This window comes from Pseudomonas sp. FSL R10-2964 (genome assembly GCF_009600035.1).
Lineage (GTDB): Bacteria > Pseudomonadota > Gammaproteobacteria > Pseudomonadales > Pseudomonadaceae > Aquipseudomonas > Aquipseudomonas bubulae.
Map to the genome: position 1 here is coordinate 1 of NZ_WIWH01000040.1, position 55,265 is coordinate 55,265.

The following is a 55,265-nucleotide window of genomic DNA, read 5'->3' on the forward strand; positions in this document are numbered from 1 at the left end:
AGGAAGCCTTGGCTATGCGGCATGATGCTCCGGCTTCAATTCAATAACCGTGTTGCACTCAGCTCCTGCAACCGCCCCGGCTATCGACAACTGGAAGCAATTTCATTTTATGAGCGCAACGGATATCAGCGTCGAGGGCCATTCGGCGGATATGAATATGATCCCAATAGTATATTTTTGGAAAAGCATCTCGAATCATAGCGTCCATATGCAGCTGTGCTGGCCGGACAGATATTGCTATAAGCTCAGCATTGAATTACTGCGGTGAAATCCTCAGCAATCATCGCCTGGGTTCGCGGAGGTGTCTTTACATACTTTGTGCCGAAAGCAGGCTCTCAAGCTATTTTATTAGCTTCAACATGCACCTGGCGGCCCATTGGCCCTGGCGAACCAAACCACGGACAGACCGAGCAGCGCCAGTATCAGCCGTGTTGGGGAAAAAGAGCTCGGCCCCGCCTGTTCCAGCAACAAGTCACCAGCAATGCTACCTCCGGCCACTGCCAGATTGAAGATGGCGACCAGCATCGACTGCGCTACATCGGCCCCGTCACCGGCGGTATAGGCAATGGCCGTCTGTAGTAACGAGGGAGCGCCACCAAACGTCAGCCCCCAGGTCGCAACGCTGAGGAGCACAAGAACCAAACTACAGATTTTACTTAAATTATTAACTATTACATATACATACGAGCCTACCTCTTTGAAATAGGTTATTCCCTATAGTACCCCGCGCAATGCGGTGCTCTCGCACTACTGACCTATTTCATGGATTACACAAATGCAGTTCCGAAAGAATATAAATTCGCTGCGAGCGCTCGCGGTCATTTCCGTTGTGTTGTTTCACTTCAAAATCGGAGGGTTCGGCGGGGGCTTTGCTGGAGTCGACATCTTCTTTGTTATCTCCGGTTTTCTGATGACCGGAATCATCGTCAACGGCCTCCACAATCAAAACTTCTCACTCTTGGGCTTTTACGCCTCCAGGGCACGGCGAATCATTCCGGCTTTGCTGACTCTGTGTGCAGCGTTGCTGATCTTCGGGTTTGTCTATTTTCCTCTCGATGACTACCGCGAGTTGATCAGGGCCATCAAGAGCAGCTTGTTGTAATGCATGACAAAGATCTGGAGAGCAAATGCCAAGGATTCAACAACGAAAAGTTTCTGGCATTGAAAAACTCACACCAGGGTGTACCCGTCGTTCTGTTCAGTAGAGCAGCCATGTACACCGATACGAGGAGAGGCAACAGTTACCGCGTGTACTTCCCGGGTAAGGAGCACCTCACGGGGCAGTCATTTGCCGATACATACGCCGCTGAGTACACCAAGGTTGTGTGTGCCATCGCAGAAAATCGTCCGGTGCATATCGTCAAACCGATCCCGGAAATGCCGTTCAACATCTACAAAGGTTTGAACCTGCATAAACGCATTTTCCAGTACTCATCGGACATCACCGTTTCACTGCAGGACTATGAGAGACGTAATCGCGTAGCCAAGCACGCCATTGAAGTCGCGGCAAAGCAATGCAATGCCAAGGTTATTGACCCAACCCCATACCTTTGCCCAAACGGGCAATGCATGGGCTCAAGGGACGGTGTGCCGCTGTACTACGACGACAACCACCTGGTGGATGCTGGTAACGAGCAATTGAAAGGGTTGTTCAATGGAATCATTGAACAGATTTAACGCCCCCAATTCCATGGTTGCCCTACTGGTGGACAGCAACTCGCCTGGACGTTTCCGAGCATGCTTTTTTGGACATGGTAGATGCCCCCCATAAAAGAAATAAAAGGCCAGCCAACGTGGGTTGATTACGGGCTCCCTGATTTGAGAACCCTTGAGCGTGAGCTGCGTTCATCTGCAGTAGATAAGGTGGAGGCAGCCGATAGCCATGAAGCAGCCATAGATCTGGTCGCTCAATATTTGGGTTTTGTTAACCCGGCCATTTTATCCCTCACCATTGAGACACCCATGGGGTTAGTAACCGTCGACCGAAAAAGCTTCTATGACATAGTAGAAAAGCGTGCCGATGCTCGCGAACGCTATGTGAAAATGGCCATGGACACGCTTACTGGGCCTTTTGAGGTTTGGAAGGTTGAATACGATGATGGCTCGTACCGCTTGGCCTTTATAGGAGCCTACGAAGCAAAGCGCCAGATGCTGGTCATTGTCGCTGTGCGAGACGGGCTTTTGTTCTGGAATTTCATGCAAACGGACGCCAAGTCACTGAACAAGCATCGACATGGCGAGCTGCAGCACCAGCGCTATAAGCCTTTAATCACGGACAAAGAAAAAGGGCAGTCCTGAGAACTGCCCTTTAGGGAGTGTGCTTGATATTCATATACACACCCTCAAGCAGGGGTGTGGAGGTCTCACCCTACGCTGATGTGCCAGCCATCGACGGGGTTCCTACGCCAGTTATAGCCGCTGGAGGCAACTGGTTTCGCGCTCCAAAACATTATTTATGATCCATCAAAAAAGATCAACCGCCTGCTCAGCATTAAGACCGCTGGCCTATAAGCCAAGGTGATATTGCTCGGTTGATGACCTCCACGACCTTTAAAACAACTGCGCGCGAAAAACCTATTTCCAGCTGCGCTCCACAACCCAGATTGACAGGATGTCCTCGTTCTCACGCGAGGCCGCCCATGAAACTTCCACGTCCCACCCGCACCACATTGATCTTCAGCCTCTGCCTGATCGCCCTGGCCAGTGTATTGGCCTACGAGAATCACCAGTTGTCCCTTGTGAGCAATGACTTGGCATCCACCGCTGACAAGGACTCGCTGAACGCGCTGCTCACACGACTGGCCAAGGTTGATGAGCGGCTGGACGCCGTTGACAGCAAGCACCTGGTTACCAACGACGACTTCCGCTCGGGCCAACAGGCGCTTTCCAATCGCATCGATACCGTTCAGGCGTATGCCAAGCAAGCGACTGAAACCACCCATGACCTTTCCCTGCGCGTAACAGCTGCCGAGGAGCAGGTGATGGTGCTCAAGGCCAGTATCGAGATGATCGATATCCGGCTGCAGGAACTGTGCAATCCTCAAGCTTCAGAGCCACCAATGGTTGCCCCTCCCCAAAACCGGTTATTCGCAAGAAACCTCCACCTGCGCCCCAACCTCCTCCGTTCACCGTAATCGGCATCGAATATCGAGGTGGCGAGCGCTTTCTGTCCGTGGCGCCACCCGGTAGTACGCAACTGAGCCAGATCAACCTGATCCGGCCCGGCGACGGGGTCACGGGAACTGGACTGCCCCAGCCGCCATGGATGAAGGTACGGAGCCCTCTCTGCTGCTCACCTTGATGATCAGTCAGGTCGGTGGCATGAAGATCCACAATTGGGGTTAGGAAATGCGGAACCAGGATCGTAGCAATCGCACTGAAGGCAACAAACCCCGGAGAGATCCGAGCAGGCTTGTAAGCTCAAGGTAGCAATCATCTGAAACGCTTTGCAGATCAAAAAGAATGTTCCTGCAACAGCAAAATCCACCTTCCGACAGACATTGCTTAAATCGCTAAAAACAGCCAATAACTCGACCGCTCCATATTGACATCACCTGAAGTCGAAATTAGTGTTCGATTTAGACGGCTGCATGTCTACGAAGAAATCTGTGCAGTGCACACATTCAGACCCGCGCCCCACCAAATCCCGGACACAAAAAAGCCGGTTAATCCTGAGGACTAGACCGGCTGTTTTGGTGTAGCGATATGGTGGGTCGTGTGGGATTCGAACCTACGACCAATTGGTTAAAAGCCAACTGCTCTACCAACTGAGCTAACGACCCGCTTCGTTGTGGGGCGTATAATACTGATTTCTAACGAGAATTCAATACCCGCTCAGAAATAAATCCGAAATAATTCAAAAATAACGGGTTGGGTCGCTAATTCCGGCAGCTGCAAAGCCTTCTGCACGCAAACGGCAACTGTCGCATTTGCCACAGGCACGCCCTTGATTGTCAGCCTGGTAGCAGGAAACTGTCAGCGAATAGTCCACGCCCAGCTTTATACCTGCCTGTACGATTTGTGCCTTGCTCAGGTTTTGCAGAGGCGCCTTGATACTGAAGCCCTGCCCCTCTACTCCGGCCTTGGTCGCCAGGTTGGCCATGACCTCAAAGGCCTCGATAAACTCTGGACGGCAGTCCGGGTAACCCGAGTAGTCCACCGCATTGACACCGATAAAAATATCTCGCGCCTGCAGCACTTCTGCCCAACCCAGCGCCAAGGACAGGAACACGGTATTGCGTGCCGGAACATAAGTAACCGGAATGCCTTCACTCGGGGCCTCGGGCACGTCTATGGAGCTGTCGGTCAATGCCGAGCCACCCATGCCGTCCAGGTTCAGGCCGATAACTTTATGCTCAACAGCCCCCAGATCCCGTGCAACACGTGCAGCAGCGTCCAGTTCAGCACGATGGCGCTGACCGTAGTCAAAGCTCATGGTGTAGCAGCTGTAGCCCTCGGCACGAGCCATGGCCACGACGGTTGCCGAGTCGAGGCCGCCAGACAGCAGGATCACGGCCCGTTTTTCAGTGACAACAGTTTGTTCAGTCATTTCAGCGCCCCGGCTCGTCATTCCACAGATATTTGTGCAGCTGCATTTGCAAACGTACTGGCAGGTTATCCGCCACGATCCAGTCGGCCAGGTCACGGGCTGACAGGTCATGGTGGCTCGGCGAAAACAGTACTTCGCCTGCACGTCGCTCCAGCCCGTATTCAATCAACTTGGACACTGCCCAGTCATAGTCTTCCCGCGAGCAGATCACAAACTTGACCTGGTCGTTGGGCGTCAACAGGGCGATGTTTTCGTAGAGGTTGCGGTGGGACTCCTTGGAGCCCGGCGTTTTCAAATCCAGCACGCGACTGACGCGCGGATCTACCGCCGAGATATCCAGCGCACCACTGGTCTCGATCGAGACTTCATAGCCCGCATCGCAGAGCTGCTTAAGTAGAGGAATGGCATTGGGCTGGGCCAGCGGCTCGCCGCCTGTCACGCACACATAACGCGGGCGAAAGCCGGCAACCTGCTCAAGGATGTCGTCCAGAGGGCGCACAGTCCCGCCACTGAAGGCATAAGCGCTGTCACAGTAACCGCAGCGCAAAGGGCAGCCAGTCAGGCGCACAAAAACGGTGGGCAGGCCAGCCGTCCGCGTTTCACCCTGCAACGAGTAAAAAACTTCGGTAATTCTCAATGTGTCTTGCATATTCGCCACGGGCGTAACAGCTAAACAGGCTGTCCGCCTCCGTCAGGCACTCCAAAAAATCTGCTCGCGCAGGATCCAGAAGAGCGTATTTCATAAAAGGGCGTGGATTCTAACGAAAAAACCCGCGACAGGCGCGGGTTTCTCGATTAAAGCCGGTTATTGCTTACATACGCTGCAAGTCGCGTTGCGCCAACTGTGCAGCGGAAGTGCCTGGATACTGGGCTACAACCTGCTGCAGAATGCCTTTTACCTTGTCGGTATGGCCCAGGCGGCGCTCTACATCAGCAAGCTTGTAGAGCGAGTCCGGCACTTTGGCATGCTTGGGGTACAACTGGCTGACCTTGGCAAAGGCCTGGCCTGCCGCTTGCAAATCACCTTTGGCCAGGTTTACTTCTCCCAACCAGTACTGGGCGTTACCCGCGTACTGACTGTTGGGGTATTTGCGCAAAAAGGCAGTAAATGCCTGGCTGGCCTTGTCGAAGTCCTTGGCTTTGATCAGGTCGAAAGCAGCATCGTAATAGAGCTTCTCTTTCGCCGGATTGCCAGGCTCGGCACTGGCAGCGGCCTGGGAAGCAGGCGCTGCTGTATTACCGGCGGCATTAGCGCCACCAGCAGAAGAATTATCAGGGGCGGCAGCAGGAGCAATGCCAGCACCAATACGCCGATCAAGTTCCTGGTATCGCTCCAGGCTTTCTTGTTTCATGCGCGAAATGTCGTTCTGCAGAACTTCAATCACACCCTGTTGGCGTGCAATCTGTTCCTGCATTTGTTGCAGCTGGTTGAACAGCTCGCCCTGTGCCGAGACAGGGGTCGAAACCCCTCCCCCGGCATAGGCGCCGCTCGCACCATAACCCGGTGACGGATAACTCCCCCCGCTATTGTTATAGCCAGAGTTGTCATCGACCACAGGAACCGCAGCCCATGCCGATAGCGGCAGGAGGCTGAGAGTCAGAATAGTTACAGCACGGCGGCACGTTCGCATAACGAATTACTTACGCAGTTCGACGCGACGGTTTTGAGCCCACGACTGTTCGTCGTTGCCAGTAGCGATTGGACGCTCTTTACCGTAGGACACCAGCTCCAGCTGTGCTGGAGAAACGCCTTGCAGTACCAGGTAGCGTTGAACGGCTTTCGCACGACGCTCGCCCAGTGCCATGTTGTACTCACGAGTACCACGGGCGTCAGTGTTACCTTCCAGAACAACGCGAGCGCCGTTAGCTTTCAGGTCTTTGGCGTGAACGTCCAGAGCGCGCATTGCTTCTGGTTTCAGGTCCGAAGAATCGTATTCGAAGTAGAAAACAGTGATAGCGCGCAGAGCAGCTTCTTCGCTCAGGGAACCATCAACAGCGCCAGTGTTTGCGCCGTAACCAGCGTTTGGATCAACAGCAGCGCCTTCACCGGCATTGTCGCCGCCTTTGGACGAGCAACCTACAGCTACAGCCATGGCCAGTGCCAGCGCAGCAAATTTACCAAACTTCAGCATTTCCATCGTAAAACTCCTAATGAACCCCAAGTGTTATGTGCAACGTAAAGCTATCACCACGTCAGTTCAGGTAAGGGGACCAGGAAGGTTCTCTGACTTCGCCTTGAGCGGTAGGAAGAGGGAGCCTTACGCGTCCATTAATGGACACGAGCATCAAGACTCCCCGGCCCTGCTGGCGGGTGGCGTAGATTACCATGGTGCCGTTGGGCGCAACAGTAGCAGACTCATCAAGGTTGGTATCTGTGAGGATTTTCACGCTTCCACGCTGCAAATCTTGCGCCGCAACACGGAAATTGGTGAAGCCGTCCTGACGATGGATCATTACCAGGGTCTTTTCGTCAGCCGAAAGCTTAGGACTGGCGTTGTAGTTGCCGATAAAGGTCACGCGCTCTGCGTTACCGCTGCCAACGTTGGTCTTGTAGATCTGTGGTTTGCCGCCACGGTCGGAGGTGAAATAGATGGTAGAACCATCTTTACCCCAGAAAGGTTCTGTATCAATTGCAGGGTTGTTGGTAACACGAGTCAACCCTCGGGAAGCCAGATCCATCACATAGATCTCGGCATTACCGTCCTTGGACAATACGAACGCCAGTTTCGAGCCGTCCGGCGACCATGCTGGCGCACCGTTCAGACCTTCGAAATTGGTGATCTGCTCACGGCGGCCGGTATCAATGTTCTGCACGAAGATGCGAGGACGTTTCTGCTCGAACGACACATAAGCGATGCGTTTGCCATCGGGCGCAAAACGCGGCGACAGGATCGGCTCACGGGATTGCAGCAGGGTCACGGCACGGGCACCGTCGTAGTCCGAACGTTGCAGGGTGTAACGGGTGTTGGTGGCACTGGCACGCTCGGCCGTCACGTAAAGAAGACGGGTGGAGAATGCACCTTTGATACCGGTCAGTTTTTCAAACGACTGATCGGAGATGTAATGCGCCATGTCCCGCAGCTGTTCAGCCGTGCCCGACACACTGCCAGTCAGTACTGGCTGCTCGGTTGCAACGTTGAACAAGGCGTATTGCACCTGCAGGCGACCGCCTGCCGGCACGATATTGCCTACCATTACGTACTGGGCACCCAGGGCTTTCCAGTCGCGGAAAATGACTTCGCTGGCCTGGGTAGGCAAGCCGATCATGTTCTGCTTTGGAATCGGCGCGTAGTAACCCGAGTTGCGCAGGTCATTGCCGATAATTTCAGCCATGTCGTCCGGCAGCACTGTACCGCCCTGCCAACCAAAAGGGACTACGGCAATTGGCGTTGCCCGATCGCTGCCACTGGTGACCAGGATGTTCTTTTCATCTGCTACAGCCATCCCTGCCAGGCAGCAGACGACGACCAGCAGTCCTCGAAAAAGTTTAATCACAAGGCTAGATCCTCAGGTGTGAATGTCATCTTGAACGATCGATAAGGATTAAAATCGCTGGGTTTCATACCCTGCATTTCCGTTAAACGGCCAATATTCTTGACCGCTGCCACTGCGGAGCTGTCGAACGGTCCGTCACCGCTGGATTTGGCAACCGTCACAGAGGTTACCGTACCATCTGGCAACATGCCGATCTGCAGCACCACTGTCATGTTTTTGCGCGCCGATGGCGGACGGGCCCACCCTTCTGCTGCACGAGCACGAATCAAGTCATCGAAACTGCCGGCGACCTCATCACCTTGCTCATCTGCCAGCGCCTGCTGGCGTTGCGGCGTATCGGAAAGCAAATCAGCCAAGGCTTGCGCCTTTTTCTCTTCGGTCGATTTACGAGCTGCTTCCACGGCCTTTTTCTTGGCGGCATCGGCAGCGGCCTTTTTCTTCGCATCTTCGGCGGATTTCTTTTTCGCCTCGTCTGCTACGGCCTTTTTCTTGGCGTCTTCAGCTGCTTTTTTCTTCGCATCTTCAGCCGCTTTTTTCTTGGCGTCTTCCGCGGCCTTTTTCTTGGCCTCTTCTTCCGCAGCCTTCTTGGCCTCTTCCTCGGATTTTTTCTTGGCTATGTCAGCCAGTTTTTTCTCTTCGGCTTTTTTGGCTTCAGTGGCCTTTTTGGCATCATCGGCTTTCTTGGCTTCATCAGCCTTCTTCGCCTCGTCTGCCTTTTTGGCCTCGCTCGCTTTGGCTTCGTCAGCCTTCTTGGCTTCTGCAGCTTTTTCGGCAGCCTCTTCTTTCTTTTGTTCCGCAGCTTTTACAGCTTCCTGCTCAACCTTCTTTTGTTCCATCTGCTCGACTTCGGTCTGGCGCGCGGCGGATTTCTTCGCCTCACCCGCAATCTTTTGATTGGTCTGGGTGGTCGCCTGACTTTTGGACTTGAGCTGGTACAAGGTCGCCTGAACAATCGGTTTGGAAGGCAGCAGTTCCGGAGTCATGGCAAAGCTGACAAACAGCAGGCCAAAAATCAGGACGTGCAACCCTACCGCCCAGACTGCAGGCCAAAAATAGTTTTCAGAGGCGGACGGCTCCCGCTGTTCGCGCATCAGGGAGCCTCGGTTATCAAGCCAACGTTACCGACCCCGGCCTTCTGCAGACCACCCATAGCCCCCATTACCGCCCCGTAATCCACGGTCTTGTCACCGCGAATAAACACCTGGGTGTGCTTGCCGCCTTCATTGCCTGCGCGGATGATCTTGGTCACGGCGTCAGTCATCTGGGGCAAGGTCATTGCCTTGTCCATCTGCTTGTCGGTGTCGACTTCGCTGCCAAGGTTCCAGAAATAGGTCTTGTCAGCCTTGATCGAAATGGTCAGAACCTGGGTATTGTTGTCTTGCGGCAAAGCCTCGCTGGAGACCTTGGGCAAATCAACCTTCACACCCTGGTTGAGCATCGGTGCGGTCACCATGAAAATGACCAGCAGCACCAGCATCACGTCGATGTAAGGCACTACGTTCATCTCGGCGACCGGCTTGCGCTTTTTACGCGCTCGAGCGATTAAAGCCATTGGAAATTACCTGCTTATTCTTCGCTGGTGTGCACTTTGCGGTGCAGGATCGCCTGGAATTCATCGGCGAAGGTGTAGTAGCGGCCGATCAGCGTTTCGCTACGGGCAGCAAAACGGTTGTAAGCAATAACTGCCGGGATGGCCGCGAACAAGCCGATGGCCGTTGCGATCAGTGCTTCGGCAATGCCTGGCGCTACAGTCGCCAGTGTCGCCTGCTGGGCAGTGGCCAGGCCACGGAAGGAGTTCATGATGCCCCATACGGTACCAAACAGGCCGATATACGGGCTTACGGAACCAACGGTGGCCAGGAACGGCAAGCTTTGTTCAAGCTTTTCTTCTTCACGGGAGATGGCCACGCGCATGGCACGCGCCACACCTTCCATAACCGCTTCAGGATCAACGCCCGGCTGCTGACGCAGACGCGAGAACTCTTTGAAACCGGCACGAAAGATTTGTTCCACGCCCGAGTCCGGATCCGGATTGCTACCTGCCTGACGATACAGTTTCGACAGGTCGATACCCGACCAAAAACGCTCTTCAAAGCTTTCAAGGGCACGTCGACCGGCGCGCAACATGGTGCTGCGCTGAAAAATCATGACCCACGAGGTAACCGATGCGGCCAGCAGGGTCAACATTACCAACTGCACAACAATGCTGGCATTGCTGACCAAGCTCCACATGGAGGAATGGTCGACGACGTTAGCTTCCACGCTTTATCTCCTGCTCTAAATGTTTACCCGCGCCGCTCACGTCGGCAAAGGCCGTACGTAGAGCTTCGGGAATGGCTCGGGGTTTAAAACTATCGGCGCGCACACAGGCCACCAAAAACTGCCCTTCACAGAGCAGCGTTGCATCTGCAGCCCGCCAGACCTGCTGCTTGAAACGCAGGCTGGCACGGTTGAGTTCCATCACTTGCGCACTTACCAACAGTTCGTCGTCCAGTCGCGCCGGTGCGTGGTAGCGCGCCTCGCTGGAATGCACGACAAATAACAGGTTCTCGCCTGCCAGCGCGGACTGGGCAAACCCCAATTCCCGCAGCCTTTCGGTTCGAGCCCGCTCCATAAACTTTAGATAATTTACGTAATACACGACGCCACCCGCATCGGTGTCCTCGTAATAAACGCGACAGCGATGTGCGAACGGCTCAAGCCTGTTTTGCGCGCGCATACTCTAGTGCTTACTCCTCAGGTTGCCAATCCGCCAAACCACTGTTTTTTACGCTTCTTGGCCTTTATGACCGAAGATTTTCAGCGCCAGTCCTTGAGACAGCAAAAACCTTAAAAAAATCGACCGCTAACGGCTTATTAATCATCCAAAGCATTCAGAAATTCGTCTACCACAGGCATATCGCCTAATCGTGACGGAATGTTTAAACCAAAGTGCAAATACGCATGCCGGGTCACAACGCGACCACGCGGCGTACGCATGATGTAACCCTGCTGAATCAGATACGGCTCCAGCACATCTTCAATCGTATGACGCTCTTCGCTGATTGCTGCGGCAAGGCTATCGACTCCCACAGGCCCGCCATCGAACTTCTCGATCATGGTCAGCAGCAATCGCCGGTCCTGATGATCAAAACCATGCTCATCTACGTCCAGCAGGTTCAACGCCAGGTCAGCGACCGGCTTGGTGATATGCCCCTTGGCACGCACCTCGGCAAAATCCCGCACACGACGCAGCAAACGGTTGGCGATACGCGGTGTCCCGCGAGCCCGCCGGGCAATTTCATACGCACCTTCAGGGTCGAGCGGCAAACCGAAGATACCCGCCGAGCGACTGACAATCGTCGCCAGGTCGTCAGTACTATAGAACTCCAGTCGCTGAACAATCCCGAAACGATCACGCAACGGGTTGGTCAGCATCCCGGCGCGCGTGGTCGCCCCCACCAGGGTAAAAGGCGGCAGATCGAGTTTGATGGAACGCGCAGCCGGCCCTTCGCCAATCATGATATCGAGCTGGAAGTCCTCCATGGCCGGGTAAAGCACTTCCTCGACAATGGGTGAAAGGCGATGGATTTCATCGATAAAGAGCACATCATGGGGCTCAAGGTTGGTCAGCAGCGCAGCCAGATCACCCGGGCGCTCCAGAACAGGCCCGGAAGTGCTCTTGATCGATACGCCCATTTCCTGGGCGATGATGTTGGCCAGCGTCGTCTTGCCCAGCCCGGGCGGCCCAAAGATCAATGTGTGATCCAGCGATTCGGCACGCCCGCGCGCAGCCTGGATAAACAGCTCCATCTGCTCGCGAACGGTGGGCTGGCCAATATAGTCGGCCAGGCTCAGAGGCCGAATCGCCCGATCCTGAACTTCTTCCCGGTCCCGCCCGCTTGAGGCTGTAATCAGTCGATCAGCTTCAATCACTTAAATCATCCCCTTGAGGGCTCGGCGAATCATGTCTTCACTGCTCAACGTTTTATCCTTGATCGCAGAAACCGCCTTGCTCGCTTCCTGAGGCTTATAGCCCAGGGAGATCAAGGCACTCACCGCATCATTTTCAGCGCTGGCGACCGGCACCGGAGCATCCGGCTGATTAGGGACCAGGGCGAACATGCTGGGTACTTGCTCCCACGCCTTGAAACGATCCTTCAACTCTACCAGCAGTCGTTCCGCGGTCTTTTTGCCCACCCCCGGAACCTTGGTCAAGGCCGATGTGTCCTGAGCCTGCACACAGCGCACAAGCTCATCGACTTCCAGGCTGGACATCAACGCCAGCGCCAGCTTGGGGCCGACGCCGTTGAGCCGGATCAGCTCACGAAAAAAGTCACGCTCGCGCTTGCCTATGAAACCATAGAGCAACTGGGCGTCTTCGCGAACCACAAGATGGGTATGCAGGGTCAGTGGCTCGCCGACAGACGGTAATCGATAAAGCGTGGTCATCGGTACTTCCAGCTCATAACCCAAGCCGTTTACATCGAGAATCAGGTGCGGCGGCTGTTTTTCAGCCAGAGTGCCGCGCAAGCGTCCAATCACGTTTCAGATCCTTTCACTGGCCAGATCAATGGCTGACAAATACAAAGACAGAGCCGCATCATTACAGATGAAGCCCTGCCAGGAAGCCCAATCCAGTTAAAAATTGCGTTTCACAGCCGCAAACGCCCGCCACGGCTACGGGCCGCACCCAGCCCGTGGGGCAGCAAGCTGGAGCGAGTGTGGGCATGGCACAAGGCAATCGCAAGGGCATCCGACGCATCGATTTGCGGCTTGCTGGTCAGCTTGAGCAGGTGCATGACCATCATCATCACCTGTTCTTTATTGGCGCCACCTGTACCCGCCACCGCCTGCTTGACCTGGGTTGCCGAATACTCGGCGATCTCCAGGTTTTCTTCGGCTCCCGCAACAATGGCCGCGCCCCTGGCCTGCCCCAGCTTGAGAGCCGAATCGGCATTGCGGGCCATAAACACCTTTTCGATGCCCATGGTGACAGGACCGTACGTCTGAATAACCTCACGCACCCCACGATAGACGATCTGCAACCGCTCATGCAGTTCGCCGCTCCCCGTACGAATACATCCCGAAGCCACGTACACACAGCCACGCCCAGTGTCTCGCACGACGCCATAACCGGTGATTCGCGAACCCGGATCGATACCAAGAATAAGAGTCATAACGCCTACAGCTTATGAAGTGATGCCCACCGGCACATACCCGGACAGCTTAAAGGCAGAAGCCGGAGGTGCCCAGCGCCGCGATTGTCGCGACGGAGCACCTCCGGCCTCTTGATTGACGCAATCGCTCAGGCAAGCTGTTCCAGGACGGCGTCAGGGATTTCAGCATTGGAGTAGACGTTTTGGACGTCATCCAGGTCTTCAAGCATGTCGATCAACTTGAGAACCTTTTCTGCGCCCTCCAGATCAAGCTCGGCACTGGTGGTCGGCAACATGACGATTTCAGCATCCGTCGGCTTGAAACCTGCCGCTTCCAGGGCGTTACGCACGGCATAGAAGCTGGAGAACGACGTGAACACATCGATGGAGCCATCTTCGTTGGTCACCACGTCGTCGGCATCGGCCTCCATCGCGGCTTCCATCAAGGCATCCTCATCAACGCCGGCTGCATAGGAGATCTGGCCCTTGCGCTCGAACAGATAGGCAACAGAACCGTCAGTACCCAGGTTGCCGCCACACTTGCTGAACGCATGGCGTACAGCCGCAGCAGTACGGTTACGGTTGTCGGTCATGCACTCGACCATTACGGCTACGCCACCCGGGCCATAGCCTTCGTAGCTCAATTCGACCATGTCATCGGTATCAGCCGCACCGGCACCACGGGCCACGGCGCGATCAATGATATCGCGACTCATGTTCGCCCCAAGGGCCTTGTCCAGCGCCAGACGCAGGCGCGGATTGGAACTCGGATCGCCGCCACCTTGACGGGCAGCAACGGTCAGTTCACGGATCCACTTGGTGAAAATCTTGCCTTTTTTGGCATCCTGACGCTCTTTGCGGTGCTTGATGTTCGCCCACTTAGAATGACCTGCCATAACGCACTCCGAATCCCTTTAAAAACCTTGCCAGGCCAAGGCCTGACAATAAAAATTCTCGACCCCAAATGCAAAGGCGCACCCGAAGATGCGCCTTTGAAGGTCAGACTTACTCTGCCTTGGCTTGTTCGCGCAAACGAATATGCAGCTCGCGCAACGCTTTGGCGTCAACCACGCCAGGTGCTTGTGTCATGACACAGGCAGCACTCTGGGTTTTCGGGAAGGCAATCACTTCACGAATCGATTGTGCACCGGTCATCAGCATGACCAGACGATCCAGACCGAAGGCCAGGCCACCATGGGGCGGCGCGCCGTACTTCAGGGCGTCCAGCAGGAAGCCGAATTTCTCTTCCTGCTCGGCTTCTTCGATACCCAGCAGGCGGAATACCGCTTGCTGCATTTCCTTGCGATGGATACGGATCGAACCGCCACCCAGCTCGGTACCGTTCAAGACCATATCGTAGGCACGGGAGATCGCGGTTGCCGGGTTGGCTTCCAGCTCTTCAGGCGAGCACTTCGGTGCAGTGAACGGGTGGTGCAAGGCGCTGAAGCTGCCGTCGTCGTTCTCTTCGAACATCGGGAAGTCGACCACCCACATAGGGGCCCACTCGCAGGTCAGCAGGTTCAGATCGTTACCCACCTTGATACGCAGCGCGCCCAGGGCCTCGCTGACGATCTTGGCCTTGTCGGCACCGAAGAACACGATATCGCCATCGACGGCACCGACGCGATCCAGGATCACGTTCAGGTTGGCCTCAGGGATGTTTTTAACGATCGGCGACTGCAGACCTTCCACGCCTTTGGCGCGCTCGTTGACCTTGATGTACGCCAGGCCTTTGGCACCGTAGATGCCGACAAACTTGGTGTAGTCGTCGATCTGCTTGCGCGGCATGCTTGCAGCACCCGGAACCCGCAGGGCCGCAATACGGCATTTAGGGTCGTTGGCCGGGCCGCTGAACACCTTGAAATCCACGTCTTTGAGCTGATCGGCAACGTCAACCAGTTCCAGCGGGTTACGCAGGTCAGGCTTGTCGGAGCCGTAGCGGCGCATGGCCTCTTCGAAGGTCATGTGCGGGAATTCGCCGAATTCCAGATCCAGCACTTCCTTGAACAGGTTGCGGATCATGCCTTCGGTAAGGCCCATGATGTCTTTTTCATCGAGGAAGCTGGTTTCGATGTCGATCTGAGTGAACTCAGGCTGACGGTCAGCACGCAGGTCTTCGTCGCGGAAGCACTTGGCGATCTGGTAGTAGCGGTCAAAACCGGCAACCATCAGCAACTGCTTGAACAGCTGTGGCGATTGCGGCAGTGCAAAGAACGAACCGGCGTGAGTACGGCTAGGCACCAGGTAGTCACGTGCGCCTTCAGGGGTGGCACGGGTCAGGATCGGTGTTTCAACGTCCAGGAAGCCGTTTTCGTCCAGGTAACGACGAATGCTGGTGGTCATGCGCGAACGCAGGCGCAGCTTCTCGAGCATTTCCGGGCGACGTAGGTCGATAAAGCGGTAGCGCAAACGGGTTTCTTCGCCGACATCCGAGAATTCGTTAAGCGGGAATGGCGGGGTTTCTGCTTCGTTCAGCACTTCCAGCTCATAGCCCAGCACTTCAATCATGCCCGACGCCATGTTGGTATTGCCTGCACCGGCAGGACGCAGACGCACCTTGCCGGTGATCTTGACAACATACTCGCTGCGCACACGGTCGGCAGCGGCGAAGGTCTCAGCGCGATCCGGGTCGAAAACCACCTGGGCCAGACCATCACGATCACGGATATCGAGGAAAATCACCCCACCGTGGTCACGGCGACGGTGAACCCATCCGCAAAGGGTAATTTCCTGGCCGTCCAGGCTTTCGTTCAGTTGGCCGCAATAATGGCTGCGCATCATGGTAGTGGTTTCACTTCTCGTAATTCGAAATTCGGTGGAGGTCTTGCGCACCGTCGGTGCTGGTAACCTTGCAAGAGCCCGCTTGTGTTCTGACTGCTTTCGCTAGACCTCAGTCGGATTTATCGCCGCCTGCCAGATTCTTTTTCGAGCCTGTCTTGAAGTCTGTTTCATACCAGCCTGTACCGCTAAGGCGGAAACCCGGCATGGACAGCATTTTCTTCAGCTCGGGGGCCTGACAGGCTGGACAATCAACCAGCGGTGCAGCGCTGATCTTTTGAATGGCTTCCAGCTGATGACCACAGGAAGCGCACTGGTAATCGTACATGGGCATTGGCGTGTCTCGACAATCCGTTAGCGGCAACCCTTAAGCAGGGCCGCACAGCAAAGAGCGAGATTATATCTGGTAAATCGAGCCATTGCAGCCGCATGAACAGCCAGAAGCGCCTAAATGCATCATAAATATTGGGCGATTACAAGCCGTCGAGCATGCACCTCCAGCCGGCTGCGGCCTTCAACCCGCAAACACCTGCTACTGTTTTACCTCCTGAAGGCCGCGACCCATTTTCAACAAATGCATGACGCAGACGACCCGAATGAACCCACTGAAGTTCTTCACCCCGCCATGGCGCAAGTGAACCTCCAGGTCGATATAGGACAGCAGCGTATTTATTGAGCACTTGTTGATACGTGATATATCGGACAACACCTCCCAATACACTTCCTCAAGCCGCAAACAGGTGGCAAAGCCATTCAACCGTACTGAACGTGATAATGGCCGGGCCAGCGTGATGCCAAAGTCCAGAATGGCAGGGTCAATCCTGACCCTCTGCATTGATCTGCACCCGGCATTTTCTTGCCGCATCAATCGCCCCATCGCAAAAGCACTCCATTGCGCATCATTGGATTTGATTACTCTTTTTTCAAAGAACTTGCCTCATAAAACGACATGTAAAAATTCTTATCCAGCGGATCAAACCCGCAAATCTGTAGGAGCGCTCTCGCTACGTGCGGCGAATATGGTCATGGACGGAGCAGGCAGCACCCCCATCAGATCACACCACCCCCCAATCCCCAGACCAGAGGCCTACATGCGTCTAAGACAAGGCTTTCGTAATAAGCTGATTTTGCCTATGCCTCATCGAACAGTCTCACTCACAGATAGACCCATACGCTTAATTTGAGTAGACCCAAGCTTTGCTGTTAAATAGGCAGCGTGTTGCCCAATTTTCGCCTCCGGCGAGGGCGCATAGGCTGATGAACTCACGTGTCCAGCGCCTCCATTTTTTCTGAAGCGAACCGTGCGCAATCAGCTCTTCCTTGCGATCTATCTTAATGTGAGTCATTGAAATGTTGAAAATCGTCCACCTGATAACGGGTGCAGCGGCTTTGCTGCTGTCCTTTATTCCCAGCCTGCAATCTGAAGCTTTACCTTACCTACAACATCCTGATGCCCTTTACCTGGCGTTTTTTGGCCTGCTGAACCTGACACTGGCCCCAGTCATTCCATTCTGGAATAAAGGCCCGCGCCATCAACTGCAGAATCTGGTCAGTGCGCTGCTGGTACTGTCCGTTGTCCTGCAGACCCTGACCCTGTTCGGCCTGCTGCTGCCGATTGGTGATCAGCCCGCTGTTCTCCTGGGCCTGACACCTGCTGTTATTGCCGTACTGCTTCATCTTGCTGTCAGCTTCTATAAATCGTCACCTTCGTCGTCCTCGCAAAGCTATGACATGACCAACCGCGATACAGGGACTGTCAAATGGTTCAACACCTCAAAGGGTTTCGGCTTTATCTCCCGAGATTCCGGTGATGATATTTTTGTACACTTCCGCGCCATTCGTGGCGAGGGCCACCGTGTTTTGGTGGAAGGGCAACGTGTCGAGTTCTCGGTCATGAACCGCGACAAGGGCCTGCAGGCCGAAGACGTGATCGCAGCATTGCCGCGCCGCTGATTCAAGCCTGAAAAAAAACCGCGATCAGCCAGGCTGAATCGCGGTTTTTTTATGCCTGCACAAAACAATCAATAGTGCGGTGGCGGAGCCTCTTCTTCAAACGACTCGAACTGCCCGCCCATTTCCTCCTGGCGCTTGAGCAAGGCGGCCATCTGCATCTGCAGACGATCCACGGCGTTCTGCTGGGCCACCAGCACATCATTCAATGCCTGAATGGTGTCATCCTGAAAAGCCACGCGGCTTTCAAGGTCCATCACTCGCGCTTCAAGCGTCACGATCAACCCTCCGAAATAGTAAAACTTGCATCAAGAGCCGATGCCAGCCTGTCCCGGACAGCACGCACCTCTGCCGGCGCATAGGGTTTTGCAGGATGCTTGCCCCAGACAGGCCCTGGCCATGCCACATCAGCCCGGTAACGAACAATCACATGCATGTGCAACTGACTGACGACATTACCCAGGGTGGCAACATTGATTTTATCCGCACCGTACGACTCTTTCAGCACCCGCGCCAAAGCCGTGGTCTCAGCCCACATCCGCTGTTGGTCGGCGTCATCCAATTGAAACAGTTCAGTTATACCCTCGCGTCGCGGCACCAGGATAAACCAGGGGTAATTCGAATCATTGGAAAGCAGCAAGCGGCACAAGGGGAAGTCCCCTATCAGCCAGGTATCCTCTTGAAGACGTGTATCCAAAGCGAACACTGGGAGCTCTCCTGTTTGACCGTTCATTTCAGCACAACCCGGCACCCGGTGACACTCACCGCAGGCCAGACGACAGGAATCAAGGATACCCTTGATTGCGACTGGCATCACGCCTCCAGCCCTGCACGCACCGCAAATGCGGCGCTGCACGCCCAAGCAACAGTGCTCGAACACTTATGCACCAAAACTGCACAAAGCGCATGTTTCAAGCGCGCCAAAACGTCACCTGCCACCCCAGCGGGTGTTAACCGGTAACGCTTAAGGCGTAAATCCGGGACAGGCACCACTCCTTGCAACAAAAAACAACACCCTGAAGGCAGCTTTATCGCCGTTTGACCCAAGCAAGATCAGGCCTCATAGCTCAAAAACGCAGAATCTTAATTATTTTTCATCCAGGCAGGAATTTGAGCACGCTTGTTGCATAGATCATTGACACAGTCGCCAGGCCTGAGCAGGAGCACAGCAACCTGACGATAAATAACAATAGCTAAACAGTAGGAATTTTGAGTTTTCATTGTAGGCAACATGAAATCAATCATATGCCCAACACTGGAAACAGTACTGAATAGATGCTCAAACAAGGCTCTAAGCGGCGCGCTTGCGACATGTGGGGTGCCATTTGCGACATAGCTGTAAAGAAGCTGAAAGGTTATGAGAGCAAGTATCGCCAATATTGCCGGCGTGATATAAGTTTGCGCCGACACAAAAAGAAAGAGCCGCCCAGATAATAATTCAGGTGGGACGGCAGTACTCTTCCTAAAAACCAAAGGAGCAAATCACGATGCGCGTGATGAAGTGGAGCATGATCGCCCTGGCTGTTTCAGCCGGCACTACTCAGTTCGCAATGGCTTCGTCCCAGGACGACGCAAAAGGTTTCGTTGAAGACAGCACGCTGACTTCCAAAACCCGCATGCTGTACATGAACCGCGACTTCCGTAATGGTGCCAGCAACCCAACCAACGGTGGCAAAAGCGGCTACCGCGAAGATTGGGGTCTGAGCGAATTGCTCAACTACCAGTCCGGTTTCACCCAAGGCACCATTGGTGTCGGTGTTGATGCTTTCGCCATGGGTACTGCACGCCTGGATGGCGGTGCCGGTCGCCAGGGCAACGGCCTGTTCGCCAGCAAAAGCGATGGCTCCCCTGAAGATACCCAAGGGAAAATCGGCGGCGCGGTCAAATTCCGCCTGTCCGACACCGAGCTGAAATACGGCAACCAGTTCGTCGCCAGCCCGGTTTTCTCCACCGACGACAGCCGCCTGCTGCCTGAGGTTGCTACCGGCACCCTGATCACCAGCAAGGAAATCAAAGGCCTGGAGCTGACCGCAGGTCGCTTCACCGCACTGAGCTCCCAGACTGGCATGGCCCGTGACAGCATCAACGGCAAAGGCGAGCCAGGCCTGACCGCCGCCAATATTGCCGGCGCAACCTACCAGTTCACTGACAACTTCGTCGGCGGCATTGCCGCATCCGATGTTGATGACTACTTCAAGAAGCAGTACATCAACCTGAACTACACCCTGCCAATCGCAGAGTCTCAAGCCCTGAACTTCGACTTCAACGGCTACAGAACCTCGAGCCAGGGTCAGGAACGCGCCGGCGACGTTGACAACAAAATCTGGAGCCTGGCAGCCGCCTATAGCCTGGGCGCCCACAAGTTCACCATCGCTCACCAGCGCTCCACCGGTGACAGCGCTTACTACTACGGCGTAGATGGCGGCGGTACTATTTTCCTCGCCAACTCCGTGCAATATTCCGACTTCAACCAGCGTGACGAACGCTCCTGGCAGGGTCGCTACGACCTGAACATGGCCAGCTACGGCGTGCCAGGCCTGAGCTTCATGGCTCGCTACGTGAAAGGTGACAACATCTCCACCAGCACGGGCGAAGGCAAAGAGCACGAGTTCGACTTCGAGACCAAATACGTATTGCAGGAAGGCCCGGCCAAAGACCTGTCCTTGCGTCTGCGTAGCGCGGTTTACCGCACCAACGGCAACAACAGCGTGAACGGCACAGACAACAACGACGTACGTATCATTGCCGAGTACCCACTGAACATCTTGTAACCGAGGCCTAAGGGCTCTAGTTGCAAACACACTGTTTAGTGAAAGCCACGCACCTGTCTCAGGGCGTGGCTTTTTATTGGCCGACATAAAACCAAGTTATATAGCAAGCTAACTAACAGAGCCGAATGCAACTAATTATCAGTTATACATATATGTCCGATCATGCATTCGCAGCGGCGACCACAAGCGACAAAAACAATTAAAGGGGCCTTAGCCCCTTTAATTGTTTATCCAGACCTGACTCAATAATCAGGTGCAGTTCCCGGCCTTATTCCGCAGCCACTTCCTGAACCACACGTACTACACGCTGCGGAAAAGGAATATCAATACCTTCAGCCTTTAAGCGGTCACGCGAATGCTCGTTGAGCATAAAGAGTACATCCCAGTAATCCGGGGTGTTGACCCAAACCCGCAGCGACATGGTGATAGCACTGTCGCCCAAGGCAGTCACCACAACGACCGGAGCAGGCTGCTTCAGCACGCGCGGGTCATCGGCCAGCGCCAACAACACTTCACGCACCTTCTGCAGATCAGCTTCGTAGTCCACACCCACATCAAACACCACCTTGCGCGTCGGCTGACGGTTGTAGTTGGTGATGATGCCGTTGGACAGGTTACCGTTTGGCACGATGACGGTTTTGTTGTCACCGGTACGCAGCACCGTGTGGAAAATCTGAATGCTGTCGACAGTCCCGCTTACACCTTGAGCTTCGATCCAGTCACCGATCTTGAACGGGCGGAACAACAGAATCAGTACCCCACCTGCAAAGTTGGCCAGGCTGCCCTGCAATGCCAGGCCAATGGCCAGACCTGCCGCACCGATGGCTGCCACAAACGAGGTGGTCTGAATACCGATCATCGATGCAACACTGACAATCAGCAATATCTTGAGAATGATATTGGCCAGGCTGCTGATAAAGCCCTGCAGCGCAAGATCCGCCTTTCTCAACGCCAGCAACTGACCGATCTTGGTCGTCAGGCGGTTAATCAGCCACCAGCCGACAGCCAGGGTAACCAGTGCCAGCAGCACGCGACTGCCGTACTCCATGATCATCGGAACCCAGGCCTGGGAGGCCTTGATCAATTGATCAACTTCAGTGTTCAAATCCATTTTTATCTCCTCACGCCATTACCAGCCAGCGTCATTTATTCAGCAAAACGATCGAGCCACCCTGGCAGCTCAATCGTTTCTGCAGCGCCCAGGAAAATCGGACGTCAATGATCGCCAGAGGTTCCCCGGGTGGTGATCAGTCGCGGAAGTTGTTGAACTGCAGCGGCATGTCGAACGTTTTGGCACGCAACGCAGCGATGGCTTCTTGCAGGTCATCACGTTTTTTACCCGTGATACGCACTTGCTCGCCCTGAATGGCGGCCTGAACCTTGAGCTTGGCGTCCTTGACGTGAGCGACGATCTTTTTCGCCAGCTCTTTATCAATGCCTTCCTTGAGCACCGCTTCCTGCTTCATCAACTTGCCCGAAGCGTAAGCGTCCTTGACCTCAAGGCACTGAACGTCGATCTTGCGCTTGACCAGTGCCAGCTTGAGGATCTCGATCATGGCTTCGAGCTGGAAGTCGGCTTCAGCGGTCAAGTTGACCGTCAAATCCTTTTCCTTGAACTCGAAAGTACCTTTACCCTTGAGGTCATAACGACGGTCCAGCTCCTTGACGGCGTTCTCAACGGCGTTGGTGACTTCGTGCTTGTCCAGTTCGGATACCACGTCGAACGACGGCATGTAATTTCTCCAATAATAAACGGCGCGCTCAACACAGATGGAGCACGCCTGACCTGACAGTTAAAATGCGCGGGCATTATAGCGGTTCTTCGACTTCATTCACTTGCGAGCTCACATGCCAGATTCGGCCATCCCACAAAATCCCCCAAACGCACCGGCACGGGCTAGCACCACCTGGCACATTCTCGGTGCAGGCAGCATGGGGATGCTGTGGGCAACACGACTGGCACGCGCCGGCCTGCCCGTCACCCTCATTCTGCGCAACGACGACCGCCTGCAAGCCTATAAAGCCGTGCAAAAGTTGACCCTGATTGAAGGCGAAGATTCGCAACACTGGCCCATCAGCGCACAAACCCCTGAAACCGACGAGCCTATCCAGCGCTTGCTGGTCACCTGCAAGGCATACGACGCCGAGCAGGCGGTCAAGCAAATCGCCGGGCGCCTGAGCCCGGGTGCCGAACTGATCCTGTTGCAAAATGGCCTCGGCAGCCAGCAGGCCGTCGCTGCGCAGGTACCCCACGCGCGTTGCATCTTCGCCTCCAGCACTGAAGGCGCCTATCGCGATGGCGACTGGCGCGTAGTGTTTGCCGGGCGTGGCCATACCTGGCTGGGCGACCCACGTCATGGCCCTGCCCCTCAATGGCTGGAAGAGCTTCAACTCAGCGCCATTGCCAATGAATGGAGCCCGAATATTCTGAGCAGGTTGTGGCGCAAACTGGCACTAAACTGTGCGATTAACCCACTGACGGTGCTCCATGATTGCCGCAACGGCGGCTTGCAAGCCCATGATGCCGAAGTGAACACCCTGTGCGCCGAACTCAGCGCCTTGCTGGAACACTGCGGCCAGGCAGAAGCCGCCATCGACCTGGCCACCGAGGTGCACCGGGTCATCCAGGCGACAGCCAACAATTATTCATCGATGCACCAAGATGTCAGCCAGGGCCGGCGCACCGAAATCAGTTACTTGCTGGGCTACGCTTGCACTGCCGCCCGCAACCGACAGTTCGCCGTCCCCTGTCTGCAAGGTCTGCACCAACGCTTGAGCGAACACCTGCGCCAGCGCGGATTGCCCTGCAACTGAGGGCCGCGCTACCCTGCCCTTCTGTTCTTTTATCAAATGGCCATCTCATGCCCTTGCGCCAGCGCCTTGAAAACCTCCCGGTAGGCCAGAAGCTGCTGACCGCCCTGCTCGCCTTGCTGGCCACCGTATTGCTGGTGGCCAACTTGACGTTTATCAGCGTCGCGTACTGGATCTCCCACGAGAGCACGGCTCCGCAAGCCCTGCAAACCCTGGGCAAGCTGACCGCAAACCCCGACCTGATCACCCACGCACTGGACTCGCCGCAAAGCGCCAAAGCCCTGCTCAACGAGATCGGCAGCTACGCCCCCCTGCGTGCTGCCGCAATTTATGACAGCGCGGGCAACCTGCTGGGACAACTGCAACACGGCGAACACCTGCCACTTCCGGAGCACTATCGTCAACTTGAGGCCTGGAGCCTCACCGAACTGCGCAGCCATCAAATCACCCGCCTGCATAACGGCGACCAGCCCCCCGGGCATTTGTTGCTGATCGCCAGCAGCGAACTGCCAATGGCGTTCTATACCGGCACGCTAACGGCCAGCCTGGGCATTCTGATCATCAGCGCTTTGCTCTGGTTCGTGGTGGCGCGGCAGATCAAGCGCCTGATTACCCAGCCTATTCACCGCCTTGAAGAACTGTCCCGCCAGGTCACTCGCGAGGAGAACTACGCATTGCGCGCGGCGCCCGGCAACAACGACGAAATCGGTAGCCTGGCCGAGGCATTCAACACCATGCTGTCGCGCATTGAAGTACGCGATCAAGCGCTCAAGCGCGCACGGGACGAGGCCCGCCAGGCGTACGATCAAGCGCAGTCGCTGGCCGAAGAAACCCGCAACACCAATCGCAAGCTGGAACTGGAAGTCCAGGTACGCAGCAAAATCGAGAAAAAACTTACCGGTTTTCAGAACTACCTCAACTGCATCATCGACTCCATGCCTTCGGCGCTGATTGCACTGGACGAACAGCTCTATGTCACCCAATGGAACCAGGAAGCCAGCGCCCTCTCCGGCACGCAGCTGGATGAAGCCCTGAACAAGCCCATCGAGCTGGCATTTGAACCTCTCAAGCCCTTCCTGCCGCAACTCAAAGACACCATTGAGCACCACCAGGTCGCAAAAATTGAACGCGTCACCTGGAATCAGGGCGAGGAAGCCCGCCACTATGCCCTGACCTTTTACCCCCTGATGGGCGGTGGTGGACGCGGCGTGGTGATCCGCATCGATGACATCACCCAGCGCCTGTCGCTGGAAGACATGATGGTGCAATCGGAAAAAATGCTTTCCGTAGGCGGGCTGGCTGCCGGCATGGCTCACGAAATCAACAATCCGCTGGGAGCGATCCTGCATAACGTACAGAACATTCGCAGGCGCCTGTCGAGCGAGTTGCCCAAGAACATCGAACAAGCCGAGCAGACCGGCATCGACCTGGAGGTGGTCAACCACTACCTGCAGGCCCGGGAAATCCCGCAACTACTGGATGGCATTCAACAGGCCGGTGCACGCGCGGCGAAAATTGTCACCCATATGCTCAGCTTCAGCCGCCGCAGCAACCGGCAGATGAGCCCCTGTGATCTGTCGGCCCTGATTGACCAGGCTCTGGACATCGCCAGCAATGATTTCGACCTGGCCATTGGTTTTGACTTTATGGGACAAGCCATCACTCGCCAGTTCGACCCGCAACTGGGACCGGTGCCCGGCATCCCCAACGAACTGGAGCAGGTGCTGCTCAATTTGCTGAAGAACGCCGCCCAGGCCATTCATCAACGTGCCGATCAGAGCGAGCCGGGACGCATAACCCTGCGCACCAGGCTCAACCCGCCCTGGGCGGAAATACAGGTCGAAGACAACGGTGCCGGTATGCCCGAGGCGGTGCGCAAACGAATTTTCGAGCCCTTCTTCACCACCAAGGAAGTTGGCCAGGGCACAGGGCTTGGCCTGTCCGTGTCGTACTTCATCATTACCAACAACCACAAGGGCCAAATGGAAGTGCACTCAACCCAGGGCCAAGGCACCTGTTTTACCCTGCGCCTGCCCTTGGCCGGCAACCAGCCGGCCTCCCCCGAACCAACCAACGTGGAAATGTAACCATGGGCTTTCGCTTATCGAAAATTTATACCCGCACCGGCGACAAGGGCGAAACAGGGCTTGGCGACGGTCGCCGTGTGCCCAAGGATCACCCGCGCATAGAAGCCATCGGCGAAGTCGATACGCTTAACAGCCAGGTCGGCCTGCTCCTGGCCGGGCTCATCGAGCACAGTGCCAGCCAGCCGGGGCTCAACGAGCTGATCGAGGTGCTTGAGCCGTGTCAGCACCGTTTGTTTGACCTGGGGGGTGAGTTGGCGATGCCGGAATATCAGGCACTTAACGCTGCCGAGATCGAACGGCTTGAAACTGCGATCGATCGCTGGAATGAGGAGCTGGGGCCACTGGAGAACTTCATTCTGCCCGGCGGCTCGAGCCTGATAGCCCAGGCCCATGTTTGCCGCAGCCTGGCACGTAGTGCCGAACGCCGCTGCCAGCAGCTCAATGCATTGGAGCCACTGGCAGGTGTGGGGCTGGCGTATATCAATCGCTTGTCTGACTTGCTGTTTGTCGCCGCGCGCCTGATTGCCAAGCGCCAGGGGGTTGCAGAGATCCTGTGGCAGGCGGCAGCCAAACCAAAGGCTTGATGTCGTTCATTTGTAGTCGCTCTACTCGTCAGCGACTACAGGAAAAACTGAATCTGTGGGAGCGAGCCTGCTCGCGAAGGTCGTTCGCGAGCAGGCTCGCTCCCACAACCAACAGAACGTGCATGCCGTCGCGGGACCCGCAACAGCCTCCGAATCACATCAAACCTGCGGCCAGAACGCCCGAATACCCGCCACGCCCTGGGCACCGATCTGCCACGCCTGCTGGCGATCATCCGGGCCGAGCCCACCCAGCAAAAATACCGGCCTGCTGAAATTGGCGATCAATTGCTGCGCCTGCTCCCAGCCCAGTGGCTGTGCATCAGGGTGGGTCTGCGTCGCCAGCACCGGCGACAGGGTCACGAAGTCCACATCCATCTGTTCAGCCAGCGCCAGCTCCTCGGCGTTATGGCATGAAGCTGCCAGCCAGCGGTCTTTTGGCAATGGCCGACCCTTGGCGGCGTACTTGCGCAATTGCGCGGCCGTCAGATGCCAGCCGGCCGAAGGAAAATCCCCCAACCACTCCAACGGCCCCTTGAGCATCAATTGCGCCTTGCCGGCACACAAGCCGGTCGCGTCCACCGCTAGGTCGCGGTACTTGGGGTCGTACCCATTGGGGGCACGCAACGAAATCAGCCTGATCCCGCCTGCAATCGCCTTCTGGATACCGCGCAACAGCTCAGGGGTCTCCAGCTCATCCGGTGTGATCAGGTACTGATCGGGCAAGCGGGCAGCGGCCACAATGGGCTGATTGGCGTCAGGGAACCTGTAGTCCACCAACTCGCGCTGACTGACCCAAGCCAGTGGCTGACCTTCTACGCCATGAGGTTCGCCGGAAAACGCCGAAACTTCCCATACATCCAGCAGAACCTGCTTATCCGGATAGTCATGCTGAACCTTGATCAGGGGCCGGGCCACCTCGACCGTAATGCCCAACTCTTCTTTCAGCTCGCGCGCCAGTGCAGCTTCGACCGATTCCCCGGCCTCGACCTTGCCGCCGGGAAATTCCCACAGACCGCCCTGATGCTGAGTGTCAGCGCGACGAGCGATCAGAATGCTGCCGTCTGTGCCTCGGATAACGGCCGCAGCCACATGAACTCGTTTCACCCTTGTACTTCCTCTAATCCGGCCTGTTGCCAGGCTTTGAACGCAGGCCATTGATAAATGGCGTCGATATACGCTTGATCTTCTGCTGACAGCTCCACGCGATAAGTGCGAAGGCGCACAGCCACCGGCGCGAAAAACGCATCAGCCACACTCAACCGCCCGAACAGGTACGGCCCGCGTTCGCTGGCCACAGCACGGCACTCTGCCCACAAGGCAATGATGCGCTCGATGTCGGCCTGAGCCTCGGCCGGCATGGGTACCAGCGCCTGATCATGGCTCAAATCAAATGGCAGATTGCCCCGCAACGCAAAAAAGCCGCTGTGCATTTGTGCACAGGCCGATCGGGCCTGGGCCCGTGCCTTGATATCTGCAGGCCATAACTGGGCCGCAGGGAAACGCTCATTCAGATATTCGGCAATCGCCAGCGAGTCAGCGATGGTGCCATGTTCGGTCTTGAGCAACGGTACTTTACCCGCTGCCGAGTGTTGCAGAATCAGTGCCCGGGTATCCGGCTGACCCAGTTTTATCAGTGTCTCGGTGTAGGCAGCACCCGCCAGATCCAGCGCCAGTGCGCCACGCAGGGACCACGAAGAGTGCAACTTGTCGCCAATGATCAGGTGGAAGCTCATACACAGACACCTTGAGAATTAGGGGGTAAATCTGATGCCCTCAAGGCATCACGGTGCTGCCCGCGCAGGATCGGCTGACAACCCCGTGATGTCGAGACGACTTAGGTACGGTACTCGGCGTTGATTTTCACGTATTCGTGGGACAGGTCAGTGGTCCAGATAGTCTCGCTGCAGGTACCACGACCCAATTCGATGCGGATGGTGATTTCTTCGCGAGCCATCACTGCCGAGCCCTGCTCTTCGGTGTAAGTGGCCGAACGGGCGCCGCCGCTGGCAATGCACACTTCACCCAGGAACACGTCAATCTTGCTGACGTCCAGATCCGGCACGCCTGCGCGGCCCACTGCAGCCAGAATGCGGCCCCAGTTCGGGTCCGAGGCAAACAGCGCGGTCTTGATCAGCGGCGAGTGTGCAACGGTGTACCCCACGTCCAGGCACTCCTGGTGATTGGCGCCGCCATTTACTTCAACGGTGACAAACTTGGTCGCACCCTCACCGTCACGCACGATGGCCTGCGCCACCTCCATGCAGACTTCCAGCACCGCCCGTTTCAACGCGGCAAACAGCGGGCCGCTGGCTTCTGTAATTTCAGGCAGGGCAGCCTTGCCGGTGGCAATCAGCATGCAGCAGTCGTTGGTCGAAGTATCGCCATCGATAGTGATGCGGTTGAACGACTTGTTCGCACCGTCGAGCAGCAGGTTTTGCAACACGTCGCGGGCAACTTTGGCGTCGGTGGCGATGTAGCCCAGCATGGTGGCCATATTTGGACGAATCATGCCCGCACCCTTGCTGATACCGGTCACGGTGATGGTTACGCCTTCATGCTCGAACTGACGGCTGGCACCCTTTGGCAGGGTGTCGGTGGTCATGATGCCGGTTGCAGCCTCGGCCCAGTTGTTCTCGGACAAATCGTCCAGCGCGGCTTGCAATGCGCCTTCGATCTTCTCGACAGGCAGTGGCTCGCCGATCACCCCGGTGGAATACGGCAGCACGGCACTGGCATCAACGCCGGTCAGTTCAGCCAGCCTGGCGCAGGTCCGGGTTGCAGCGATCAGCCCCGGCTCACCGGTACCGGCGTTGGCATTGCCCGTGTTGGTCAGCAAATAGCGAACCGGGCCTTGCACACGTTGTTTGGCCAGAATCACAGGGGCCGCGCAAAACGCATTCAGGGTGAAAACACCCGCCACGCTGGAGCCTTCGGCGCAGCGCATAACCACCACGTCCTTGCGCCCTGCGCGCTTGATACCGGCAGAAGCGATACCCAGTTCAAAACCGGCCACCGGGTGCAAAACAGGCAAAGGACCAAGACCAACAGCCATGACGCGCTCCTAAAAAGTTCTGTGCGCCGCCGCAAAAGGACGGGAATTCAATGGTAAAACGCCGCGACGGCTAATGCCGGTCGCGGCGCAGGTGTTTCAGCAGGTGAAGCGGGCTTTAGTTGATTTGCCCGTGACAGTGCTTGTATTTCTTGCCCGAGCCGCAGTGGCACAGCTCGTTGCGACCCAGCTTCTGCTCGCTACGAACAGGCTCGGTTGCCGCCACAACATCTTCGACGTCAGCACCTTGCAGCACCTGGGCCATTGCCTCCGGCTGGTCAAGGCCCGGCGCTTCAGCATGCTGGAACTGCATGCGCGAAGCCAGGTCTTCAGCTTCCTGGCGCAGGCGCGCCTCCTCTTCGACCGGGTCTTCACGACGAACCTGTACGTGGGACAACACACGGATCGAGTCGCGTTTGATCGAATCAAGCAGCTCGGAGAACAGGTTGAACGACTCGCGCTTGTACTCCTGCTTCGGGTTCTTCTGCGCATAACCGCGCAAGTGGATACCGTGGCGCAGGTGGTCCATGGTCGACAGGTGGTCTTTCCACAGGTCATCCAGAACGCGCAGCACAATCTGCTTCTCGAACGTGCGCAGTGCTTCAGCACCGGCCTGCTCTTCTTTCTCGTTGTAAGCTGCAATCAATTCAGCCAGCAGCTTCTCACGCAGGGTTTCTTCGTACAGGTGATCATCTTCGTCGAGCCATTGCTGGATCGGCAGTTTCACCCCGAAGCCGCTTTCGATGGCCGCTTCCAGACCTTTGACGTCCCACTGTTCCGGCAACGATTGTGGCGGGATATGAGCGCTTACGGTGCTGTCCAGTACATCCTTGCGGAAGTCGGCGATGGTCTCACCGATGTTGTCGGCTGCCAGCAACGTGTTACGCATGTGATAAATCACTTTACGCTGTTCGTTGTTGACGTCATCGAACTCCAGCAATTGCTTGCGGATATCGAAGTTGCGACCTTCAACCTTGCGCTGGGCCTTCTCGATCGCGTTGGTCACCATGCGGTGCTCAATCGCTTCGCCGGACTGCATGCCCAGGGCCTTCATGAAGTTCTTCACCCGATCAGAGGCGAAGATACGCATCAGGCTGTCTTCCAGCGACAGGTAGAAACGGCTGGAACCGGTGTCACCCTGACGGCCGGCACGGCCACGCAGCTGGTTGTCGATACGGCGCGATTCGTGACGCTCGGAAGCGATCACATGCAGGCCACCCGACTCCAGCACCTGCTGGTGACGTTTTTGCCAGTCGGCCTTGATCTGCGCGATCTGCTCAGGTGTCGGGTTTTCCAGGGAGGCTACTTCCACTTCCCAGTTGCCGCCCAACAGGATGTCGGTACCACGACCGGCCATGTTGGTTGCAATGGTCAACGCGCCCGGACGACCGGCCTGTGCAATGATTTCTGCTTCTTTTTCGTGGAACTTGGCGTTCAGAACCTTGTGCTCGATGCCTTCCTTCTTCAGAAGGTTGGACATGTGCTCGGAGGTTTCGATGGTTGCCGTACCCACCAGCACCGGACGACCCTTGGCCATGCAGTCCTTGATGTCGGCCACGATCGCCGCGTACTTCTCGTCCGCGGTGAGGAACACCAGGTCGTTGTAGTCTTTACGCGCCAGCGGCTTGTTCGGCGGGATGACCATTACCGACAGACCGTAGATCTGGTGGAATTCAAACGCTTCGGTGTCTGCTGTACCGGTCATGCCCGACAGCTTGTTGTACAGGCGGAAGTAGTTCTGGAAGGTGGTCGAGGCCAGGGTCTGGCTCTCTGCCTGGATATTCAGGCCTTCCTTCGCTTCGATCGCCTGGTGCAGGCCTTCGGACAGACGACGACCCGGCATGGTACGCCCAGTGTGTTCGTCGACCAGCAATACCTGACCGTCTTCAACGATGTATTCAACGTTGCGATGGAACAGCTTGTGGGCGCGCAGTGCAGCGTACACGTGGGTCAACAGGCCCAGGTTGTGCGCCGAGTACAGGCTTTCGCCTTCGGCGAGCAGGCCGATCTGGGTCAGCATGTCTTCAACGAACTGGTGACCGGCTTCGTTCAGCTCAACCTGGCGGGTCTTTTCATCGATGGTGAAATGGCCAGCCTTGGTGACTTCGCCTTCCACTTCCTCGATGTGTTGCTCAAGGCGCGGGATCAGCTTGTTGATTTCAATGTACAGCTTGGAGCTGTCTTCAGCCTGACCGGAGATGATCAGCGGAGTACGGGCTTCATCGATAAGGATGGAGTCGACTTCGTCGATTACGGCGAAATTAAGCTCGCGCTGGAATTTTTCTTCCATGCTGAAAGCCATGTTGTCACGCAGGTAATCGAAACCGAACTCGTTGTTGGTGCCGTAAGTGATATCGGCAGCATAGGCTTCGCGCTTTTCCTGAGGTGGCTGGAACGGTGTCACGACACCGACCGTCAGGCCCAGGAACTCGTAGAGCGGGCGCATCCAGTTGGCATCCCGGCGAGCCAGGTAGTCGTTCACGGTTACCACGTGAACGCCCTTGCCCGACAATGCGTTGAGGTAAACGCCCAGGGTTGCTACCAAGGTCTTGCCTTCACCCGTACGCATTTCTGCGATCATGCCTTCATGCAAGGTCATGCCGCCGATCAGCTGTACATCGAAGTGACGCATGCCCATGACACGCTTGCCGGCTTCACGGCAGACCGCAAAGGCTTCTGGCAGCAGTTGGTCGAGGGTCTCACCTTTGGCTATGCGGGCCTTGAACTCTTCGGTCTTGGCGCGCAATTGCTCATCGGTCAGGGCAACCATCTGCTCTTCGAAGGAATTGACGACCTGTACTGTCTTGAGCATGCGTTTAACTTCGCGCTCGTTCTTGCTTCCAAAAAGTTTCTTTAACAAAGGCGCAAACATATCGGCAGGATCTTCCACACATAGGGATGGAGGGCGGCCCCGAGAGTCGCCCGAGCAGCCCTGATGGCCGCATGCGAACGAGCATTCTACCCGGAAACGGCGGTGAGGAAAGTGGCGTTATTCCACGATACTGGTACTGCGTTGTGAAGGGGCCTCCCTAAAATAAGGGCTTTTTGCTGAACTTCAACCCGTTTGCACAAGAAGTTACTCATTGATTTCATAAATAAATTCAGATTTACCTTAGCCCGGACCAGTGAGAGGCAGGCATCTGCTAAGATTGCAGCTCTGTTTTATCAGGTGTTTGAACATGGCATTTCGCCCACATCCAGCACGGGCACCCTCCGTCCTGCTCCGCGAGGCCAAGCCCCTAAAAGCTATTTTCGGCCATGCCAAGCGCCTGGCACACCTGCAACGCCTGCTTGAAAGCCAGCTTCAGCCCGCCGCGAGGGAGCATTGTCACGTTGCCTCATGGCGTGAAGGGAGTTTGTTGCTGATCGTGACCGACGGCCATTGGGCCACTCGCCTGCGCTATCAGCAAAAGCGCCTGCTGCGCCAACTGCAGGCATTCGACGAGTTCGCCAGCCTGACCCGCATTTTGTTCAAGGTGCAGCCGCCCACGGTACAGGCCAAGGTCGCGGGGCATACGCTGGATTTGTCCGTCGATGCCGCCCAGACCATCCAGGCAACGGCCGATGGCATTACCGACCCGGCCTTGCGCGCGGCCCTTGAACGCCTGGCCAGCCACGCGCGGCCAAAACCCGACTGATCCTCCTGATCAAGCCCCATTGTGGGAGCGAGCCTGCTCGCTCCCACAGTTGCAGTCTTGTTATTTATTTGCGCTTGCTGTTACCCAGTAACGACCCCAACAGCCCGCGCACCAGCTGACGGCCCATCTGACCCGCCGCCTGACGCGCCATCGACTGCAAGGCCTTGCCTGCTGTCGTGCCCAAAAAGTCTCCCGCCTGATCAAGAAACCCCGGCTCGTGCTGTGCAGCCTGTGTCTGCGCCTGATCTTGCGGCGCCACGCCTTTGCGGGCCATGAGGATTTCATAAGCCGACTCTCGATCAACGGGCTTGTCATAACGCCCCTGCAGCGCTGAACGGCTGATCAATGCAGCCCTTTCGGCCTCCGTCAGCGGGCCTATACGCGATTGCGGTGGCGCAATCAGCACCCGCTGAACCATCGCCGGCGTGCCTTTTTCCTCAAGCATGCCCACCAGAGCCTCCCCCGTGCCCAGCTCCGTCAGTACGGCCAGCGCGCTGAATGCCGGATTGGGGCGAAAGCCGTCTGCCACAGCTTTCAGGGATTTCTGCTCTTTGGCCGTAAAGGCCCTCAGCCCGTGCTGGATACGCAACCCCAACTGTGCCAGCACCGTATCGGGCAAGTCCGCCGGTGATTGAGTGACGAAATACACCCCTACACCCTTGGAACGAATCAACCTGACCACTTGTTCCAGCCGGTCCTGCAATGCTTTTGGCGTACCGGCAAACAACAGATGCGCTTCGTCGAAAAACAGCGCCAGTAAAGGCTTGTCTGCATCGCCGCGCTCGGGCAACTGTTCGAAAAGCTCCGCCAGCAACCACAACAGAAACGTTGCGTAGACCTTGGGCGCTTCATGCACCAGGCGGCTGGCATCGAGCAGATGGATCTGCCCGCGCCCGTCGCTGGCGGGCTGCAAAATATCGTCGAGCTGAAGTGCCGGCTCACCAAACAGGGCTTCTGCACCCTGCTGCTCAAGGGTTGCCAGACGGCGCAACAACGCCTGGCTGGAGCCCGTGGTCATCAGGGCCGCGTCATCGCCAAGCACTTGTGGGTTGTCACGCAGGTGATTGAGCAGTGCCTTGAGGTCTTTAAGGTCAAGCAGCAACAACCCTTCCCGATCCGCCACCTTGAAGGCGGCATAGAGGGCCGACTGCTGGCTGTCGGTCAGCTCCAGCAGGCTGCCCAGCAGCAACGGCCCCATGTCACTCAGGGTCGTGCGCAATGGGTGACCCGTCTTGCCCTGGATATCCCACAAAGTAACCGGATAGGCCTTGGGCTGGTAATTGAGCCAGGGCATTCCCGCGATCCGTTCGGCAATCTTGCCCTGGGGATTGCCGGCCGCACCCAGGCCGCACAAGTCACCCTTGATGTCGGCGGCGAAGACGGCCACCCCGGCATCACTGAACTGTTCAGCCAGCCGCTGAAGCGTAACGGTTTTACCCGTGCCCGTGGCTCCCGCCACTAAACCGTGGCGATTGGCCAGGCGCAAGGACTGCGCGATGGGCTGAGCCGAAAGGTCAGCGCCGATTACTAGAGCAGAAGAGTCAGGCATTTTGCCACCTTTGATTAATCTTTAGCGATCGCGGGTCGATACACACTGAATGCTAGACCACATAAAACCGGATTTAGCGTGGTAAAGCGGCTTGATCAACAGCCAACTTGCCCTGTTCAGGCAGTGCTGTGTAGAGCGCGCGTTTTACCAGAGTGTATGTCGCACACTTTTAGACCTTAGCGGACCCTTCAAGCCATGAATAAAAACCTGCGTTTCAGTCATAAAATCCTGCTTGCCGCGTCCCTGATCGTAATAGCCGCCTTTTCGCTATTTACGCTGTATAACGACTACTTGCAACGCAACGCCATCCGCAACAACCTGGACAACTACCTGCACGAGATGGGCAGTGTCACGGCCAATAACATTCAGACCTGGCTCGGTGGCCGGATCCTGCTGGCGCAAAACCTCGCTGAATCCATCGCCCTGACTCCAGAGCCCGCCCAGGTGGCCAGCCTGCTGGAACAAAAAACCCTGAGCAGTACCTTTATGTCGGTTTATTTTGGTGACAGCCAAGGCGGATTTACCATTCGCCCTGACAGCAAGATGCCTGACGGCTACGACCCGCGCACCCGGCCCTGGTACAAGGATGCGTTCAACAGCAGCAGCTCCAGCCTGACCAAACCCTATATAGATGCTGCCACCGGACAGATGGTCATTACCATCGCGGCCCCGGTAAAAAAGGGCTCTCAAACCCTGGGTGTGGTCGGCGCCGACATGACCCTGCAAGCCATCACCGACAGCATCAACGCGCTGAATTTCAACGGCATGGGTTACGCCTTTCTGATCAATGCCGACGGCGAAATCCTGGTGCACCCGGACAAGAGCCTGGCCACCAGGAACCTGAAGGACATCTATCCGCAGGACACTCCCGCGATCACCACTGCGTTCAGCGAGATCCAGGCCAATGGCAAAACCCGGATCGTAAGCTTCACCCCGATCAAAGGGCTGGGCTCAGCCAACTGGTACATCGGCCTGTCGGTTGACAAGCAGCAGGCTTTCGCAGCGCTCAGTGAGTTCCGTACTTCGGCAATCATTGCCACGGTTATCGCCGTGGTTTCGATCATCGCCCTGCTCGGCCTGTTGATTCGCCTGCTGATGCAACCGCTGCACGTGATGACCCGCGCCATGCAGAATATTGCCGAAGGCGAAGGCGACCTGACGCGCCGCCTGATGGTGGAGTCCCAGGATGAATTCGGTACCCTGGGCAGCGCATTCAACCGTTTTGTCGAGCGCATTCACGCTTCCATCAGCGAAGTGGCCTCGGCCACCGGCCAGGTCAACGAGGTGGTCCTGCGGGTTGTCAGCGCTTCCAACTCATCGATGCTCAACTCTGACGAACAGGCCAGCCGCACCAGTAGCGTCGCCGCTGCTATCAACGAACTGGGCGCCGCCGCACAGGAGATCGCCCGCAACGCCGCCCAGGCCTCGCACCAGGCCAGCGATGCTCGCGGCCTTGCCGAGGAAGGCCAGGAAGTGGTCGAACGCAGCATCAGCTCGATGCAGAAGCTGTCGCAAATGCTTGGCACCTCCAGCGGTCATATCGAGTCGCTTAACGACAAGACGGTGAATATCGGTCAAATCCTGGAGGTGATCACCAGCATTTCCCAGCAAACCAACCTGCTGGCCCTTAACGCCGCCATTGAAGCAGCTCGTGCTGGCGAAGCCGGGCGTGGCTTTGCCGTGGTCGCCGATGAAGTGCGCAACCTGGCACACCGCCCCCAGGAATCGGCGCAGCAAGTGCAGAAAATGATCGAAGAATTGCAGATCAGTGCCCGAGGCTCAGTGAGCACCATGGAAGAAAGCCAGCGTCACAGCCAGGACAGCGTGGAAATCGCCAACCGCGCGGGCGAGCGTCTGATCAGCGTGACCGAACGCATTGGTGAAATCGACGGCATGAACCAGTCTGTCGCCACGGCAACCGAGGAACAAACCTCGGTGGTCGAGTCGATCAATATGGACATTACCGAGATCAATACGCTGAATCAGGAAGGCGTCGAAAACCTTCAATCAACCCTTCGCGCGTGTTCCGATCTGGAACAGCAGGCTGCCCGCCTGAAGCATCTGGTGGGCAGTTTCAGGATTTAGGCTTCAGGCACACGCTGCATGCCTGCAGCGTCTAGCTCCTGCGCCCAAAGCTCGGCGGCACCGGGGAAGTCGGTGCCGTCCTCGGGGCTGAGGGCATCCGGGTCATAGCGACTCAGACAGCCCTCACCCAAGGTCGGTGGAGCACTGGATGTCGCCTTGTCGAGTGGATCGCTCATCACATCCTCCGCCGGCAATCCTTCGCGAGCAGGCTCGCTCCCACGGTGTCGATCAGAACACTACAGTCTTGTTGCCATGCACCAGTACGCGATCTTCAAGGTGATAACGCAAGCCACGGGCCAGTACCATTTTCTCGACATCACGGCCGAAACGCACCATATCCTCAATGCTGTCACTGTGGCTGACACGTACCACGTCCTGCTCGATGATAGGACCGGCATCCAGCTCTTCAGTCACATAATGGCAGGTTGCACCGATCAGCTTCACGCCCCGCATCGAGGCCTGGTGATAAGGCTTGGCGCCGACAAACGATGGCAGGAAGCTGTGGTGGATATTGATGACCTGGCCGGCATATTCGCTGCACAGGTCAGGTGGCAGGATTTGCATGTAACGGGCCAGTACCACCACTTCGGCAGCATGGTGCTTGACCAGACGCGAGACTTCGGCGAAAGCCGGTTCCTTGTTCTTCGGGTCAACCGGTACGTGATAGAACGGGATGCCATGCCACTCGACCATGCTGCGCAGGTCGTCGTGATTGGAGATCACGCAGGAAATATCGCAGTCCAGTTCATCGCTGTGCCAGCGGTGCAGCAGATCTGCCAGGCAGTGGGATTCGCGGCTCGCCATCAATACCACGCGTTTTTTCTGCGCCGTATCGGTAATGCGCCACTCCATCGAGAACTCTTCGGCGATCGGGGCAAATGCCTCACGAAACGCCTCCAGCCCGAACGGCAGGGAATCGGCACGGATCTCGTGACGCATAAAGAACCAACCGCTCTGGTCGTCCGAGTGGTGGCTTGCTTCAGTGATCCAGCCATTGTGGGAGGCAAGGAAATTGCTGACCTTGGCGACAATGCCGACGCCGTCGGGGCACGCAATCACCAACCGAAAAGTGCGCATGAGGGGAAAACTCCAAAAACTTTACTAAGGCCGCCATTCTAGCGAGTGCGCAGCAAAACTGCAGTATTCGTTACAGCTCGGCACCTGCGCCATCGGGTCGCGCACCGAAGGTGCCACACCAGCATCGACGTGGCCTGCACTGCAATGGACGGACACTTGCCGATGTTATTGATCGTCCATATTAACCTCACTGTAGCGCGGTGTATTTAATAGCGCGCATATTCCCGAGGGCAAAGTTAATGAATAAAATTTTAAATTAAATAGCCCTTTCATGTTTACTTGCAGTAACTGTCTGACTACTATTGCGCCACTGTCTCCCTGACATCCTTTTCAACATAAGGTTATCCTCATGTCCCTGATCAACGAATATCGTGCAACCGAAGAAGCCATCAAAGAACTGCAAGCCCGCCTGAAGAACCTGTCCGAAGACGACAAACTTCAAACCGAGCTGGAATTTGAAGGCAAACTGCGCACGCTGATGGGCGAATACCAAAAATCGCTACGCGATATCATCGCTCTGCTGGATCCGGAATCCAAAGTTAGCAAAGCACCTCGCGGCGTTGTTAAAACCACCGGCACCAAACGTGCCCGTAAGGTTAAACAATACAAAAACCCACACAATGGTGAAGTGATTGAAACCAAAGGTGGCAACCACAAAACTCTGAAAGAGTGGAAAGCCAAGTGGGGCGGCGACGTGGTTGAAGGCTGGGCTACTTTGCTCGACTAAGTGACACCGGGCCCGCAACTATTTTGCGATGCCACTAAAAAACGCCAGCATGCTGGCGTTTTTTATTGCCTGTGTTTTAGTCAGCACTCTCGGCGGGCGGGCTCAGCCCGACACGCCGGCTCAATGCCTGGGCATAGCGCTGCCATTCGCCCAAAAGCTTTAGCTGGGCCGGCGTGGCACTGCGCGACAGCTCATCTGCTGCCTGCATAAAGCTGTCCAGGGTCAAAGGCGCACCCATGGCCGGATCCGACAAACGCTGCTGGCAGAAGATATGCCAACGCTGCTGTTCTTGTTCACTCAGGGTATGAGGAAAGTTTCGGGCGCGGTATCGAAACAATAATTCGGGCAAGCGTTCATCATCAAATGGCCATGTATCTTTGGCCAATTGCTCCGGGTCACTGTGCCTGACCTGCTCACACAGGCGACGGTCTCGATCGCCAATAAACCCGTCATACAATTGCTGCTCCGGATCTTCACTGGGGGTAAAGTCTTCGCGGGCATAAATGGCCGACAACTTTTCCTGCCAAACTTGCTGAGCCTCAACAAGGCTCCGGGCTCGCGCGTGATAGAGGTCCATGTCCAGTTGCAATCGCTGTTGGTCCTGGGCACGCACTACATTCAAGGGGGCGACCACCGGGCAACGATTAACTTGAATCAGCTTTAGCCCAACGGGTAATTGACCGTCGGGTAAATCTTCACGCCGGGTATAGAGCATCTTGCGCAACGCTGCGGCGTCCATCTTCAGTAAAGGCTGAGGGTCTAAGTGCAGGTCGTAGACAATCAGAGCATTACGATTCTTTGGGTGCCAACCCAGCGGCAAGACCACACCGGCATAATGTCTGGCCGCGGAAAAACGCCCCGAGATATGCAGCATGGGCTGCAATAGCCGAATTTGATCAAGCACACGTTGTTTGCTGCGCAACTGGAATAACCAGTCATATAACTTGGGTTGTTTGTCACGAATCAGCCGGGCCAGCGCAATGGTTGCCCGTACATCGGACAACGCATCGTGGGCCTGGCCATGATCAATCCCGTTAGCCGCCGTCAACCGTTCAAGCTTGAGCGTCACCCGCCCCTCTTCCTCTGGCCAGACGATGCCTTCAGGCCGCAGGGCATAGGCTGTTCGCACCACATCAATGAGGTCCCAGCGACTGTTGCCACCCTGCCATTCACGTGCATAAGGGTCGAAGAAGTTTCGGTAGAGACTGTAGCGCGTTACCTCATCATCAAAGCGCAACGAGTTGTAGCCCGCCCCGCAAGTGCCGGGCAGTGCCAGCTGGGCATGGGTGCGAGTCATGAACTCGGCTTCGCCCAGGCCCTTGTCTTCGAGACGAGCGGGCGTGATGCCGGTGATCAGGCAGGCCATGGGATGAGGGAGGATATCGTCGCTTGGCTGACAATAGAGGTTGACCGGCTGATCAATCTCGTTGAGTTCAAGGTCGGTGCGGATGCCGGCCACTTGCACCGCCCGGTCGCAGCGCGGGTTGATACCAGTGGTTTCGTAGTCGTACCAGAAGATAGAGGTCACGGGGTGTTCCTGAGCAGTAGACCCGGACAGTCTAGGCGCTCAAACCCGGGCAAGACCAGCCCCGGGGCTATGCAGAGGCTTGCAGGGGCTGGAAGCTGAAGTAGCGCTGCAAGGCACTGATCAAACCGCTGTACTCGGCGGGTGGCTGATACAGGATAAACCCGGAATCGTAATAATGCGGCGTTAGATCCTCACGGCACCACAGGCAACGCGCTGTCAGGTCGATAAACTGCACCTCCCCATCGGCACCGGGAAGCTTGATCCGAAACTCGAAATTGGCGTCGACCAACATCGGTAACTGGCTGATCAGCATCAACCCGCCATCAGACACATTGCCCAGATAGCCAATAGGCTTGTCCGTGAACCGATTGAACACTTTCAGGAAAAACGTCAGTTGGTGCCGCTGGATAAGCCGTTCGATAACCATGTTCAACTTCACTATAGAGAGGCCATTCAGCATGGCCGCGCTGGCGTCTCGAAACGCCCTGTCCCCCACATCCGGGCCAACAGTCACGTGTAGATCTGCCCGCCATCTTCACCTGAAGCTCGACATATCAAGCAGCGACAGAGCGAGTCATCCGTTTGTGTACCAAGAGAAACAAAAAACACTCGAACGAATTTGATATTAGCCAACCGGGCACAAATGACCAGTTTAAATTTCGCCCATCATGGAATGCTTACAGGCACTGCCTGGGCAGTAGTGCCGGGGCCCGGGATGAACCTGAGAATGCGCAATGTCTCGATCCGAGCCTTGGCCCGGTAGGCGTACTCGCTCTTGGGAAATTCGTTGATGATGTACTGGTAGGTCTGGGACGCATCCAAGTAAAACTTCGTACGCTCAAGACACAGTCCACGGAGCATAGCTGTTTGTGGCCAAATGTACGGGCGACTACGACTGTCGCGATCAACCTCGGACAACTCAAGCATTACCGTTTCACAATTGCCCCGGTCGTAAGCACGATAGGCATTGTTCAAATGATGGTTCATCGACCAACGGGTACAGCCGGTCGCACTGGCGACCAAGATTAAAACGAGCACGATTCGCATGGGGCATCTCCTGTTCATAACAGTGTATCGACCCCACGGCCAGATTCTTCAGACAACAGACCCGATGCACCACAACTTAAGCAGAAAGTAGTGCAGAGGAACAATGACTACAGCCAAAGACCATAGTAGCCTTTGGCAGCGCTTGAACTCAGGAGTCTTTGCATGTCTGTTCGTCGAACCAAAATTGTTGCCACACTTGGCCCTGCCAGCAATTCACCGGAAATGCTGGAACAGCTGATCCTCGCTGGCCTGGACGTTGCCCGTCTGAACTTTTCCCACGGCACCCCCGACGAGCACAAGGCTCGCGCCAAGCTGGTACGTGACATCGCTGCCAAGCACGGTCGTTTCGTAGCCCTGCTGGGTGACCTGCAAGGCCCGAAAATTCGTATCGCCAAATTTGCCAACAAAAAGATCGAGCTGAAGATCGGTGATCAATTCACCTTCTCCACCAGCCATCCGTTGACCGAAGGCAACCAGCAAGTGGTCGGCATCGACTACCCGGACCTGGTTAAAGACTGCGGCGTCGGCGACGAGCTGCTGCTCGATGACGGCCGTGTGGTGATGCGTGTAGACACTGCCACCGACGACGCCCTGCACTGCACCGTGCTGATCGGCGGCCCACTGTCCGACCACAAAGGCATCAACCGTCGCGGTGGTGGCCTGACCGCACCGGCCCTGACTGAAAAAGACAAGGCCGACATCAAGCTGGCTGCCGAAATGCAAGTCGACTACCTGGCCGTGTCGTTCCCGCGTGACGCTGCCGACATGGAATACGCCCGCCAACTGCGCGACGAAGCCGGCGGTACTGCCTGGCTGGTAGCGAAGATTGAACGCGCCGAAGCCGTAGCCGATGACGAAACCCTCGACGGCCTGATCAAGGCCAGCGACGCGGTGATGGTTGCCCGTGGCGACCTCGGTGTTGAAATCGGCGATGCCGAGCTGGTGGGCATCCAGAAGAAAATCATTCTGCACGCACGTCGCCACAATAAAGCGGTGATCGTGGCAACCCAGATGATGGAGTCGATGATCCAGAACCCGATGCCAACTCGTGCCGAAGTGTCCGACGTTGCCAACGCCGTTCTCGACTACACCGACGCCGTGATGCTCTCGGCTGAAAGTGCTGCCGGCGCCTACCCGCTGGAAGCCGTGCAGGCTATGGCGCGCATCTGTGTCGGCGCTGAAAAGCACCCGACCAGCAAAACGTCCAGCCACCGTATCGGTAAAACCTTCGAAAGCTGCGACCAGAGCATTGCGCTGGCGGCCATGTACACCGCCAACCACTTCCCGGGTGTCAAAGCGATCATCGCCCTGACTGAAAGCGGCTACACCCCGCTGATCATGTCGCGCATCCGCTCCTCGGTGCCGATCTACGCCTACTCCCCGCACCGTGAAACCCAGGCGCGCGCGGCAATGTTCCGTGGCGTCTACACCGTACCGTTCGACCCGGCATCGCTGCCGCCAGAACAGGTCAGCCAGGCTGCCATCGACGAGCTGCTCAAGCGTGGCGTTGTGGAAAAAGGCGACTGGGTCATCCTGACCAAGGGCGACAGCTACCACACCATCGGCGGCACCAACGGCATGAAGATCCTGCATGTCGGCGACAAAATGGTTTAAGCCTGCAAGGTTTGAATCCCAAGCCCCGCCTGAGTGATCAGGCGGGGCTTTTTTGTGCGCCTAGCTGCGGGTCAAAAAGGCATCGGCCAACAGCTGATTACGCGGCAAGCCCGCCAGAAACAAACGTTTGGCAAAGGCATCGACCGTATCCGGGTGACCGCAGACCAAGGCACGGGTCTGGCGCGAGACAACCCCCATCTGTAACAGGTAGTCGGGCAACTGAGGGCGTTCAAGGTACTCGACCACAAACCCTGGACAAGCCGCCGACAGGGCCAGCAGTTCGCTCTGGAGGTAATGCTCAGCCTTGTCGCGGGCCACATGCACCAGCCGTATCGGGCCTTGATGATCCTGACGCAAGGCCTCGCGCAATACGCCATACAAAGGCCCCAGGCCGGTACCGGATGCCAGCAGCCAGAGCGGTTGCTCCTGCCAGTCCGGATCATAACGCAGTGCGCCGCCGCGCAACTCGCCCAGCCGTACAACGTCACCGACCTTGAACTGGCGGGCCGCGTCGACAAACTCACCGGGGTGCGCACAATCGAGGTGAAACTCCAGAAAGCGGTCTTCTTCGGGCAGGCTGGCCAACGAATACGGCCGCGCCACATCGCCGGCCCAAAGCACCAGATGCTGGCCTGCGCGATAACGCAAAGCCCGCTGCGGCGTGAGGCGCAAGCGCAACACCGTCGGACTGAGCCAGTCGAGCCCTGCCACTTGGGCCGGCACACCGTCGCGCAGCGGGTCAAAGGCTTCAATCTGCAGGTCTTCGACAATTTGACACTGACAGGCCAGGCGCCAGCCCTGCTCATGCTGGTCCCGACTCAATGCCTCGGGCTTGAGATCGGCGGGCTCACCACGCACGCAGCGCACCAGGCAGGCATGGCAACTGCCCGCCCGGCAACTGTAGGGCACCGACACGCCAACCTGATTCAAGGCATCGAGCAGGTTAGTGTTCGGGGCAACTGACCAGTGCTGGTCAGCGACGTGTAACTGGGGCACTGCTGGCCTCCGCAGGGTAAGCCTGTGGGAGCTGGATTGCTCTCGATGCAGGCGGCGCGGTTTTTTTGAATGACCGCGGTGATGCAATCGCGAGCAAGCCCGCTCCCACAGTTGATCTTCATATATTTCGTGGTTTTACAGTTTAACTTATCACCCCTCGTCCACCCCCTACTTTCGTTTGCACCTCTACGGGTGTATCAGTGAGAGTACCGGGTTATACTGCCGCGCCGTTTTTGTACCGGTCATGCGTGTCCGGTATGCCAAGCAAAGATGTTTTCGACAGACCGATGCACCAAGGTCGCAAACACCTTATTGATTGTATGTTCCCGTCTTATAGAGGAGCGCGACCCATGACCGTGATCAAGCAAGACGACCTGATTCAGAGCGTTGCTGACGCCCTGCAATTCATTTCCTACTACCACCCCGTGGACTTCATCCAAGCCATGCACGAAGCCTACCTGCGCGAAGAATCGCCAGCGGCCCGTGACTCGATGGCGCAAATCCTGATCAACTCGCGCATGTGTGCCACCGGCCACCGTCCGATCTGCCAGGACACCGGCATCGTCACCGTATTCGTACGCGTCGGCATGGACGTGCGCTGGGATGGTGCCACCATGGGCCTGGACGACATGATCAACGAAGGCGTGCGTCGCGCTTACAACCTGCCGGAAAACGTCCTGCGTGCTTCGATCCTGGCCGACCCGGCCGGTGCCCGTCGCAACACCAAGGACAACACCCCTGCAGTGATCCACTACTCCATCGTTCCGGGCAACACCGTGGAAGTGGACGTGGCAGCCAAGGGCGGCGGTTCCGAGAACAAGTCGAAAATGGCCATGCTCAACCCGTCCGACTCGATCGTTGACTGGGTGCTCAAGACCGTTCCGACCATGGGCGCGGGCTGGTGCCCACCGGGCATGCTGGGTATCGGCATCGGCGGCACCGCGGAAAAAGCCGCAGTGATGGCCAAGGAAGTGTTGATGGAATCCATCGACATTCACGACCTGATCAAGCGTGGCCCGAGCAACCGTATCGAAGAGATGCGCATCGAGCTGTTCGAGAAGGTCAACCAGCTGGGCATCGGCGCCCAGGGCCTGGGCGGCCTGACTACCGTGCTCGACGTAAAAATCATGGACTACCCGACCCACGCAGCGTCCCTGCCGGTGTGCATGATCCCGAACTGCGCGGCCACCCGTCACGCCCACTTCGTGCTGGACGGCTCCGGCCCGGCAGCCCTCGAAGCGCCACCGCTGGACGCCTACCCGGAAATCGTCTGGGAAGCCGGCCCGTCGGCCCGCCGTGTCAACCTTGACACCCTGACCCCGGAAGACGTGCAGAGCTGGAAGCCGGGCGAGACCGTCCTGCTCAACGGCAAAATGCTCACCGGTCGCGACGCGGCGCACAAGCGCATGGTCGAAATGCTGAACAAGGGTGAAACCTTGCCGGTAGACCTCAAGGGTCGCTTTATCTACTACGTTGGCCCGGTTGATCCGGTGCGTGACGAAGTGGTTGGCCCTGCAGGCCCGACCACCGCTACGCGAATGGACAAGTTCACTCGTCAGATCCTTGATCAGACCGGCTTGCTGGGCATGATCGGCAAGTCCGAGCGCGGCCCTACCGCCATTGAAGCGATCAAGGAACACAAAGCCGTGTATCTGATGGCTGTGGGCGGTGCTGCTTACCTGGTCGCCCAGGCGATCAAAAAGTCCCGTGTAGTAGCCTTTGCCGAACTGGGCATGGAAGCGATCTACGAGTTCGATGTCAAAGACATGCCGGTTACGGTGGCAGTCGACAGTAAAGGCGAGTCGGTGCACATCACCGGCCCGGCGATCTGGCAGAAGAAAATCAGCGACAGCCTGGCTGTAGAAGTGCAATAAGCGCTTTTAGCCAGAAATAAAAAGGCCGGGTTATTAACCCGGCCTTTTTTATGCCTGTCCAAAAGCCCCCTCACCCTGGCCCTCTCCCGGAGGGAGAGGGTTGGGGTGAGGGCAAGCCGTTAAAAAGCGTTGCGGAAGATCTCTTCAATCTGCCCCTGATCGGCTTTGCGCGGGTTGGTAAAGCCACAGGCATCTTTCAAGGCGTTGGTGGCCAGGATCGGGATGTCATCCAGCTTGGCGCCCAAATCCCGCAGCCCGGCAGGAATCTCGACATCCTTGGCCAGAGTACGAATCGCCGCAATGGCCGCTTGCGCGCCCTCTTCCGGGCTCAAGCCACGTACATCGGCACCCAGTGCATGGGCGACATCGGTCAGGCGGGCTGCACACACACTGGCATTGAACGTCTGCACATGGGGCAACAACACCGCGTTGCATACACCGTGGGGCAAATCATAGAAGCCGCCCAACTGGTGCGCCATCGCATGCACAAAGCCCAGCGAGGCATTGTTGAAGGCCATGCCCGCGAGGAACTGTGCGTAAGCCATATTCTCCCGCGCCGTCAGATTCTTGCCGTCGCTTACCGCCTGACGCAGGTTCTGGCTGATCAGTTCCATCGCCTTGATTGCACAGGCATCGGTAATGGGATTGGCCGCCGTGGACACATATGCCTCGATGGCGTGGGTCAACGCGTCCATGCCCGTGGCGGCAGTCAGGCCCTTGGGCATCGCCACCATCAACTCAGGGTCGTTAACCGACAGCAGCGGCGTCACGTTGCGGTCAACAATGGCCATTTTCACATGGCGCTCTTCGTCGGTGATGATACAAAACCGCGTCATCTCACTGGCCGTGCCGGCCGTGGTATTGATCGACACCAGCGGTAACTGCGGCTTGGCCGAGCGATCGACGCCTTCGTAATCACGGATATGCCCGCCATTGGTGGCACACAGCGCTATACCCTTGGCGCAGTCATGGGGCGAGCCGCCACCCAGCGACACAATAAAGTCGCACTGATGCTCCTTGAGCACCTTCAAGCCCGCCTCGACGTTGGCAATGCTCGGGTTCGGCTTGGCGCCGTCGAAAATCACCGAATCAATATCCTGCAACGCGAGCTTCTCGGCGATCAACGTCGCAACCCCCGCCTTGGCCAACCCCGCGTCGGTCACAATCAAGGCCTTGCGAAAACCATAATTGCGAATCGCAGTCATGGCTTCATCCAGGCAACCGTTACCCATAATGTTTACAGCAGGAATAAAGAAAGTGCTGGTCATGTCGAGTTCTCTTCGCGGGTCATTGGCTAATTCGGTCTCCACAGCTTCCTCCAATCACAAAGCAGCAATGTTGATCTGGCTCAACACTTGAGCGTGATAAAGTCCGCTACCGCCCACGCCTTGAGACGATATTTGCGATGACCCCCTTCCAGGAATTTGATGCCCAACTAGAAGACTGGAACCAGTTACGCACCAGCACCCCGTGCAGCGGACTGCTGATTGGCAACGGCGCCAGCATGGCCGTGTGGCATGATTTCTATTACGACTCGCTGTTTGAAAAAGCCAAAAGCGTGGCCGAAAAGCCGCTGAGCCAGACCGAACTCAGCGTGTTCGAGGCCCTCGGCACGCGCAATTTCGAACATGTACTCAGCGCCCTGAAAACCGCAAGCAAGGTCAACAAGGCACTGGCCATCAACTCGGCCTCGCCGCGCAAACGCTACTACGCAATCAAGGAAGCCCTGATCAACTGTACCCAGGACGTGCACATCCCCTGGCGCCTGATGCAGCCCGAAACCCTGACCTGCTGGAACGAAGAACTGGCGCGCTACGCCACGGTGTACTGCGCCAACTATGACCTGCTGGCACCCTGGGCCGTGATGCACGCACCCAAAGGTTTCAACGACCTGTTCGGTACCCCGCAGGCAACCTTTGAGCCTGCCGCGGCACTGGCCAAAAGCAGGACTACACGTGTGCTGTACCTGCACGGCGCGCTGCACCTGGTGAAAAACCAGGAAGGCAAGGCGCGCAAGCTGGCAGCCAACGAACCCACATTGCTAAGCAACTTTGCGATCAACCACTCCATCAGCGCCCTGGACGACGTACCGCTGTTTGTCAGCGAAACCGGCAGCGAAGACAAGCGAAAATCCATTCGCCAGTCCGATTACCTGTCTTTTTGTCATGAGCAGTTGCTGACCCAGAAAGACGCGCTGTGCATCTTCGGCCACAGCTTGGGCGAGCAAGACCAGCACCTGATCGATGCCTTGCGCCAGGCACCGTTGAAAACCCTGTGCATCTCGATTTACCCGCGCAGCGAAGCCTTTATTCGCTTTCAGAAAAACCACTACACAGCGTTGTTTGCCGACAAGAAGCTTGAACTGCGCTTCTTTGATTCAAAAACCCATCCGTTGGGCGATACCAGGCACTCAGTACCTGTGGAACGGTAAACCTGTAGCCGCTGACGAGCAGCGGCAACAGGAAAAACTGCAACTGTGGGAGCGAGCCTGCTCGCGAAGGTCGTTCGCGAGCAGGCTCGCTCCCACAATAGGGTTTGATCTACAACAGAGTATCTACAGGGTTACAAGAGCACACATTCAGGTATCAAAATTTCTCTTTGATCACCGTGGTCGGGCCATTGTGCTTGACGCTGGCAATGCCCTTGTCCCGCGCGGCCTCCGAGGAGTACAGCTCGCTGGTGCCGATGATCTGGTGATTGGCCGCCTTCAGGTTGAAGTATGGCTTGCCGTCCTTGGCCACTTTCTTCTCGTAGCGCTCATCCAGCGGGCTGTTGACCTGCACCGAGGCGATCCCGCCCTTGGCCGCCGCCAGCGTGGTGTATTGCTCGCTGACCAGAATGGTTTCGGCATTCGCCGCCTTCAGTACAAAACGGAACTGCCCGCTGCTGGTCTTGCTCAACTCATACCAACCCGACATAGCCTTTCTCCCGAAATTAAAGGTTCCTGCACTTATTCAGTAAAGACCCCATGGGCTATTTATCCATTTATCGACCGGAATGAAGGAAACAGGAAATTTCAACGAGACAAATAGCAATGGTTATCGATACCATTCGCAGCTTATTTGCATCGCTGTGTCTATAAGGATCTTCATGTCTGGCCTTAAACCCGATCCGCCCGCGGCCGATCACTTTCGCGAGTTCTATACGCAAATTTTGCACTTTCTGCGCAAGCGTACCGACAACACCAGCGATGCAGCCGACATGACCCAGGATGTTTTCACCCAATGGCTGGGCTATCAGGACCGAGGCAAAATCGAACAGCCCCGGGCGTTTTTGTTCCAGATGGCGCGCAATCTGTTGCGCGATCACTGGCGTCGACAGCAAGTGCGACACGCCGCTCACGGCGAGCACAGTGAAAGTGAGGTCGAGCCCTTGAGCGATGACAGGGATGATCCGATGGTCGCAGCCCTGCGCCTGCAACGCCTTGAACAACTTAAAAGGGTAGTTGCAGAACTCTCGCCCAGGCGTCGAGAAGCCCTTATGCTGCACCGTTTTGAAGGCTTGAGTCAGGCACAGATTGCCGAACGCATGGGGATATCCGTGAGCATGGTTGAAAAGCACATTGCCCAGGCCTTGCTGCACTGCAAGCAACATCTACAGCGGGACAGCGGCAAGGAGCAGACACAATGAGCCCTTTTCACACGGCCGGTGACGACAGCATCGATGAACAGGCCGCCAATTGGTTTGCACGCAACCGCAATACCCGCAACCAAGGCAGTTGCGAACAATTCAACGCCTGGCATGCCAACCCGAGTCATGCCCGGGCCTATACCGAATTTGAATCGTTGTGGGCCGACCTGGGAGAACTTGAACAGATCAACTCGCCGGTACCCCTCCCTGCCAAGCCCCGGCGCGCACACTTTGCGCTGGCCACTGCTGCCGCCGTGCTCTGCGCCGTCTTTGCACTGAACCTGGGCGCCCCGGTGGCGCTGCATCAACAGCAGGTCAGCACACTGGCCCAAGGCGCCCGCACGATATTGCTACCCGACGGCAGTACCCTGAACGTGAATGCCAACACGCGCCTGAGCCTGGACTTCAGCGCCCACCAGCGTGACATCTATCTGGACCAGGGCCAGCTTTACATCGAGGTCGCGGCCAACAAGGAGCAGCCGTTGGTGGTGCATGCCGGGGAGGCGCGCATACGGGTGGTCGGCACGGGGTTCGATGTACGCCGCAGTTCGCGCCAATTGGTGGTCAGCGTGGCCCACGGCGAGGTTGCGTTCATCCCAGACCCCAGGTCAGCAATGCTGCTGGGTGCACAACAACGCGCCACCTGGGACTACAACAGGGGAGCACTCATAGAACAGACGTTGAGTGCGGGCGAAGTGGCGGGCTGGCGCAGCGGCCATCTGTCCTTTCGCAATCGCGAACTGGCCAGCCTGGTGGATGAACTGGACCTCTACCGCCCGGGCCTGATTCAGTTGGCCGACGGCCCGCTGACTGGCTACAAGGTTTCAGGCAACCTGGATGTCAGCGATCCACTGGCACTGGTCAAAGCCCTGCCCGCCCTGATCCCGGTAAAAACCGTGCTGCTGGACAGCGGTAAAATCCGTATCGAACCACGCTAAAAAAACATATGCGAATATTTTCCATTCGCATATGTGGTTTTTTCATTTTGCTGCGTCTTCCTCCGGTCTGCGTTGCTAACGCATGTCTTTTTGGCCTTTGTTGCCACACCGGGGGATTTCATGTTTCGCGCACCACATTGCTTCTCGCATTTGTACACCCGCCCGACACTGCTGGCGGCTTGCCTGGCGATCAGCCTGCAAGCCCACGCGGAGTCGATCCAACTGCAACTGCCAGCACAATCGCTGGCCAGTTCGCTGAGCGAGGTGGCACAGCAGGCAAAAATCCAGCTGCTGTTCGACGAAGCCCTGTTACGCAACGTGAAAGCCCCGGCACTCAGTGGCACCTTCGAGCCACAGGAAGCCATCCAGCGCCTGCTCAAAGACACCGACTTCAGCCTTGTGCAGATCGATCGCACCTACGTCGTGCGGCCCCGGGAGTCCGGCACCACCACCAGCAACAGCCTGGAGCTGGGCGCAGTCAGCGTGGTGGGCAACGGTAGCGAGGTCGACTCCAGCAACGTCGGCAAGTCGACCATGACCCAGGAGCAAATCAACCGCTATCAGGCCAATAACATTCCCAGCCTGCTCGCCACCCTGCCAGGCATCAACCTCGGCGGCTCGCTCAAGCCCGGTGGCCAGACCATCAATATCTGGGGCATGGGAGAAGCCGAAGACGTACAAATGACCGTCGATGGCGCGACCAAAAGCGGCTTTGAACGCTACAAACAGGGCACGATTTTTATCGAACCCGAGCTGATCAAACGCCTGGAAGTCGAAAAAGGCCCCCACGATATCCACACCGGCAATGGCGGTTTTGCCGGTGTTGTGCACATGGAAACCAAGGACGCGACCGACTTGCTCGAAGAGGGCAAGAACACCGGCGCCATGCTCAAATACGGCTACAGCAGCAACGACCATCAACAGGTCTACAGCGGCGCTGTTTACGGTCGCACCGAAGATGGTCGCGCCGACGCCCTGTTTTACTACACCAGACGCGACGGCGACGACATGAAGCTGGCCGGTAAAATGCCCAACCCCGGCAATGTCTACCCGGTTAACCCGCAGCGTCTGCCCAATACGGCCCAGGACCTGGACGGACAACTGCTCAAGCTCAACTTGCACCTCAATGACGAACACAGTGTGGGCATGTCTTACTCGCGCTCGAACAACTATTTGTGGGTGCCCTTCTCGGCCGTGAGTTACCCGGCGCCACGCAGCCAGGCCAACATCGACAAATATGGCTACGACATAGCAGCGCGGCGCTACCTGTCCAACCGCTCGACGATCGACACCACCTGGTCGGCCAAATACAAATACGAACCCCTGGACAACCCGCTGGTGGATCTGGAGGTCAAGTACTCACACTCCAACACCGAGCAAACCGACAAGCGCGATGCCCAGGCCTTTACCCAGCCCACCAGCGGCGGGCGCAAGATGGAAACCGGCTACACCGATGACATGCTCCAGGTCGAGAACATCAGCCTGTTTGCCAGCGGCCCGCTGGACCATGCAGTGACCACCGGCGTGCAACTTCGCAAGCACCAGCGTGATGTGGACATGTGGATGCCGGGCGGTATCTACGACGTCGAAAAGTACAACTACGGCCACTACCAGCCCAACTTCATGCCCCGGGGCAAGGTCGACACCAACAGCTTCTATATTCAGGACGCCATCACCTGGGGTGACTTCACCCTCACGCCGTCCATGCGCTACGACCACGTACGCAATCGCGGCCAGGAAAACGACGCGCCGTACTATAACCACCCGGAACTGGGCCATGACTACAGCGACAAACCTACACCGGCTGGTCGCCTCGCCTGTCGGCCTTCTGGAAAATCACCCCGAAAACCGCCCTGTTCCTGGACTACAGCAAAACCTGGCGTGCCCCGGTGATTGACGAGCAGTACGAAGTACAAAGCGTCGGCAGCCGCACCTCCAGCAGCCTGGGCCTTGATCCGGAGCGCATCACCGGCTGGCGCGGCGGCAACATCACCACCTTCGACCAGATTTTTGGCGACAACGACCACGCCCTGGTGCGTACCACCCTGTTCCGCAACACCGTCGACGACGAGATTTTCAAGGCCACGGGGGTAGGCTGCGCCGCGCAAACGCCCACTGTCAGCATGAGCGATGCGTGCGGGCCCAACATGCCCAACTACCGCAATATTGGCAGCGTGACGATCAAGGGCTTCGAAATTGAAAGTTTCTACGAATCCACCTACGTGTTCGGATCACTGTCATATGCATGGATGACCGGCAAACACCAAGGCGCCTACACCAACCCTTGGGGTCCCAACGTCTGGGCGCGTGACATACCCGCGCCCAAGTGGATTGCCGTACTGGGCACCAAGATCCCGAGCCTGGATGCCCGGATTGGCTGGAAGGGAGAATTCGTACGCAAGACCGACCGCTTGCCGAGCGACAACTACTACAGCAGCCCGATCAGTGCGCTGGGCGACCGCTACTGGGACCAGTTCCCCAACGACAGCTACAACGTGCAGGGCCTGTTTGCCAACTGGAAGCCGCAGCAGCCGTACCTCAAGGGCACCGAAGTCAACTTCACCCTGGACAACATGTTCAATAAAAACTATCAGCCGATGCTTAGTGGCGAAAACGCCTACAGCCAGGGCCGCAATGCCAAGATCAGCGTGACGCGGTTCTTCTGAGTTGGCTGATCCGGCAAACCCTCTGTAGGAGCGGGCTTGCTCGCGATTCCGCCGGCACGGTGTATCTGGCCGACCGCGCCGATGCCATCGCGGGCAAGCCCGGCTCCCACGGGTGTGTACCGCTCACACCCGCAAGCGCTATTGCGGGAGAGCGCGGCTACTGTGACGTGCTACCACACTCAACTCCGGCGCCTGCACCCGGCGCTGGCTCAAGTAGCGGGTGCAGCTCACGCGCAGGAACGAGGCAAAGTTGACTACTTCGCCACGATAATCCATCACCTCTTCATAGAGCTTGGCCACCAACTGGTTGGTGGTCATGCCATCTGTTTCGGCGATTTCGCTGAGGATGTCCCAGAACTGGTTTTCCAGGCGCAAAGTGGTGACCACACCGCAAATACGCAATGAGCGCGAACGTGACTCGTAAAGAATCGGGTCGGCTTTTACATACAGTTCACACATGGTCACGCCCTCTGCCTACAAAGTGATTTTGGTACCCAGCAAACCCAGGAATGCCGCCAGCCACGCCGGATGTGCCGGCCACGCAGGGGCTGTGGCCAGGTTGCCTTGCACATGGGCCTTGGTCACATCGATATCGATATAAGTCCCCCCCGCCAGCCGCACTTCCGGTGCACACTCCGGGTAAGCACTGCACTCACGGCCTTCCAGCGTGCCCGCAGCGGCCAGCAGTTGCGCACCATGGCACACTGCTGCAATTGGCTTGGCCGCCTTGTCGAAGTCACGCACTAGCTCCAGCACCTTTTCGTTCAGACGCAGGTATTCCGGCGCACGACCGCCCGGCACCAGCAGTGCGTCGTAATCGCTGGCTTTCACCTTGTCAAAGTCGAAATTCAGGGCAAACAAGTGCCCGGGCTTTTCGCTGTAAGTCTGGTCGCCTTCGAAGTCGTGGATGGCAGTGCGTACGGTCTGGCCTGCGGTTTTTCCCGGGCATACCGCATGAACCTGATGGCCGACCATCAACAGTGCCTGAAACGGCACCATCACTTCATAGTCTTCGACGTAATCGCCAACTAGCATCAGAATTTTTTTCGCTGCCATGGTGCGTGCTCCTGTGGGGTAAGACCTTGGGCCAGTAAGAGTAGCCAAGGTAACCCCTGAGCGCGCGGGCGGGTAATAGCCATGTACTACGTTCCCGCCGGAGCTGCTTACAGGCTTACTTCAGCAAACCGTCTGCTTGAAGCAGGGTTTCGAGGCAGTGTTCCTGAATGTTGTAGAACGCCTTGAGTTCCTGGATTTTCACCAACAACTGCGCCGGATCGGAAGGTTCGGCACGTTTGACCGCGAGGATCATCTTGTTTTTATTGGTATGTTCCAGCGAGATAAACTCGAACACCTTGGTGTCATAGCCGCAGGCTTCGAGGTACAGCGCGCGCAGGCTGTCGGTGACCATTTCGGCCTGCTGGCCCAGGTGCAGGCCGTATTGCAGCATCGGCTTGAGCAGCGCCGGGCTCTGGATTTGCAGGCGGATCTGTTTGTGGCAGCACGGCGAGCACATGATGATTGCCGCCCCGGAGCGAATGCCCATATGAATCGCATAGTCGGTGGCAATATCACAGGCATGCAGGGCGATCATCACATCGATCGGGGTGGGTGCAAAACTGCGCACATCGCCGTGCTGGAAGGTCAGGCCCGGGTGCTCCAGACGCTGGGCGGCGTTATTGCACAGCGTGACCATGTCTTCACGCAGCTCAACCCCGGTCACCAGGCCTTCGGCTTGCAGGCTGTGACGCAGGTAATCGTGAATGGCAAACGTCAGGTAACCCTTGCCCGAACCGAAATCCACCACCTTGACCGGCTGATCGAGCTTGAGCGGTGAGCTGCTCAGGGCGTGGGAAAACACCTCGATAAACTTGTTGATCTGCTTCCACTTGCGCGACATTGCCGGGATCAGTTCTTGCTGCTTATTGGTCACACCCAGGTCCGCCAGAAACGGCCGGGTCAGATCCAGAAAGCGATTTTTCTCACGATTGTGCTCAGCCGACGGCACTTCGCGCTCTTGCTGGCTTTTGCCTTTGAACAGCGAGCTTTTACCCTTTTTGCTGTATTCAAGCTGCACTTCGTCGGTCAGGGTCAGCAGGTGGGCATTTTTGAACGCTTCGGGCAGCAGACCGGCAATGATCGCCACGCCTTCGTCCAGCGGGAAATTCTTGGTGATATCGCGGGTTTTATAGCGATATACAAAGGACAGGCAAGGCTGCTCCTTGACTGTTACCTGCTTGATGATCACCCGCTGCAATTCAGCCTCGGGGCCCACGTATTTGGCCAGCACCAGCTTGATAAAGGAATTCTGGGCCAGACCGGTTTCCAGCAGGTTCAAAAATTGCGCACGATGATCCGGCACAGACGCGGCGGTGGTAGCAGTCACTGACATTGAAAAAGGTGCCTCGGGGGTGCAGGAGGGAAAATCAGAAAACGAATGGCAGGTATTTTAGGCGTGTTGGGCGCTCAGGGCACGGGGTAATTTCATACGGGCACGGACAGTGGCGGGTATGCAGACCTTGCCAACAATTATAAATGGTTTGTGATGTGAAAAATAATTGCAGCTCATATGAGTAGAACAGTAAGAATGCCGGCCGACATGTGAAGATCGGCGGCCGCGAAAACTGAGTGCAACACCTGACCTTTCCGGTACGGTGCTGCCCCTATGTCCTATTCCGAACTCAGCG

Annotated in this window: 54 protein-coding genes, 1 tRNA gene and 3 pseudogenes; 20 read left to right on the plus strand and 38 right to left on the minus strand. The window is 56.9% G+C overall.

Going from position 1 to position 55,265, the window contains the following annotated elements:
• Positions 1 to 201, plus strand: a pseudogene (locus GHN92_RS24255) (hypothetical protein); the annotation flags it as partial.
• A gap of 153 nt (positions 202 to 354) precedes the next feature.
• Here the strand turns inward: GHN92_RS24255 and GHN92_RS19670 are convergent.
• Positions 355 to 633 (minus strand): MFS transporter, encoded by a 279-nt coding sequence (locus tag GHN92_RS19670; protein WP_178102650.1) that lies wholly within the window; start codon positions 631 to 633, stop codon positions 355 to 357.
• A gap of 142 nt (positions 634 to 775) precedes the next feature.
• Here GHN92_RS19670 and GHN92_RS19675 point away from each other — a divergent pair, with 142 nt between their 5' ends.
• The 4 genes from GHN92_RS19675 to GHN92_RS19690 all read left to right on the plus strand — a co-directional run bounded on the left by GHN92_RS19675 (position 776) and on the right by GHN92_RS19690 (position 3,134).
• Positions 776 to 1,102 carry an acyltransferase gene (locus GHN92_RS19675; protein WP_153380884.1) on the plus strand — a complete coding sequence of 109 codons (327 nt, stop codon included), beginning with the start codon at positions 776 to 778 and terminating at the stop codon, positions 1,100 to 1,102.
• Positions 1,102 to 1,677 (plus strand): SGNH hydrolase domain-containing protein, encoded by a 576-nt coding sequence (locus GHN92_RS19680; RefSeq protein ID WP_178102651.1) that lies wholly within the window; start codon positions 1,102 to 1,104, stop codon positions 1,675 to 1,677. The genes GHN92_RS19675 and GHN92_RS19680 overlap by 1 nt, the downstream gene beginning before the upstream one ends.
• Positions 1,678 to 1,758: 81 nt before the next feature.
• Positions 1,759 to 2,298, plus strand: coding sequence for a PBECR2 nuclease fold domain-containing protein (locus GHN92_RS19685; RefSeq protein WP_153380886.1), 540 nt, complete (start codon positions 1,759 to 1,761; stop codon positions 2,296 to 2,298).
• Positions 2,299 to 2,639: 341 nt separating this feature from the next.
• On the plus strand, positions 2,640 to 3,134 hold the full coding sequence (locus GHN92_RS19690) for a methyl-accepting chemotaxis protein (RefSeq protein ID WP_153380888.1): 495 nt from the start codon (positions 2,640 to 2,642) through the stop codon (positions 3,132 to 3,134).
• Between the two features lie 572 nt (positions 3,135 to 3,706).
• Here the strand turns inward: GHN92_RS19690 and GHN92_RS19695 are convergent.
• From GHN92_RS19695 to GHN92_RS19775, 17 genes are all read right to left on the minus strand, one after another.
• Positions 3,707 to 3,782 (minus strand) — tRNA-Lys (locus tag GHN92_RS19695).
• 74 nt (positions 3,783 to 3,856) lie between these two features.
• Positions 3,857 to 4,549 (minus strand): 7-cyano-7-deazaguanine synthase QueC, encoded by a 693-nt coding sequence (gene queC / locus GHN92_RS19700; protein ID WP_095001772.1) that lies wholly within the window; start codon positions 4,547 to 4,549, stop codon positions 3,857 to 3,859.
• Between the two features lies 1 nt (position 4,550).
• Entirely contained in the window at positions 4,551 to 5,198 is a 648-nt protein-coding gene (gene queE / locus GHN92_RS19705; protein WP_095001773.1) for a 7-carboxy-7-deazaguanine synthase QueE, read from the minus strand.
• 163 nt (positions 5,199 to 5,361) lie between these two features.
• A complete protein-coding gene (ybgF, locus tag GHN92_RS19710) occupies positions 5,362 to 6,180 on the minus strand; it encodes a tol-pal system protein YbgF (protein ID WP_153380890.1) in 819 nt (272 codons plus the stop codon).
• Between the two features lie 6 nt (positions 6,181 to 6,186).
• On the minus strand, positions 6,187 to 6,687 hold the full coding sequence (gene pal / locus GHN92_RS19715; protein WP_003441254.1) for a peptidoglycan-associated lipoprotein Pal: 501 nt from the start codon (positions 6,685 to 6,687) through the stop codon (positions 6,187 to 6,189).
• Positions 6,688 to 6,742: 55 nt separating this feature from the next.
• Positions 6,743 to 7,993, minus strand: a complete 1,251-nt coding sequence (gene tolB / locus GHN92_RS19720) for a Tol-Pal system beta propeller repeat protein TolB (RefSeq protein ID WP_016782234.1) — start codon at positions 7,991 to 7,993, stop codon at positions 6,743 to 6,745.
• Positions 7,994 to 8,040: 47 nt separating this feature from the next.
• Positions 8,041 to 9,135, minus strand: coding sequence for a cell envelope integrity protein TolA (gene tolA / locus GHN92_RS19725; protein WP_153380892.1), 1,095 nt, complete (start codon positions 9,133 to 9,135; stop codon positions 8,041 to 8,043).
• Entirely contained in the window at positions 9,135 to 9,587 is a 453-nt protein-coding gene (gene tolR, locus GHN92_RS19730; protein ID WP_162200692.1) for a protein TolR, read from the minus strand. The genes tolA and tolR overlap by 1 nt, the downstream gene beginning before the upstream one ends.
• A gap of 23 nt (positions 9,588 to 9,610) precedes the next feature.
• On the minus strand, positions 9,611 to 10,306 hold the full coding sequence (tolQ, locus tag GHN92_RS19735) for a protein TolQ (RefSeq protein WP_048363571.1): 696 nt from the start codon (positions 10,304 to 10,306) through the stop codon (positions 9,611 to 9,613).
• Positions 10,296 to 10,763: a tol-pal system-associated acyl-CoA thioesterase gene (gene ybgC, locus GHN92_RS19740; RefSeq protein ID WP_016782230.1), complete on the minus strand. Its 468-nt coding sequence runs from the start codon at positions 10,761 to 10,763 to the stop codon at positions 10,296 to 10,298. Before ybgC ends, tolQ begins: the two co-directional genes overlap by 11 nt.
• A 137-nt stretch (positions 10,764 to 10,900) precedes the next feature.
• Complete coding sequence (gene ruvB / locus GHN92_RS19745; protein ID WP_095001776.1) at positions 10,901 to 11,959, minus strand: Holliday junction branch migration DNA helicase RuvB; 1,059 nt, start codon at positions 11,957 to 11,959, stop codon at positions 10,901 to 10,903.
• Positions 11,960 to 12,568, minus strand: coding sequence for a Holliday junction branch migration protein RuvA (ruvA, locus tag GHN92_RS19750; RefSeq protein WP_178102652.1), 609 nt, complete (start codon positions 12,566 to 12,568; stop codon positions 11,960 to 11,962).
• Between the two features lie 110 nt (positions 12,569 to 12,678).
• Positions 12,679 to 13,203 carry a crossover junction endodeoxyribonuclease RuvC gene (gene ruvC, locus GHN92_RS19755; protein ID WP_029611572.1) on the minus strand — a complete coding sequence of 175 codons (525 nt, stop codon included), beginning with the start codon at positions 13,201 to 13,203 and terminating at the stop codon, positions 12,679 to 12,681.
• A 128-nt stretch (positions 13,204 to 13,331) separates the two neighbouring features.
• Complete coding sequence (locus tag GHN92_RS19760; protein ID WP_016782226.1) at positions 13,332 to 14,078, minus strand: YebC/PmpR family DNA-binding transcriptional regulator; 747 nt, start codon at positions 14,076 to 14,078, stop codon at positions 13,332 to 13,334.
• Positions 14,079 to 14,187: 109 nt separating this feature from the next.
• Positions 14,188 to 15,963 (minus strand): aspartate--tRNA ligase, encoded by a 1,776-nt coding sequence (gene aspS, locus GHN92_RS19765; protein WP_016782225.1) that lies wholly within the window; start codon positions 15,961 to 15,963, stop codon positions 14,188 to 14,190.
• Between the two features lie 109 nt (positions 15,964 to 16,072).
• Positions 16,073 to 16,294: an FmdB family zinc ribbon protein gene (locus GHN92_RS19770; RefSeq protein WP_029611571.1), complete on the minus strand. Its 222-nt coding sequence runs from the start codon at positions 16,292 to 16,294 to the stop codon at positions 16,073 to 16,075.
• Between the two features lie 198 nt (positions 16,295 to 16,492).
• A complete protein-coding gene (locus GHN92_RS19775; protein WP_095025871.1) occupies positions 16,493 to 16,837 on the minus strand; it encodes a ribbon-helix-helix domain-containing protein in 345 nt (114 codons plus the stop codon).
• Positions 16,838 to 17,310: 473 nt separating this feature from the next.
• Between GHN92_RS19775 and GHN92_RS24350 the strand changes: the two genes are divergently transcribed.
• Positions 17,311 to 17,913: a cold-shock protein gene (locus GHN92_RS24350; protein WP_095001779.1), complete on the plus strand. Its 603-nt coding sequence runs from the start codon at positions 17,311 to 17,313 to the stop codon at positions 17,911 to 17,913.
• A gap of 68 nt (positions 17,914 to 17,981) precedes the next feature.
• Here the strand turns inward: GHN92_RS24350 and GHN92_RS19785 are convergent, their stop codons facing one another.
• On the minus strand, positions 17,982 to 18,188 hold the full coding sequence (locus tag GHN92_RS19785; RefSeq protein ID WP_095001780.1) for a SlyX family protein: 207 nt from the start codon (positions 18,186 to 18,188) through the stop codon (positions 17,982 to 17,984).
• A gap of 2 nt (positions 18,189 to 18,190) precedes the next feature.
• Positions 18,191 to 18,616 (minus strand): HIT domain-containing protein, encoded by a 426-nt coding sequence (locus GHN92_RS19790; RefSeq protein WP_095001781.1) that lies wholly within the window; start codon positions 18,614 to 18,616, stop codon positions 18,191 to 18,193.
• 781 nt (positions 18,617 to 19,397) lie between these two features.
• On the opposite strand from GHN92_RS19790, the gene GHN92_RS19795 reads away from it, so the two are divergent.
• Positions 19,398 to 20,681 (plus strand): OprD family porin, encoded by a 1,284-nt coding sequence (locus tag GHN92_RS19795; protein ID WP_153380894.1) that lies wholly within the window; start codon positions 19,398 to 19,400, stop codon positions 20,679 to 20,681.
• A gap of 268 nt (positions 20,682 to 20,949) precedes the next feature.
• On the opposite strand, the gene GHN92_RS19800 is transcribed toward GHN92_RS19795, so the two are convergent.
• Both GHN92_RS19800 and GHN92_RS19805 read right to left on the minus strand, forming a co-directional pair.
• The gene (locus GHN92_RS19800) at positions 20,950 to 21,792 is read right to left on the minus strand and encodes a mechanosensitive ion channel family protein (protein ID WP_130872086.1); all 843 of its coding nucleotides are present in this window, start codon (positions 21,790 to 21,792) and stop codon (positions 20,950 to 20,952) included.
• Between the two features lie 136 nt (positions 21,793 to 21,928).
• Positions 21,929 to 22,414: a YajQ family cyclic di-GMP-binding protein gene (locus GHN92_RS19805; RefSeq protein WP_007906601.1), complete on the minus strand. Its 486-nt coding sequence runs from the start codon at positions 22,412 to 22,414 to the stop codon at positions 21,929 to 21,931.
• Positions 22,415 to 22,619: 205 nt separating this feature from the next.
• On the opposite strand from GHN92_RS19805, the gene GHN92_RS19810 reads away from it, so the two are divergent.
• From GHN92_RS19810 to GHN92_RS19820, 3 genes are read left to right on the plus strand one after another with little or no spacing between them, the layout of a single operon-like run.
• Positions 22,620 to 23,495 (plus strand): putative 2-dehydropantoate 2-reductase, encoded by an 876-nt coding sequence (locus GHN92_RS19810; protein WP_372239755.1) that lies wholly within the window; start codon positions 22,620 to 22,622, stop codon positions 23,493 to 23,495.
• A 47-nt stretch (positions 23,496 to 23,542) separates the two neighbouring features.
• The gene (locus GHN92_RS19815) at positions 23,543 to 25,579 is read left to right on the plus strand and encodes an ATP-binding protein (RefSeq protein ID WP_095001785.1); all 2,037 of its coding nucleotides are present in this window, start codon (positions 23,543 to 23,545) and stop codon (positions 25,577 to 25,579) included.
• Between the two features lie 2 nt (positions 25,580 to 25,581).
• On the plus strand, positions 25,582 to 26,163 hold the full coding sequence (locus GHN92_RS19820; RefSeq protein WP_095001786.1) for a cob(I)yrinic acid a,c-diamide adenosyltransferase: 582 nt from the start codon (positions 25,582 to 25,584) through the stop codon (positions 26,161 to 26,163).
• Positions 26,164 to 26,322: 159 nt separating this feature from the next.
• Here the strand turns inward: GHN92_RS19820 and GHN92_RS19825 are convergent, their stop codons facing one another.
• The 4 genes from GHN92_RS19825 to secA form a co-directional block, all read right to left on the minus strand.
• Positions 26,323 to 27,267: a Nudix family hydrolase gene (locus GHN92_RS19825; protein WP_095021329.1), complete on the minus strand. Its 945-nt coding sequence runs from the start codon at positions 27,265 to 27,267 to the stop codon at positions 26,323 to 26,325.
• A complete protein-coding gene (locus GHN92_RS19830; RefSeq protein ID WP_138738474.1) occupies positions 27,264 to 27,896 on the minus strand; it encodes a glutathione S-transferase in 633 nt (210 codons plus the stop codon). The genes GHN92_RS19825 and GHN92_RS19830 overlap by 4 nt, the downstream gene beginning before the upstream one ends.
• 101 nt (positions 27,897 to 27,997) lie before the next feature.
• On the minus strand, positions 27,998 to 29,215 hold the full coding sequence (argJ, locus tag GHN92_RS19835) for a bifunctional glutamate N-acetyltransferase/amino-acid acetyltransferase ArgJ (RefSeq protein WP_095001789.1): 1,218 nt from the start codon (positions 29,213 to 29,215) through the stop codon (positions 27,998 to 28,000).
• Between the two features lie 115 nt (positions 29,216 to 29,330).
• Positions 29,331 to 32,084, minus strand: coding sequence for a preprotein translocase subunit SecA (gene secA / locus GHN92_RS19840; protein ID WP_095001790.1), 2,754 nt, complete (start codon positions 32,082 to 32,084; stop codon positions 29,331 to 29,333).
• Positions 32,085 to 32,391: 307 nt separating this feature from the next.
• On the opposite strand from secA, the gene GHN92_RS19845 reads away from it, so the two are divergent.
• Positions 32,392 to 32,850 (plus strand): DUF721 domain-containing protein, encoded by a 459-nt coding sequence (locus GHN92_RS19845; RefSeq protein WP_095001791.1) that lies wholly within the window; start codon positions 32,392 to 32,394, stop codon positions 32,848 to 32,850.
• Between the two features lie 64 nt (positions 32,851 to 32,914).
• Here GHN92_RS19845 and GHN92_RS19850 read toward each other — a convergent pair whose 3' ends face one another.
• Positions 32,915 to 34,399, minus strand: coding sequence for a helicase HerA-like domain-containing protein (locus tag GHN92_RS19850; protein WP_095022951.1), 1,485 nt, complete (start codon positions 34,397 to 34,399; stop codon positions 32,915 to 32,917).
• A 195-nt stretch (positions 34,400 to 34,594) separates the two neighbouring features.
• On the opposite strand from GHN92_RS19850, the pseudogene GHN92_RS24470 reads away from it, so the two are divergent.
• Together GHN92_RS24470 and GHN92_RS24475 are read left to right on the plus strand one after the other, a co-directional pair.
• A pseudogene (locus GHN92_RS24470) lies at positions 34,595 to 35,629 on the plus strand (cache domain-containing protein); the annotation flags it as partial.
• 90 nt (positions 35,630 to 35,719) lie between these two features.
• The gene (locus GHN92_RS24475; RefSeq protein ID WP_372239756.1) at positions 35,720 to 36,484 is read left to right on the plus strand and encodes a methyl-accepting chemotaxis protein; all 765 of its coding nucleotides are present in this window, start codon (positions 35,720 to 35,722) and stop codon (positions 36,482 to 36,484) included.
• Here GHN92_RS24475 and GHN92_RS19860 read toward each other — a convergent pair.
• Complete coding sequence (locus tag GHN92_RS19860) at positions 36,481 to 36,660, minus strand: hypothetical protein (protein WP_095001794.1); 180 nt, start codon at positions 36,658 to 36,660, stop codon at positions 36,481 to 36,483. The genes GHN92_RS24475 and GHN92_RS19860 overlap by 4 nt on opposite strands.
• 52 nt (positions 36,661 to 36,712) lie before the next feature.
• The gene (gene purU / locus GHN92_RS19865; protein WP_095001795.1) at positions 36,713 to 37,561 is read right to left on the minus strand and encodes a formyltetrahydrofolate deformylase; all 849 of its coding nucleotides are present in this window, start codon (positions 37,559 to 37,561) and stop codon (positions 36,713 to 36,715) included.
• Positions 37,562 to 37,910: 349 nt separating this feature from the next.
• On the opposite strand from purU, the gene mvaT reads away from it, so the two are divergent.
• Positions 37,911 to 38,288 carry a histone-like nucleoid-structuring protein MvaT gene (mvaT, locus tag GHN92_RS19870; protein WP_048363549.1) on the plus strand — a complete coding sequence of 126 codons (378 nt, stop codon included), beginning with the start codon at positions 37,911 to 37,913 and terminating at the stop codon, positions 38,286 to 38,288.
• Between the two features lie 76 nt (positions 38,289 to 38,364).
• On the opposite strand, the gene sbcB is transcribed toward mvaT, so the two are convergent.
• From sbcB to GHN92_RS19885, 3 genes are all read right to left on the minus strand, one after another.
• The gene (gene sbcB, locus GHN92_RS19875) at positions 38,365 to 39,816 is read right to left on the minus strand and encodes an exodeoxyribonuclease I (RefSeq protein ID WP_178102653.1); all 1,452 of its coding nucleotides are present in this window, start codon (positions 39,814 to 39,816) and stop codon (positions 38,365 to 38,367) included.
• A gap of 67 nt (positions 39,817 to 39,883) precedes the next feature.
• A complete protein-coding gene (locus tag GHN92_RS19880; protein WP_095001797.1) occupies positions 39,884 to 40,243 on the minus strand; it encodes a PilZ domain-containing protein in 360 nt (119 codons plus the stop codon).
• A gap of 239 nt (positions 40,244 to 40,482) precedes the next feature.
• A complete protein-coding gene (locus GHN92_RS19885) occupies positions 40,483 to 40,863 on the minus strand; it encodes a tol-pal system YbgF family protein (protein ID WP_095001798.1) in 381 nt (126 codons plus the stop codon).
• A 162-nt stretch (positions 40,864 to 41,025) separates the two neighbouring features.
• On the opposite strand from GHN92_RS19885, the gene pyk reads away from it, so the two are divergent.
• The gene (gene pyk / locus GHN92_RS19890; protein WP_088377893.1) at positions 41,026 to 42,477 is read left to right on the plus strand and encodes a pyruvate kinase; all 1,452 of its coding nucleotides are present in this window, start codon (positions 41,026 to 41,028) and stop codon (positions 42,475 to 42,477) included.
• Between the two features lie 60 nt (positions 42,478 to 42,537).
• Here the strand turns inward: pyk and GHN92_RS19895 are convergent, their stop codons facing one another.
• A complete protein-coding gene (locus GHN92_RS19895; RefSeq protein WP_095021324.1) occupies positions 42,538 to 43,473 on the minus strand; it encodes an iron-sulfur-binding ferredoxin reductase in 936 nt (311 codons plus the stop codon).
• Positions 43,474 to 43,823: 350 nt separating this feature from the next.
• Here GHN92_RS19895 and GHN92_RS19900 point away from each other — a divergent pair, with 350 nt between their 5' ends.
• Positions 43,824 to 45,347 (plus strand): fumarate hydratase, encoded by a 1,524-nt coding sequence (locus GHN92_RS19900; RefSeq protein WP_095001801.1) that lies wholly within the window; start codon positions 43,824 to 43,826, stop codon positions 45,345 to 45,347.
• Positions 45,348 to 45,466: 119 nt separating this feature from the next.
• Here the strand turns inward: GHN92_RS19900 and yiaY are convergent, their stop codons facing one another.
• Positions 45,467 to 46,615, minus strand: coding sequence for an L-threonine dehydrogenase (yiaY, locus tag GHN92_RS19905; protein ID WP_095001802.1), 1,149 nt, complete (start codon positions 46,613 to 46,615; stop codon positions 45,467 to 45,469).
• Positions 46,616 to 46,752: 137 nt separating this feature from the next.
• Between yiaY and GHN92_RS19910 the strand changes: the two genes are divergently transcribed.
• Positions 46,753 to 47,778 carry a DUF4917 family protein gene (locus tag GHN92_RS19910; protein ID WP_153380902.1) on the plus strand — a complete coding sequence of 342 codons (1,026 nt, stop codon included), beginning with the start codon at positions 46,753 to 46,755 and terminating at the stop codon, positions 47,776 to 47,778.
• 154 nt (positions 47,779 to 47,932) lie between these two features.
• Here the strand turns inward: GHN92_RS19910 and GHN92_RS19915 are convergent, their stop codons facing one another.
• Positions 47,933 to 48,265 (minus strand): YegP family protein, encoded by a 333-nt coding sequence (locus GHN92_RS19915; RefSeq protein WP_095001804.1) that lies wholly within the window; start codon positions 48,263 to 48,265, stop codon positions 47,933 to 47,935.
• Between the two features lie 172 nt (positions 48,266 to 48,437).
• Here GHN92_RS19915 and GHN92_RS19920 point away from each other — a divergent pair, with 172 nt between their 5' ends.
• The 3 genes and pseudogenes from GHN92_RS19920 to GHN92_RS19930 all read left to right on the plus strand — a co-directional run bounded on the left by GHN92_RS19920 (position 48,438) and on the right by GHN92_RS19930 (position 52,581).
• On the plus strand, positions 48,438 to 48,977 hold the full coding sequence (locus GHN92_RS19920; protein ID WP_130872077.1) for an RNA polymerase sigma factor: 540 nt from the start codon (positions 48,438 to 48,440) through the stop codon (positions 48,975 to 48,977).
• Positions 48,974 to 49,915 (plus strand): FecR family protein, encoded by a 942-nt coding sequence (locus tag GHN92_RS19925; protein WP_095038651.1) that lies wholly within the window; start codon positions 48,974 to 48,976, stop codon positions 49,913 to 49,915. The genes GHN92_RS19920 and GHN92_RS19925 overlap by 4 nt, the downstream gene beginning before the upstream one ends.
• A gap of 120 nt (positions 49,916 to 50,035) precedes the next feature.
• Positions 50,036 to 52,581, plus strand: a pseudogene (locus GHN92_RS19930) (TonB-dependent hemoglobin/transferrin/lactoferrin family receptor).
• 138 nt (positions 52,582 to 52,719) lie between these two features.
• Here GHN92_RS19930 and GHN92_RS19935 read toward each other — a convergent pair.
• The 3 genes from GHN92_RS19935 to GHN92_RS19945 form a co-directional block, all read right to left on the minus strand.
• On the minus strand, positions 52,720 to 53,040 hold the full coding sequence (locus tag GHN92_RS19935; RefSeq protein ID WP_095026575.1) for a ribbon-helix-helix domain-containing protein: 321 nt from the start codon (positions 53,038 to 53,040) through the stop codon (positions 52,720 to 52,722).
• A 15-nt stretch (positions 53,041 to 53,055) separates the two neighbouring features.
• Entirely contained in the window at positions 53,056 to 53,637 is a 582-nt protein-coding gene (locus GHN92_RS19940) for a DJ-1/PfpI family protein (protein ID WP_153380904.1), read from the minus strand.
• 115 nt (positions 53,638 to 53,752) lie between these two features.
• Positions 53,753 to 54,970 (minus strand): SAM-dependent methyltransferase, encoded by a 1,218-nt coding sequence (locus GHN92_RS19945; RefSeq protein WP_130872075.1) that lies wholly within the window; start codon positions 54,968 to 54,970, stop codon positions 53,753 to 53,755.
• Positions 54,971 to 55,265 lie beyond the last annotated feature (295 nt).

Coding starts and splice junctions, on each gene's coding strand:
- argJ (WP_095001789.1), bottom strand. CDS start 29,215: ATGGCTGTTGGTCTTGGTCCTTTGCCTGTTTTGCACCCGGTGGCCGGT.
- GHN92_RS19850 (WP_095022951.1), bottom strand. CDS start 34,399: ATGCCTGACTCTTCTGCTCTAGTAATCGGCGCTGACCTTTCGGCTCAG.
- queC (WP_095001772.1), bottom strand. CDS start 4,549: ATGACTGAACAAACTGTTGTCACTGAAAAACGGGCCGTGATCCTGCTG.
- GHN92_RS19820 (WP_095001786.1), top strand. CDS start 25,582: ATGGGCTTTCGCTTATCGAAAATTTATACCCGCACCGGCGACAAGGGC.
- pal (WP_003441254.1), bottom strand. CDS start 6,687: ATGGAAATGCTGAAGTTTGGTAAATTTGCTGCGCTGGCACTGGCCATG.
- purU (WP_095001795.1), bottom strand. CDS start 37,561: ATGCGCACTTTTCGGTTGGTGATTGCGTGCCCCGACGGCGTCGGCATT.
- GHN92_RS19805 (WP_007906601.1), bottom strand. CDS start 22,414: ATGCCGTCGTTCGACGTGGTATCCGAACTGGACAAGCACGAAGTCACC.
- pyk (WP_088377893.1), top strand. CDS start 41,026: ATGTCTGTTCGTCGAACCAAAATTGTTGCCACACTTGGCCCTGCCAGC.
- GHN92_RS19815 (WP_095001785.1), top strand. CDS start 23,543: ATGCCCTTGCGCCAGCGCCTTGAAAACCTCCCGGTAGGCCAGAAGCTG.
- secA (WP_095001790.1), bottom strand. CDS start 32,084: ATGTTTGCGCCTTTGTTAAAGAAACTTTTTGGAAGCAAGAACGAGCGC.
- GHN92_RS19810 (WP_372239755.1), top strand. CDS start 22,620: ATGCTGTGGGCAACACGACTGGCACGCGCCGGCCTGCCCGTCACCCTC.
- aspS (WP_016782225.1), bottom strand. CDS start 15,963: ATGATGCGCAGCCATTATTGCGGCCAACTGAACGAAAGCCTGGACGGC.
- GHN92_RS19920 (WP_130872077.1), top strand. CDS start 48,438: ATGTCTGGCCTTAAACCCGATCCGCCCGCGGCCGATCACTTTCGCGAG.
- GHN92_RS19915 (WP_095001804.1), bottom strand. CDS start 48,265: ATGTCGGGTTGGTATGAGTTGAGCAAGACCAGCAGCGGGCAGTTCCGT.
- GHN92_RS19800 (WP_130872086.1), bottom strand. CDS start 21,792: ATGGATTTGAACACTGAAGTTGATCAATTGATCAAGGCCTCCCAGGCC.
- ruvC (WP_029611572.1), bottom strand. CDS start 13,203: ATGACTCTTATTCTTGGTATCGATCCGGGTTCGCGAATCACCGGTTAT.
- GHN92_RS19795 (WP_153380894.1), top strand. CDS start 19,398: ATGCGCGTGATGAAGTGGAGCATGATCGCCCTGGCTGTTTCAGCCGGC.
- GHN92_RS19680 (WP_178102651.1), top strand. CDS start 1,102: ATGCATGACAAAGATCTGGAGAGCAAATGCCAAGGATTCAACAACGAA.
- ybgC (WP_016782230.1), bottom strand. CDS start 10,763: ATGCGCGCGCAAAACAGGCTTGAGCCGTTCGCACATCGCTGTCGCGTT.
- GHN92_RS19685 (WP_153380886.1), top strand. CDS start 1,759: ATGCCCCCCATAAAAGAAATAAAAGGCCAGCCAACGTGGGTTGATTAC.
- GHN92_RS19770 (WP_029611571.1), bottom strand. CDS start 16,294: ATGCCCATGTACGATTACCAGTGCGCTTCCTGTGGTCATCAGCTGGAA.
- GHN92_RS19945 (WP_130872075.1), bottom strand. CDS start 54,970: ATGTCAGTGACTGCTACCACCGCCGCGTCTGTGCCGGATCATCGTGCG.
- GHN92_RS24475 (WP_372239756.1), top strand. CDS start 35,720: ATGCTCAACTCTGACGAACAGGCCAGCCGCACCAGTAGCGTCGCCGCT.
- GHN92_RS19760 (WP_016782226.1), bottom strand. CDS start 14,078: ATGGCAGGTCATTCTAAGTGGGCGAACATCAAGCACCGCAAAGAGCGT.
- GHN92_RS19675 (WP_153380884.1), top strand. CDS start 776: ATGCAGTTCCGAAAGAATATAAATTCGCTGCGAGCGCTCGCGGTCATT.
- mvaT (WP_048363549.1), top strand. CDS start 37,911: ATGTCCCTGATCAACGAATATCGTGCAACCGAAGAAGCCATCAAAGAA.
- yiaY (WP_095001802.1), bottom strand. CDS start 46,615: ATGACCAGCACTTTCTTTATTCCTGCTGTAAACATTATGGGTAACGGT.
- GHN92_RS19900 (WP_095001801.1), top strand. CDS start 43,824: ATGACCGTGATCAAGCAAGACGACCTGATTCAGAGCGTTGCTGACGCC.
- GHN92_RS19935 (WP_095026575.1), bottom strand. CDS start 53,040: ATGTGTGAACTGTATGTAAAAGCCGACCCGATTCTTTACGAGTCACGT.
- GHN92_RS19940 (WP_153380904.1), bottom strand. CDS start 53,637: ATGGCAGCGAAAAAAATTCTGATGCTAGTTGGCGATTACGTCGAAGAC.
- GHN92_RS19910 (WP_153380902.1), top strand. CDS start 46,753: ATGACCCCCTTCCAGGAATTTGATGCCCAACTAGAAGACTGGAACCAG.
- GHN92_RS19830 (WP_138738474.1), bottom strand. CDS start 27,896: ATGAGCTTCCACCTGATCATTGGCGACAAGTTGCACTCTTCGTGGTCC.
- tolB (WP_016782234.1), bottom strand. CDS start 7,993: ATGGCTGTAGCAGATGAAAAGAACATCCTGGTCACCAGTGGCAGCGAT.
- GHN92_RS19775 (WP_095025871.1), bottom strand. CDS start 16,837: ATGGGGCGATTGATGCGGCAAGAAAATGCCGGGTGCAGATCAATGCAG.
- tolA (WP_153380892.1), bottom strand. CDS start 9,135: ATGCGCGAACAGCGGGAGCCGTCCGCCTCTGAAAACTATTTTTGGCCT.
- GHN92_RS19845 (WP_095001791.1), top strand. CDS start 32,392: ATGGCATTTCGCCCACATCCAGCACGGGCACCCTCCGTCCTGCTCCGC.
- GHN92_RS19885 (WP_095001798.1), bottom strand. CDS start 40,863: ATGCGAATCGTGCTCGTTTTAATCTTGGTCGCCAGTGCGACCGGCTGT.
- GHN92_RS19925 (WP_095038651.1), top strand. CDS start 48,974: ATGAGCCCTTTTCACACGGCCGGTGACGACAGCATCGATGAACAGGCC.
- GHN92_RS24350 (WP_095001779.1), top strand. CDS start 17,311: ATGTTGAAAATCGTCCACCTGATAACGGGTGCAGCGGCTTTGCTGCTG.
- queE (WP_095001773.1), bottom strand. CDS start 5,198: ATGCAAGACACATTGAGAATTACCGAAGTTTTTTACTCGTTGCAGGGT.
- GHN92_RS19880 (WP_095001797.1), bottom strand. CDS start 40,243: ATGGTTATCGAACGGCTTATCCAGCGGCACCAACTGACGTTTTTCCTG.
- ybgF (WP_153380890.1), bottom strand. CDS start 6,180: ATGCGAACGTGCCGCCGTGCTGTAACTATTCTGACTCTCAGCCTCCTG.
- GHN92_RS19860 (WP_095001794.1), bottom strand. CDS start 36,660: ATGAGCGATCCACTCGACAAGGCGACATCCAGTGCTCCACCGACCTTG.
- GHN92_RS19690 (WP_153380888.1), top strand. CDS start 2,640: ATGAAACTTCCACGTCCCACCCGCACCACATTGATCTTCAGCCTCTGC.